We start from the raw sequence: 57,671 nt of genomic DNA, 5'->3' as shown, positions 1-57,671 counted from the left end.
GGCGGCTTTGAGCGCGTTTTCGAGATCGGCCGCATCTTCCGCAACGAGGGCATGGACCTTACCCACAACCCCGAGTTCACCACGATGGAGGCCTACCGTGCCTTCTCCGACCTCGAGGGCATGAAGGCGCTCGCCCAGGGTGTCATTAAGGCGGCTAACAAGGCCATCGGCAACCCCGAGGTCATCGAGTACCAGGGCCAGACCATCGACCTTTCTGGTGAGTGGGCCAGCCGTCCCATGACCGACATCGTCTCCGACGTGCTCGGCAAGCAGGTCACCATCGACACGCCGGTCGAGGAGCTCGCTGCCGCAGCACGCGAGAAGGGCCTGGAGATCAAGCCCGAGTGGACTGCTGGCAAGATCATCGCCGAGATTTACGATGAGCTGGGCGAGGACACCATCGTCAACCCCACGTTCGTGTGCGATTACCCCATCGAGGTCAGCCCGCTTGCCAAGCGCTTTGAGGACGATCCGCGCCTGACGCACCGCTTTGAGCTGGTTATCGCCGGTCACGAGTACGCCAACGCGTTCTCCGAGCTCAACGACCCGGTCGACCAGGCCGAGCGCTTTGCCGCCCAGATGGCCGAGAAGGCTGGCGGCGACGACGAGGCCATGGAGTACGACGAGGACTACGTGCGCGCCCTCGAGTACGGTATGCCTCCCGCGGGCGGCATCGGCATCGGTATCGACCGCGTGGTCATGCTGCTCACCAACCAGGCTTCCATCCGCGACGTGCTACTGTTCCCGCACATGAAGCCCGAGAAGGGTTTCCAGTCCGGTGCCGCTGCCGCCAAGGCTGCCGAGGCCGGCAACGCCGCGAGCCCGTTCGTCAAGCCGCTCAAGCCCACGGTTGATTACTCCAAGATCGCCGTCGAGCCGCTGTTTGAGGAGTTCGTCGACTTTGATACCTTCTCCAAGAGCGATTTCCGCGCTGTGAAGGTCAAGGCGTGCGAGGCCGTCAAGAAGTCCAAGAAGCTGCTGAACTTTACGCTCGACGACGGCACTGGCACCGACCGCACCATCCTCTCCGGCATTCACGGTTATTATGAGCCCGAGGACCTGGTCGGCAAGACTCTGCTCGCCATCACCAACCTGCCTCCGCGCAAGATGATGGGTATTCCCAGCTGCGGCATGCTCATCAGCGCTATCCACGAGGAGGAGGGCGAGGAGCGTCTCAATCTGATCCAGCTCGACGCTTCCATCCCCGCCGGCGCAAAGATGTACTAACTAGTTACGCGGTTCTACGAACCGCGTAACGGCTCGACGCTGCGCGGGCCGCATTTGGACAATCTGACGCTCAACTTCAAGGGCGCGACCAGAAGGTCAGCGCCCTTTCGTTTCACGTCACCTTGTCTCAAATGCGACCCGCTCGCTGACGTCGCCAATACATCGGCGTTGCCTTGGCCGTCAATAGTCATTGGGGACGTTCTTAAACGACTACCCAACGGCTATTGAGCACATGGCTCGCATGGCAGCCGTCTCTTTTATGTTTCCTTTAGCCGTTGCTGCCTAGGATGGGGGTTAGTCGGTAGGAAGGGAGCGTCTATATGGACGACGCGAGCGAGCGTGCAATCGAAGAGGACATGCTCGATCAGTTCAATTACTTTGACGATGAGGATGAGGAGCTAATCGATCGTCGCGAGCCGGCATCGCTTGACTCATTTGATCTGGTCGATGAAGAGACTGATGAGGTTGAGGACGAATCAACGGAGTCCCCACAGTCTTCGCGCCTTGACTCGCTGCTTTCGAGAGCCCCCATGCACCACGGTGTTCGTGCCGGCGCACTCCATATGAAAACTGACTGGCACCAGATCGTGACGGCAGGCGATGAGCTTGCCGTCGATGCGCCGCTCACCGATAAGTCATCCATCATCTGCCGCACCGGTATGCTTATGCTTGCGAGCGGAACGGGTGCCTGGCGTGTACGCGATACCATGAATCGTGTTGCTGCCGTACTCGGCGTCACGATTCACGTCGACCTGAGTCTTCTGTCGTTTGAGTGCACTTGCATCGAAGATGGCCACTGCTTTAACGAGGTTGTCAGCCTGCCCACAACGGGAGTCAATACCCATCGCATTTGGATGATGGAGAGCTTCCTAAAGGAAATCGAGACGTATGGGCGCCGGTTTACCGTGCACGAATACCACGAGATGCTCAAGACCGTTGAGAGTTCAAAACCCGATTACTCTCCCTGGCAACAGGGCCTTGCGGCAGCTTGTGCTTGCGGCGCCTTCGTCTTTTTGCTCGGCGGCGGCCCTATCGAGATGGCCTGCGCATTCGTAGGCGCTGGTGTTGGCAACTTCGCTCGCTCCCATATTCTCAAGCAGGGTCTTGGCCAGTTTAGCGCGCTGACGATTGGCGTTGCGCTCGCTTGCGTTTCGTATCTGCTGGCATTGCTCGGCCTTGGCCAGGTCGTACCGGGGGCAATGTCGCACCAAGAAGGCTATATCGGCGCCATGCTCTTTGTGATTCCCGGCTTTCCCCTCATTACGGCAGGCCTCGACATCGCTAAGCTCGATATGCGAAGCGGCATTGAGCGTCTTTCGTATGCCGTGTCGATTATTGTGATGGCGACCCTTGTTGGCTGGATGGTTGCCGAGTGTGTGGGGCTGGCACCGGATGATTTTGCCCCGCTCGGCCTTTCGCCGCTTGCCCTTACGCTCCTGCGCGTGGTGATGAGCTTCGTTGGCGTATTCGGCTTCTCGGTGATGTTCAACAGCCCGGTAAAGATGGCCGCGGCAGCTGGGCTGATCGGCACCGTGTCCAATACCTTGCGCCTTACGCTCGTCGATGCGCCGACGCTGTTTCCCTTTCTGGGCCTGAGCGTAGGTATGCCTCCCGAGGCGGCAGCGTTTATCGGCGCGCTGGTATCGGGGCTGCTCGCGAGCTTAGCCGAAATCAAGCTCACCTACCCACGTATCGCCCTCACGGTGCCATCGATTGTCATTATGGTGCCGGGCTTGTATCTGTATCGCTCGATGTATTACATGTGCACCTTCGACACGGTCAATATGCTCGGCTGGTTTGTGCGTGCAGTGCTCATTGTGGCGTTTCTGCCCGTTGGCCTGGGCGTGGCGAGAACCCTCACCGACTCTCGCTGGCGCCACACCAGCTAATTGGTGCAAATGAAACTGATCCGCAAAACATGAACGTGGATAATCTCCCGTTTTTGGCCTGTTTACGGGCTCAAAACGGGAGATTATCCACGCTCGTGGAATGGGTGTCCGAAAATCCACGCTCGTTGGGCCGATGCAGACGCACCTGGCAATTCCTTTTTTGTAGACGTTGTCGAGCGGCTACGGGCAGGAAAGGTCCCAACGGTTAACATATACTCCATATGGGTAAAGAGACCAAAGCGCTGCCGCGGGGTGGCGCTTTGCGTTTGAAAAACTAGCTCGTCTAAGAGGAACTAGCATGTTAGACCGTTTTACCGATCGCGCGCGCAAGGTCATGTCCATGGCCAAGCAAGAGGCGCTCGATCTACATTCAAATAAGGTGGGTACCGAGCACCTGCTGCTCGCACTCGCCAAGGAGGACGAGGGCATCGCTGCCGAGGCGCTGCGCTCGCTCGATATCTCCTACGACGATATCATGGACACCCTCAAGGAGGTCCAGACCACGGTGCCCGAGCCCAGCGAGGAGACCGAGGCGGCCAAGCTCGCCTTTACGCCGCTCGTCATTAGCGTGATGGAGCGTTCATTCCGCGTGGCGCGTGAAAACAACCAGACCTACGTGTCGACCGAGCACTTGCTGATCGGCATCGTCGAAGAGGGCAACGGCATGGCCATGGACATCCTCATGCGCCTGGGTGTGTCGTCCGCCTCCATCAAAAAGGCTATCGAGAAACTCACCGCCAAGGACCAGGATAAGAAGCGCCCGCTCGCTGGCGCCGGTGCTGGTCGTCCCGGTACGGGCCTGCCGTTCTTTAGCGGCTCGGATGCCTCCCAGCAAAAGGGGAGCGGCACCGACACGCTTAAGCAGTTCGCGACCAACCTTACGCAGAAGGCGCGCGACGGCGAACTCGATCCGGTGATCGGCCGCGAAAAGGAAGTCCAGCGCATGATGGAGATCCTTTCGCGCCGCACCAAGAACAATCCGCTTATCCTGGGCGATCCCGGCGTGGGCAAGACGGCTATCGTCGAGGGCCTGGCGCAGCAGATTGCTGCTGGCAACGTGCCCGAGAACCTCATGAACCAGAATATCTGGACGCTCGACCTGCCGGGTCTTGTCGCGGGCGCCAAGTATCGCGGTGAGTTTGAGGAGCGCCTCAAGAACGTGATCCAAGAGGCCACCGAGGCCGACGACGTCATCTTGTTTATCGATGAGATGCACACCATCATCGGTGCCGGTTCTGCCGAGGGCTCCATCGACGCGAGCTCCATGCTCAAGCCCGTGCTCGCGCGCGGTGCCTTCCAGATTATCGGCGCCACCACGGCCGAGGAGTTCCGCAAGTACCTCACCAAGGACCCGGCCTTCGAGCGTCGCTTCCAGACCATCGATGTCGAGGAGCCGAGCGTCGAGGACACGGTCAAGATCCTGACCGCGCTCAAGCCGCGCTACGAGGAGCACCACCATGTGCGCTATACGCAGGGTGCTATCGAGGCCGCCGCGAACCTTTCCAACCGCTACATTCAGGATCGCTTCCTGCCCGATAAAGCCATCGACCTCATTGACGAGGCCGGTGCCCGCGCCCGAATCGCCGCCAACCGCGCGCCCGAGCCGGTGCGCGAGGCCGAGCATCGCATAGAGGAGCTCAAGGCCGCCGCGCAGGAGGCCACCGAGAGCGACGACATGAACAAGGCCGCCGAGATCACCGAGCAGCAGAAGGCTGCCGAGATTGAACTCGCCGAGGCCAAGGCTGCCTGGACCGCCGAGCTCGACGCCAGCCCGCTCACCATCGATGTGAGTCAGATCGCCGATATCGTGTCCGTGACTTCGGGCGTGCCGGTATCCTCGCTTACCGAGAGCGAGAGCCGGCGCCTGCTGCAGACCGAAAGCGTGCTCAAGACGCGCATCATCGGCCAGGACGAGGCCGTCGAGGCCGTCGCCAAGGCCGTGCGCCGCAGCCGCTCGCCGCTCAAGGACCCGCGTCGTCCCGGCGGCAGCTTTATCTTCCTGGGTCCCACCGGCACGGGCAAGACCGAGCTCGCCAAGACGCTCGCCGAGTATCTCTTTGGCAGCAAAGACGCGCTCATCAGCTTCGACATGTCCGAGTTCGGTAGCGAGTTCGAGGTCTCCAAGCTCATCGGTAGCCCTCCGGGCTACGTCGGTCACGACGAGGGCGGCCAGCTCACCAAGGCCGTTCGTCGCCACCCGTACTCGGTCGTGCTGTTCGACGAGATCGAGAAGGCGCACCCCGATATCTTCAACATCTTGCTGCAGGTGCTGGAGGAGGGCCGCCTGACCGATAGCCAGGGCAAGACGGTCGACTTCCGCAACACCGTGATCATCATGACGTCCAATGTGGGCGCCCGCGAGATTGCGCAGGATGCGAGCGTGGGCTTTGGCACCACCGGCGAGCAGGGTCTCACGTCGAGTGAGATCCGTGGTCGCGCGATGGGCGAGCTCAAGCGCCTGTTCCGCCCCGAGCTGCTCAACCGTATCGACGACATTGTTGTGTTCCAGAAGCTCTCGGGCGAGAATCTCACCAAGATCGCGCACCTGCTGGTGGACGACCTGCGCCAGCGTCTGATTGCCAACGGCATGAACATCAAGCTCACCGATGCGGCCTATGACAAGATCGTGGCCGAGGGCACCGACCTCACCAACGGTGCGCGTCCGCTGCGCCGTGCTATTCAAAAGCTCATCGAGGACCCGCTGTCCGAGGAACTTCTGGCCGGCGAGTGGGGCGAGGGCGATACCGTCCTGTGCGACGTGGCCGATGGCAAGTTTGTCTTTAGCCACGGCACGGGCGAGATCCCGGCACCGCGTCCGGCGGGCACGCTCGGTGGTGATACCGCCCCGGCGGCACCGCGCACTGGCAACGCCGCGCCCGTGAGCGGCGGCGTGACCTCGGGCCCCGGCGGCATGATGCAAGCCGGTTCCGGCGCGCTGTAGGGCGTGGCGACAATTTGATCTGTGCAATCGAGGCGTTCCGGCAAGGGCGCCTCGATTTGTAGAGCTGCGGTAGTTGTGACCGTTACGCTATGCGGTCCACCGTTAGCCGATGATGCGAGAGCGCTCGGCGTTTTCGACTGGTTTATGCAAACGAAGTCTGGGAATATACAAGGCGCATGTCTTACTGTCTAACCAGTTGCGCCAAGGAGGCACCATGGACTACAAGATCACCGGCTACGAGCCCGCCCAGCTGTTCCATTTCTTTGAGGAGGTCAGCGCGATCCCCCGTGGGTCTGGCAACGAGAAGGGCATCAGCGATTTCCTGGTTGCGTTTGCCAAGGAGCGCGGCCTCGATGTGTACCAGGACGAGGTCTACAACGTCATCATTCGCAAGCCCGCTTCTGCCGGCGCCGAGAATGCCCCGACTGTGATGCTGCAGGGCCACATCGATATGGTGTGCGACAAGTTGGGCTCTGTTGAGCACGACTTTACGACCGACGGTATCGACCTGGTCGTGAAGGACGGCGTCCTCACCGCTAACGGCACCACCCTGGGCGCCGACAACGGTATTGCTGTCGCTCTGATGCTTACTGTGCTCAACGACGATTCGATTGCTCACCCCGCCCTCGAGTGCGTATTCACCACCGATGAGGAGACTGGCCTGGTCGGCGCCGAGACGCTCGACAAGTCCCAGATTAGCGCCCGCACCATGATTAACCTTGACTCCGAGGAAGAGGGCGTTGCCACCGTCAGCTGCGCCGGCGGCGTCGTTGTTACCTACACCTGCCCCATCGTGCGCGAGCACAAGACCGGCAGCACCCTCACGCTCGACATCTCCGGCCTACTGGGTGGTCATTCCGGCAACGATATCAACCTGGAGCGCGGCAACGGCAACCTCATCATGGCCCGCATCATCGACCGCCTGATGGTCGCCGGCGAGCCCGCCATCGTCAGCTTTAACGGCGGCACTAAGGACAACGCCATCAACCGTGAGTGCAAGGCCGAGCTGGTTTACGCCGACCACGCTGCCGCCGAGGCCGCGGCCCAGATCGCAAAGGACATCATCGCCGACGTCACTGCCGAGCTCGAGGTCTTCGACCCCGGCTTTACCTGCACCGTCGAGATTGCCGACGACGCCGAGGTCGAGGCCATGGATCAGAAGTCCGCGCTTGCCCTCATCCGCGCCCTGCGTCTTGCCCCTAATGGCGTGATTCGCCGCAACGTCGCCACCGACGGCTCCGTCGAGGTTTCCTCCAACATCGGCGTGGTCGCCACTTTCGACGACCAGGTCAAGATCATGCTGTCCCCGCGCTCCTCGATCACCTCGCTGCAGAACGAGTTCAAGGACCGCCTGCAGACGCTGGCCGATGTCTTGGGCTTCGACGCCAAGTTTGAGTTCGAGTATCCCGGCTGGAGCTATGCCGAGCATTCGCCGGTCCGCGACGTTTTTGTCGAGAGCTATCGCGAGCTCTTTGGCTCCGAGCTGCGCATCGAGTCCATTCACGCTGGCCTTGAGTGCGGCCTGTTTGCTGAGGCCCTGCACGGCCTGGACGCCATCGCCGTGGGCCCGACGCTCTCCGATGTCCACACCCCGGACGAGAGCATGGAGCTCGCTTCTGCCGAGCGCTTCTACGAGCTGCTCATCGACGTCCTCAAGCGCCTTGCCGCGTAAGGGTCGCGCTAGCAGCAGTTCGAGCCACGTGCTAGCGGATTGCAAATGACATTACGAGAGGGGGCATCCGAACTTTTGCGACGGGTGCCCCCCTCTTCTTTTAAGAAATGTGGATTGATTGGCGCCTAGCCCATATCCGCCTTGATGAGGTCGAGGGTGCGCTGGCAGTTTTCGCGGACGGGGCCGAGCATATGCTCGCGCAGGTCCGCCATGCCGGGCAGGTCGGCGTATTCGTCCATGATCTCTTCCATGCAAATGGGCACCTCGTAGGCGAGGTCCATCATGGTCGCAAAGCAAAACTTCTCGGATAGCCCGGCATCGGTGAGCGCCGCCTCCAGCGCGGGGTCGCCCATACCGTGGTATCGGCGGATAGCGCCTGGACCGATGCGCCCCACTCGATTTTCGCCGCCAACGCTCATGGCAAGGCGCGCCCGGCGGCGCATACGCTCGTACGCCAAGCCCGATGCGACATCGTACATGGGTGCGAGCGCTGCGTTTGTGCCTTTACCTAGGATGAGCGAGTAGTTTTTAGCGTGTGCGTCAGGCGCTCCGATAATGGCGTTATAGAACAACATATAGGTAAAAAGCACAAGATTCATGTGGTGGGGGACTGTGTTAATCAGTCGTTCTTGGATGTCTCGTGTGGTTGGTCCTCCGTCGTCGGTGTATTTCTGGCTTGGCAATACACCGAGCGCCTGGCAAAAGTCCTCCTGATGCAGCCTTTCGATATTTCCGCTGCTATTGACCATTCTGTCGTACCGTTCAACGACGAGTGCGGCTTCGTCTTCAAATGTGCAATAGGAGACGTTGGCAGTTGGAATGCCAACACGCCGAGCCGTTTTCATGCAGACGAATTCGTTTAAGGCCTGATGTTTGAACCCAACGACGCCATTTTTGAAGATATGGGTAGTGGGGGATGACCCTAGACATTCGCACCATTGGCCATCATGCCAAGCTAGTGCAAATTTGCCTTGGTTGCCGCCCAGGGACCAGCTTTCGTTGGAGCCCATCCATGTCTCTCTTTCGTTATCGCGAATTGCTTTGAGCTTGTGAGCGATTTGAGAATTGGTAAGCGGGCGGTATGCCGAGACCCTGCCGCGGGCGGCGCCTAATTGATCGGTTCGACAAAACTGAACGGCCCCTGCGCAGTCAAGACCGATATGGCACAAGAGGGCGACGGGGTTGTTGGATGCAACGTCATGCTCGGCGGCAATAGCGCGACGCTGCTCTTGGCTGTCGGGCAAAAGGCCAAATAGGAACGGGCGGACGATGTTATGGCCATACGTGCGATTGGAAAGCGGCATTGTAAGCGATAGTGGTGCTCCGCGATAGGTTGGGGCGTATACAAAACTGCAGAGTCCATGCTCGTCTTGCCGGAGAGTGCCTGCGATTTCGCCACAAATGAGGGTCGCAAGCTCCATCTCTGCCATTTATTTCACAACCTTACAGTCAAAGGAGAGGTCTGAAGTGTCGGAAAGGCCTTGCTCGGCTGCGATTTGGGCCAGCAAGGCACCATAGGAAGATGGCGTTCCCTGTCGAGCGGGTCGTCTGCCTACGCTTGGCTTTGGCAGGGCATTCGAGTTCGCGATAGGGAGGTCCGCTTTCGTCGTCGGATGTTCGGAGGGCGATGCGATGGAGTCGTTATCGCTTTGCGCAAAGAGACCTATGCCGAGTGCGTTAAAGACGGACAGCAACTTGTCGAGTCGAATGCCGGTGGCGTCTCCTAGCTCGAGCGATGCGAGCAGGCGCTCTGAAACACTGGCCGTTTTGGCGAGGGCGGCACGGGTGAGACCCTGAGCCTCGCGTGCCTGGCGCACGTAGATGCCAGCTTGGCGCGGTGTGGTGATGGGAAGGGTATCCATGGCGATCTCCAACATGCAGACTTTTGCATATCAGTATGACATGCAAAAGTCTGCACGAAAAGGCCTCATGCAAAACTTTGCATGAGGCCTTGTACTGGCGTTGAGTTTTGAGCGATTGCGTTTGGCGTTACAGCGCCAAAATCCCCAGATGCTCAAGCAAGATCTTAAGTCCGATGAGGATGAGCACGATGCCGCCCACGATGGTGGCGGGTTTTTCGTAGCGTGCGCCAAAGGTGTGGCCAATCGCCACGCCGGCGACAGAGAAGATAAACGTTGCGACGCCGATAAGCGATACGGCGGGAACGATGTCGACCGAGAGTGCCGCAAACGAGATGCCTACGGCTAGGGCATCAATCGAGGTGGCGATGGCAAGGATTAGGTACTCGCCCAGGTCAATCCTCTCGGCATTCTTGTTGTCGCCTTCGTCCTCGTCCTCGGTAAAGGCCTCCCACAGCATTTTGCCGCCGATGAAGGCGAGCAGAATAAAGGCGATCCAGTGGTCGATGGGTCCGATGATGCCCATGAATTGACTGCCAAGCGCCCATCCGATTACGGGCATGCCGGCCTGAAAGCCGCCAAAGAACAGGCCGAGCACCGCGGCGACTTTAAGGTTGATCTTCTTCATGCCAAGGCCCTTGCAGATGGATACGGCAAAGGCGTCCATCGAAAGGCCAACGGCGAGCAGCACGAGCTCTGCGAGTCCCATAGTCTGGCTCTCTCTCTGCGGGCGGGCCCGCGTGTACCTCTTGGGGGAGTAACAAAAAAGACCCGTGGCGTACGCGTTGCGCGCACAGCCACGAGTCTCGTTCATTAAGGCAAGCCAGGCCGCATCGGCCAGTGTGTTGACTTACCGCGCCACCGGAGGCGAACCCGGTCACGCGACTACTCCCTCATTCATGTGAACCCCGATGCTACCACATAAGCAGCTCATTTGGGTTGGGGCTCTTTTGACTACCCCAGCGGTGTTCGCTCATTCTGTAAGCATCGGATTTCGCAAGCGCTGCGGGGACAAACCGTGAGAAACTATTTAGCGTTTATGGAGCGTATACGATGGGAGCGATGCCTTGGATAAGAACGAGCTGCAAAAGCGTATGGAACAGGCTATTCGCCTGACTGCCCCCGGCCAGCCGATCCGCACCGCCCTCGACATGATCATTGCTGGTCACCTGGGTGCCCTTATCTGCGTCGGCGACACCGAAAACGTACTCGCTGCCGGTAACGACGGCTTCCCGCTCAACATTTCGTTTACCTCGAACCGCCTGTTCGAGCTTTCCAAGATGGACGGTGCCATCGTCATCGATGGCGACCTCACCCAGATCCTGCGCGCCAACTTCCACCTCAATCCCGATCCCTCGCTCGCCACGAGTGAAACGGGCATGCGTCACCGTACTGCCGCTCGCATGTCGGTGCTCACCGACGCCATCGTGATCTCGGTTTCGGCTCGTCGTGCCGTCGTCAACGTGTACGTCCACGGTAAGAGCTACGAGATCCAGCCTGTCACCACCATCATGAGCTCGGTCAACCAGCTCGTCGCCACGCTCCAGACCACCCGTCAGTCGCTCGACCGCTCCCTGCTGCGTCTGACAGCCCTCGAGCTCGACGACTACGTTACGCTCGCCGACATTACCGGGATTTTCTCGAGCTTCGAGATCATGCAGCAGGCAAAGACCGAACTTAAGGATTGCATTGTCAAGCTGGGCAACCAGGGCAAGCTCGTGCAGATGCAGCTCGAGCAGCTCGCCGGCTCCAGCATGGATACCGAGTACGACCTGATGATTCGCGACTATGCGAGCGATTCCTCCGAGGCCAATGCCGAAAAGATCCGCGCCAACCTGAGCCGTATGACGCCCAAGGACTTGTCCGACCCGCAGCATGTGGCGGCGGTTCTGGGTTACGACGACCTGGACGAGGACTCCGTCATGACACCGCTGGGCCTGCGCACGCTTTCGCGCGTGTCCGTCGTGCGCGACGGCGTGGCCGAGAAGATCGTCGACGAGTATGGATCGCTGCAGGAGCTCATGGACGACATCAGCGAAGATCCGGAGCGCCTGGGCGACTTTGGCGTCAACAACCCTGCCATTCTTGCGGACTCCCTGTACCGCATGAAGGGCACCAAACAGGGGAATGCATAATGGCGCCCGTATGCGCCGTGGTCGTTGCCGGCGGCAGCGGCCAGCGCTTTGGAAATCCCGGCGGCAAGCAGCTCGTTAACGTGGCGGGCCGTCCGCTCATGAGCTGGTCCATCCGCGCGTTCGATCGTAGCAACAAGGTCGGCCACATCGTGGTGGTGTGCCCTGCCGAGCGCCGTGCCGAGATGCGCCGCCTGGCCATCGACCCGTTTGACTATGACACGCCCATCAGTTTTGCCGATGCCGGCGACACCCGCCAGGACTCCACCCGTGCCGGCGTGCATGCGGTACCGGCGGGTTTCGAATATGTCGCCATCCACGACGGCGCCCGTCCGCTCATCACGACCGAGGCCATCGATCATGCGGTCGACGTGCTTGTGGGTGACCGCTCGCTCGACGGCGTCGTGTGCGGCCAGCCCGCGATCGACACGCTCAAGATCGTCGATGGCGATAATATCGTCGAGACGCCGCCGCGTGAGCTCTATTGGGCCGCGCAGACGCCGCAGATCTTTAGCGTCGATGCTATGAAGCGTGCCCATGCCACGGCGATTGCTGAGGGCTTTATCGGCACGGACGATTCGTCACTGGTCGAGCGCATGGGTGGGCGCGTCCGCTGCGTCCAGAGCCCGCGCGATAACCTTAAGGTGACGGTGCCCGAGGACCTGCGTCCCGTAACCGCGATTCTGCTCGGTCGCATGGCCGAGGGAGAGGACCTTCCCCATGTTCAGTAACCTGCGCATTGGCCATGGCTACGACGTTCACCGTCTGGTGGAGGGGCGTCGATGTATCATCGGCGGGGTCGACATTCCCTACGAGCGCGGCCTGCTGGGCCACTCGGATGCCGATGTGCTCGCGCACGCTTTGGCCGACGCCATTCTGGGCGCCTGCCGCGGGGGAGACATCGGCAAGCTGTTCCCCGACACCGATCCCGCCTACGAGGGTGCCGACTCGATGGTGCTACTTGCCCGCGTGATGGACTATGCACGCGAGCTGGGCTTTGAGTTTGTCGATGCCGATTGCACCATTGCCTGTCAGCAACCCAAGGTCACTCCGCACCGCGATGCCATGCGCGCCAACCTTGCCCATGCCCTGGGCGTCGACGTGGAAAACGTGGGCGTCGCCGCCACCACGACCGAAAAGCTCGGTTGGGAAGGCCAAGGCGAGGGAATTGGCGCCTGGGCCGTCTGCCTGCTACAGAAAACCGTTAAGGAGTAACGAATGCGTATCTACAACAGCGCTACCCATAAAAAGGAAGAGTTCCAGCCCATCGAGTCCGGCAAGGTCCGCATGTACGTGTGTGGCCCCACGGTCTACGACAACATCCACATCGGCAATGCCCGCACGTTCATCAGCTTTGACGTGATTCGTCGCTGGCTCATCGCGAGCGGCTACGAGGTCACGTTCGCCCAGAACCTCACCGATGTCGATGACAAGATCATCAAGCGCGCCAACGAGCAGGGCCGCACGGCCGCCGAGGTCGCGACGGAGTTCTCCGACAAGTTCATCGGCGTCATGCGTGCCGCCAACGTGCTCGATCCCGATGTGCGCCCCCGCGCCACCAAGGAGATCGGCCCCATGATCGCTATGATCAAGACGCTTATCGAGCAGGGCCATGCCTACGCCGCCGATAACGGCGACGTGTACTTTGCCGTGCGCAGCGATCCCAACTATGGTCAGGTTTCGGGCCGCAACATCGACGATCTGATGGTTGGCGCGCGCATCGAGGAGAACGAGGACAAGAACGACCCGCTCGACTTTGCCCTGTGGAAGGCCGCCAAGCCCGGCGAGCCCAGCTGGCCGAGCCCCTGGGGCGAAGGCCGTCCCGGTTGGCACACCGAGTGCGCCGCCATGGTGCATCGCTACCTGGGCACCCCGATCGACATCCACGGCGGCGGCTCCGACCTTGCCTTCCCGCATCACGAGAACGAGTGTGCCCAGGCCACCTGCGCCTGGCACCAGGGTTTCTCCAACACCTGGATGCACACGGGCATGCTGCTGGTAGACGGCGAGAAGATGTCCAAGTCGCTCGGAAACTTCTTTACGCTGGCCGAGGTGCTCGAACAGCACTCTGCTGCGGCCCTGCGCCTGCTGATGCTGCAGACGAGCTATCGCTCGCCGCTCGACTTTTCTTGGGAGCGCCTGGAGGGTGCCGAGAACTCGCTTACGCGTATCGCCGGTACGGTCGAGAACCTGCGCTGGGCCGCGAACCATGCGGCGGCCGATGCCGATGAGGCAGCATCTGAGGCGTTTGCCGCCAAGGCCGCCGAGACCCGTGCCGCCTTTAAGGAGTGCATGGACGACGACTTTAACACTGCCGGTGCCATGGGTGCTGTCTTTGGCTTTGTGACCGAGTGCAACCAGTACCTGGAGCAGGCGGGCGATGCTGCCGACAAGGCCGCTGCGCTTGCTGCTGCCGATACGCTGGTCGAGCTGCTCGATACGTTTGGCGTCGAGCTCCCCGAGCCCAAGGTCGAGTTGCCGCTGGGCCTGCTGGGCGTTGCCGCCGGCCTGGTCGCCTACACGGGTGACGACGTGGACGAGGCCGCTGCCAAGATTCTCGAGGCCCGTGCCGAGGCCCGTGCCGCCAAGAACTGGGATCTGGCCGACGCCATCCGCGACCAGCTCAAGGACCTCGGGCTGACGATTGAAGATACGGCCGCGGGTACTCGTATTAAGAGTCTCTAGTATTTGTCGACCGTTCGAGGTGCGGCAGATTGCCTTGAAAGAGGAGGGCATAGACCTGGTGGTCATGCCCAACGATTGAAAGGCAAGGTGCCGTGGCTCGGACGGTCGATTCTTGTTCGTTATCTATTTAAGGAGGCCGTTTTATGGCCGACAATCGCAAACGTGCACCGCGTGGAGGCAAGCAGGCTGCTTCTGGCTCGCGTCCGATTCGCCGCAACGACCGCGCTGCCACTCCCAAGGGCCAGCGCGAGCGCTCCCAAGCCCAGGCTGCGCGTTCGCAGCGAGATCGCAACCGTGACAACGTTCAGGTTCCCAAGGGCGAGTTTATCGAAGGTCGTCGTGCTGCCGCCGAGGCACTGCGTACCGGCTTTCCCGTCAAGTGCGCGCTCATCGCCGAGGGCGGGGAGCGCGATGCCGCCTTGTCGCGTCTGGTCGACGACCTCAACGCCGCGGACGTCCGCATTAAGTATGTGCCGCGCACGCAGCTCGATGCGCTGTCGAGCCATGGCGCTCACCAGGGCATTGCGCTCGAGGTGGGCAATTTCCCCTATGCTGATGTCGCCGATATCCTCGATCGCGCGGGTGAAGGACCGGCGCTCGTCGTCGTGCTCGACCATGTGACCGACGATGGCAATTTTGGTGCGATCGTGCGCTCTGCCGAGGTCGTGGGCGCAGCGGGCGTCATCATTGCCAACAAGCGCGCCGCCGGTGTGACCGTGGGCAGCTACAAAACCTCCGCTGGTGCCGTCATGCACCTGCCCATCGCGCAGGTTCCCAATATCGCCCGAGCGCTTGACGACCTCAAGGCCGCCAGCTTTTGGGTGGGCGGTGCTTCCGAGCACGCCGAGGGCAGTTGCTGGGATGCTCCCTTCGAGGGCCGCGTTGCGCTCGTCATGGGCTCCGAGGGCGACGGCATCTCGCGCCTGGTGCTCGAGAAATGCGACTTTTTGACCAAGCTTCCCCAGCGCGGCATGACCGAGAGTCTCAATGTGGCCCAGGCGACCACCGCGCTGTGCTTTGAGTGGCTGCGCCGCAATGCCGGCGAGCTCATGGGGGAGGAGTAGCGCATGTCCAAGAAGAACCGCGCCAAGTCCAAGGCCAAGCGCTTTGGCGAAGGCTCGGCCAAGCCGATTGTTTCGGCCGCGACCTATGGCGTGGGCGGCAATGCGTTTGCGCAGGCCATCGCCGACCCGGTCTCGACGGTGCACTCCAATAAGCCCGAGCTGCTGGTGGTCGACGGCTACAACGTGATCCACTGCACGCCGCGCTACGAAAAGCTCGTCTACGACCATTCCGACGATCCATATTCCAGCGACGTCCACGATATGGCTCGTACTGCGCTTATCAACGATGTCGCGGCGTTTGCCCAGGGCCGTTACGAGGCCGTGATCGTGTTCGACGGCGCGGGCAACATCTCCAACGAGCGCCCCAACCTACCGGCTCGCGGCGTGCGCATCGAGTTCTCGCCGACGGGCGTCTCTGCCGATACCGTGGTGCAGAAGCTCTGCATCGAGGCACGCGAGGAAGGCCGCGCGTGCTCCGTGGTATCGAGTGACGGCACGATCCAGGCCGTCGTCATGGGCAAGGGCGTCACGCGCATCTCGAGCCGCATGCTGGTGGACGAGATCAAACAGATCGATAACGACGTTCACGAGGCAGAGGAAGCTCCGCAGATCAAGATGACTCTGGGCAGTCGCCTGAGCCCCGATGCCCTGGCCAAGCTCAAGGCCCTCCGCGGGAGGTAGGGGAGTATCTGTAGAGACCCGTTTCCCAATTGGCCGGCCCGTTGATTTGTAATCAACGGACTGTGGGTTGCCGTCGCCAAAACGAATAGTTTTTGGTTTTGGCGAACGGATAAAACTATTCGTTCTGACGAATAGTTTTGAGATATGGTCGGTCGAAGGGTCTGTTGCGCCTCGTCCGCAATTCCTTTATTCTTAACTGGCTTCGCGCGAAAGCGCCAAGTGTGCCAGTGTGGCGCAACGGTAGCGCAACTGATTTGTAATCAGTGGGTTGCAGGTTCGATTCCTGTCACTGGCTCCATGAGAGTTTCGGGCCCTGTCCCCCCGAGGGACAGGGCCCGTTTCTATTTATGTCGATAAGTCAGCGTGTTTGGCGCCAACCAAGCTTCAGGTTTGTCTTGATCCGTAACACGAGTGGGCTGAAGACCCTCCTTATAGTTACAGATCGAGACATTGCCAAGGGACGGCCGATAACATCTCGATCTGTAACACGAAGAGGCTGAAAGCCGTTCTTGCTGTTATAGATTTAGATAAACAGACAAGCCGCCAGGGAAACATCTCGATCTGTAACAGATAGAGGAGGAATAACCCTCTTACTGTTACAGATCGAGACAGAAGCCAGGGTGAGGTTGGTCATCGTCATCGAGCGAGGATTTTCGGACACACGAGAGTGGAAAATCTCCCGCCTGGAGAATGAGCGTGGATAATCTGCCACTTTGGCCTCAGAAACACGCCAAAAGTGGGAGATTATCCACGCTCGATGTCAAACGGGAGAAAATCCACGCTCGATTGTGCCGGTGAAGCCCGATCACGACCTATGTAATAAGCGCAAGGGATCCGTTATCGAGGGTCGAGACTGCAGACATACTCCATTACGCCAAAGTGTTCCCTTGGGAAATGACGCCGGCATTGCCAAATTCATCACTCCACATAATCAAACTCAATAAAACCGCAGGTCACGGCTATATAGATACGCCCGGAACCGTGTATCTAGAGGTTTTCGTTGACAGCCCCCAAGGTTGCATCGTATTATCTTTTTCGTTCGCGGGGGCGGCGGTCCAAAAGACCAAAGGACCTGCGGATACTTGAACGATTGGGAGTTTGCCCGAGTGGTTAATGGGGACGGGCTGTAAACCCGTTGGCTCTGCCTACATAGGTTCGAATCCTATAGCTCCCACCCGTCAAGTGCCTGTATAGCTCAGTCGGTAGAGCACTTCGTTGGTAACGAAGAGGTCACCAGTTCAAGTCTGGTTGCAGGCTCCATCCGGCGGTGTAGCTCAGTTGGTTAGAGCACACGGTTCATACCCGTGGCGTCACTGGTTCGAATCCAGTCACCGCTACCATAGGTAACACGGTGGCTTCTCAATAATATGTTGAGAGGCCACTATGGTATAAAGGCAAAGTCCCGTCCGGGGACGACCTGTTAAGAGGAGGGCTTTATGGCCAAAGAGAAGTTTGAGCGCACTAAGCCGCATGTTAACATCGGCACCATTGGTCACGTCGATCACGGCAAGACCACGCTGACCGCTGCCATCACCAAGGTTCTCTCCGAGACCGAGGGCTGCAAGGCTGACTTCACTGCGTTCGAGAACATCGACAAGGCTCCCGAGGAGCGCGAGCGCGGCATTACGATCTCCGTCTCCCACGTCGAGTACGAGACCGCTTCCCGTCACTACGCTCACGTTGACTGCCCGGGCCACGCTGACTACGTCAAGAACATGATCTCCGGCGCTGCTCAGATGGACGGCGCTATCCTGGTCATCGCTGCTACCGACGGCCCCATGGCTCAGACTCGCGAGCACATCCTGCTCGCCCGTCAGGTCGGCGTTCCCTACATCGTCGTCTTCCTGAACAAGTGCGACATGGTCGACGATGACGAGCTTATCGACCTCGTCGAGATGGAGACCCGTGAGCTCCTCTCCGAGTACGATTTCCCCGGCGACGACATCCCCGTCATCCGTGGTTCCGCTCTGGGCGCTCTCGAGGGTGACGCCAAGTGGATGGACGCTATCCGCGAGCTCATGAACGCCGTCGACGAGTACATCCCGACGCCTGCTCGTAACAACGACCTTCCGTTCCTGATGGCCGTTGAGGACGTTATGACCATCTCCGGCCGTGGTACCGTTGCTACCGGCCGTGTCGAGCGCGGTGAGCTCAAGCTCAACGAGCCCGTCGAGATCGTCGGCATCAAGGATACCCAGAACACCGTCGTTACCGGTATCGAGATGTTCCGTAAGTCCATGGACTTCTGCGAGGCTGGCGACAACGTCGGTCTGCTGCTCCGCGGCATCAAGCGCGAGGACATCGAGCGCGGCCAGGTTCTCTGCAAGCCCGGTTCGGTTACCCCGCACACCAAGTTCACCGGTGAGATCTACGTTCTGACCAAGGAGGAGGGCGGCCGTCATACCCCGTTCTTCGATGGTTATCGTCCTCAGTTCTACTTCCGTACCACCGACGTTACCGGTACGGTCAAGCTCCCCGAGGGCACCGAGATGGCTATGCCTGGTGACCACATCACCATCGAGGGCGACCTCATCCACCCGATCGCCATGGAGGAGGGCCTGCGCTTCGCTATCCGCGAGGGTGGCCACACCGTCGGTTCGGGCATCGTCTCCACGATCATTGAGTAAATTAGCTCTTTGATATAGCTGACTTAGAGAACCCGGCACTTATTTGGGTGCCGGGTTCTTTTCTGCAATGGATATTGAGCCGTTGCTGGTGTCGAGAGGATCGATAATGGTCCTGGATGCACCGTCGATTAGATCTCGATGGCTTCATTGATGTGTTCCAAATATGAATGGATCCACCGAGAACCAATTGACTCGAGGTTTTCATTGACAGCACTTACGTGGAGCTGATAAAGTAACAACTCGTGCCCGTACGGGGCGGAAATGAAAGGTTCAGGATACATGCGTACTCTAGTTACTCTTGCGTGCACTGAGTGCAAGCGCCGCAACTATACGACCACCAAGAACAAGTCGACCATGCCTGATCGTATGGAGATCAAGAAGTATTGCCCCTGGTGCCGTCACCACACGCTGCACAAAGAGACTCGCTAGTCTTTAGTCATATACGCCAGTAGTTCAATTGGTAGAGCATCGGTCTCCAAAACCGAGTGTTGAGGGTTCGAGTCCTTCCTGGCGTGCCAGTCATTATTCCGTAAGCTCCCACTTGGGGGCTTACGGTTTACTCATGTATAAGCGCATTGCGCGGAGGTAACCCAAATGGCCAACAAGAAGAACAAGAAGAAGGCACAGCAGCAGGCGCCTGCCAACAACGCTGCCGCCAACTCCAAGGTTGAGGCCAAGAAGGCCGTTGCCAAGAAGAGCGAGAAGGCTGCGAAGTCTAAGAAGAACGAGAAGCCTGGTTTCTTCGCCCGCACCAAGAAGTATTTCGCTTCGGTGAAGTCCGAGATGAAGCGTGTGACGTGGCCCGATAAGAAGGAGCTCGTGAACTACTCGGTCGTCGTTTGCGCTTCTCTGATCGTCGTCGGCGTCGTCATCGCTCTGCTCGATGCTGGCTTTGGCGAGGCTCTTGCTCTGTTCTCTGGATTGAGGGGCTAAACCATGTCTAAGCGTTGGTACGTCGTTCACACTTACTCTGGATACGAGAACCGCGTTAAGTCCGATCTCGAGCATCGCATCGAGACTATGGGCATGCAGGACCGTATCTTTGATATCGAGATTCCTATGGAGCGCGTCACCGAGATTAAAGAGGGTGGCAAGCGTGAGACCAAGGATTCCAAGATCTTCCCGGGTTATGTCCTGGTCCGCATGGAGATGGATGACGATGCTTGGACGTGCGTTCGTAACACGCCTGGCGTCACCGGTTTCCTGGGCGGCAACGGCAAGCCCGCTCCGCTTTCCCGCGACGAGTACAACAAGATGACTCGTCGTCCCGGTAAGGGCGATTCGCCCAAGCGCACCTCGGTTGATATTCAGGTCGGCACGTCCGTCCGCGTCACCGATGGCCCGCTTACCGACTTTGATGGCAAGGTCTCCGAGGTTAACACCGAGGCTGGCAAGCTCAAGGTCACGCTGATGATCTTTGGCCGCGAGACGCCGGTCGAGCTCGACTTTAACCAGGTCGCTGTCATCGCTTAAGTTTTCGTCCGTTCGCGCGAGCGTGCTTCTTCTGTGACTGCTCATCTCAGGAGTGCTTCTAACACGTGCGTGCTTACGATATAGCAAGTACTTCACACTCGTGATTCGAAAGGAATGACCATGGCTGAGAAGAAGGTTGCCAACGTCATTAAGCTCCAGATTCCTGCTGGTGCAGCTAACCCCGCTCCTCCCGTCGGCCCCGCCCTGGGCGCTGCTGGCGTGAACATCATGCAGTTCTGCCAGGCCTTTAACGCCGAGACGCAGGACAAGAAGGGCGACATCATCCCCGTTGAGATCTCTGTCTACGAGGACAAGTCCTTCTCCTTCATCACCAAGACCCCGCCGGCGGCTCACCTCATCAAGAAGGAGCTGAACCTCAAGTCTGGTTCCGCTAAGCCTCAGGCCGACAAGGTTGGTCAGCTCTCTCAGGAGCAGCTCACCAAGATCGCCGAGATCAAGATGCCGGACCTCAATGCCAACGACATTGACGCCGCCAAGAAGATCATCGCCGGTACCGCCCGTTCCATGGGCGTCACCATCGCTGAGTAGCGATTTCTTTAGGTAATGACGGGTGCTCCGACCGGGGCGACCGTTATATGTGTGCAATAGGGCACACGATACGATGTGGGAGGGCTCACGCCCGTTTAACCACAGGAGGTAATGCACATGGCTAAGCATGGTAAGAGCTATAACGCCGCTGCCGAGAAGATCGACCGCGCCACGCTCTACACCCCCCTTCAGGCTGCCAAGCTCATTAAGGAGCTCGACACCGCCAAGTTCGACGAGACCGTCGAGGCCCACTTCCGTCTGGGCATCGATACTCGTAAGGCTGACCAGAACATCCGTGGTTCCATCTCCCTGCCCCACGGCACCGGCAAGACCGTTCGTGTTGCTGTCTTCGCCGAGGGCGAGAAGGCCCGCGAGGCCGAGGCTGCCGGCGCCGACATCATCGGTTCCGACGAGCTCGTCGCCCAGATCCAGAAGGGCGAGATCAACTTCGACGCTGCTATCGCTACGCCGAACATGATGGCCAAGGTTGGCCGCATTGGTAAGATCCTCGGTCCCCGTGGCCTCATGCCGAACCCCAAGCTCGGCACCGTGACCATGGACGTCGCCAAGATGGTCTCCGAGCTCAAGGCTGGCCGCGTTGAGTACCGCGCCGACCGCTACGGCATCTGCCACGTGCCCCTGGGCAAGAAGTCCTTCTCTGAGCAGCAGCTCGTCGAGAACTACGCTGCCCTGTACACCGAGATCCTGCGCGTCAAGCCCTCTTCTGCTAAGGGCAAGTACGTCAAGTCCATCTCCGTGTCTTCCACCATGGGCCCTGGCGTCAAGGTCGATCCCGCTATCCAGCGCGACTTCCTGGCTGAGTAACTAACAGTTACTGCCTGAGCAAAGCAAGCATTGCTAAAGAGACCCGGTTCTGCCTCGTGCAGGACCGGGTCTCTTGCTATCGCGTCAAAACCACCTCAAAGGGGACAGGCACCTTCGTGTTGGTCACCAGGGTGTTCTGGCTGTTGAGGACTCGATGGCCTCGTGGCGTTTGAGCTCGCGGCGCATGGTTTGCGAGTTGAGCCAGGCTGCCTGCCAGCCACGGATGGGGTAGCGCGCTTCGTCCAGCTCAAACTGCGTATAGCCGCAGGCGTTGATGATCGTCGTTCCACACACATGCTGCCGCTCGCGCTGAAAATTGTTACCGTAGCTTCGATGTACATGCCCATGCACCATGTAGTCGGCCCCCCAGGACTCAAGCGCCGTGTTAAAGCACTCAAACCCTCGATGCGGCAGATCGTCCAGATCACCCATGCCGGCGGCGGGTGCATGGGTAAGCAGAATGTCGCACCCGCCGACCATCCTAACCTTACGCGACAGCTTGCGCATGCGCTTGGACATCTCGCGTTCGGTGTACATGTTGGCGCCGTCGCGATAACGCATGGACCCGCCAAGGCCCGCAATGCGAATCCCTCGGTACGTGTACACGCTGTCTTCCACGCAGATACATCCGCCCGGTGCATGACGTGCGTAGCGGTCGTCGTGATTGCCGCGCACGTAGATGAGCGGTTTGTTGATGACGGTGACCAAAAACTCAAGATAGTCCGGGTCCAGATCGCCGGCAGACAGAATCAGGTCGACACCCTCAAAGCGCTCCTTGCGAAAGCACTCCCAAAGGCATCGTTCTTCGGTATCTGCTATGGCAAGGATCTTCATAGGGCGGTAACTCCCGGCTCATCGTCGAGCTGCGGAATGGTGCCTACCACGTTGTCCGCCAGCCAATTCATCTCGACAATCTGCGCGCTCGGCAGTGGGGGAAAGCCCTCGATCTGCACCACGCCGTCTTGGCTATGAAGCTCGCCGCCAAATGGATTGATGGAGCCCTCGACGATGCCATTGCGGAGCAGCTGCACCAGTTTGCGCGTCTGATAGGGCAGGCCCGGAGCGTAGCGAATGTCGATGACGCCTGAGCTCATGCCATACCAGTAGTTGACGGCGCGAACCTGGCTGTCGTCACTGGTCTCATCCCAGGTGCCATGCAGCAGGCTTCGCACGATAAGCTCGTAGTATCGGCCCCAGTTCCAGACCGGCATGGCGATGCCGACGACCTTGCCATCGACCAGGCGGTGGAGTCCGTAGGCCGTAGGGTCTACGAGCGACTTTGACATGTCAGCGCCGGTCATGACGCTCACGCCTTCGCGGCACATGGCCTCGGCAAGGCCTCCGGCGGGCACATCGCCCCAGGTCAGGATAATTTGCGCGCGGGGGTCGAGCAGCGAGGCGCCAATCGCAAAGGCGTTGATCTCGCTAAGCGCGCCCGACGCAAAGACCGACGCGTGGTAGCCAATGCGATGGTTGTCCGCCATGCTGGCCGCAAGGGCGCCCAGCAGAAACTTTGCCTCGTACATCTTTCCAAAATACGAGCGCACGCTTTGGTGGGGAAGGCCGATGGAGCAGTTGAGGAACCGAACCTGGGAATACTCAACGGCCGCCCTGAGCGTGTATTCCATCAGGCGATGCGAGGTCGAGAAGATGACGTTGTCTCCATGTTTGACAGCCGTTTCCACGGCGGCGTAGAACACGTCCGGATCGTGGCAGTCCTCAAACGCCTCGGTGCGCACGATGCCGCCAAAGTGCTCGTCAAGATATTGGCGCCCTTGATCATGCAGGCTGTCCCAGCTCGATGTCGCACAGGGGAACTCATGGATAAAGGCGATGCGCAGGGGGTTGGCCGCCGAGTAGACGGTCTTGCCCATAAAGAAGTTGAGCACGCCGGAGGTGGACTTGGCGGGCGCCTCTTCCTCATCGACGCTCGGCGCTTCGACAAGATCGACCTTGTCCTCGTCATTTTTGCCGGCAATGACCAGCTCGCGCCAAATCTTGCACAGGCGGTTTACGACGATGTCCGTCGGCGTATCCAGTAGACGGTCTTGGTTGTACACATTGAGGTAGTCGAGCATGGCGTCGGCGGGCGTAATGTCCAGATGGTCGCCGCCGGCGCGCAGGTAGGCGCGTTTAAAGAGTAGGAAGGTGTGGCGCAGGTAATCGACCTTTTTCTGTGGCCACTTTTCGACAAGGTCCTGGCCGAGCATCTTGGCGAGCGTCTCGTAGCTTCCCTCGCGCGAGAACTCGATCTCGTATAGGGGGCAGACGCGCCAAAACGCGCAGAACTCGCCGTACAGGCGACTTTCGACGGAATCCCATGTGCCGGGGTAGAGACGGGTGACCTTGGCCGAAACCGTCGGGGCGTCCAGGAATTTGAGGACGCTGACGCGCTTGTTGCCCTCCTGGACGTAGAACCGATGCATGAACTCGGTGACGATGATGGGGTCGCGATAGCCCTCGGTCACCTGGATGTCATAGAGGTTGGACCACTTGCGGGCGAACTCGGTGCTAAATGGCAACAGGGGCATAAAGTTGCACGAAAAGGCAGACTGACGGCCCTTGGTAACCGTGCCGACGACCATTTCGAGCGGAATGTCCCTTAGGCCGACGCTCTCTCGCTGACCTAAGGGGAGCTGGGCAACGAGGCTATCGAGGTCCGTAAGGTACGGGTGCTCGCTTTGGCTGATGGCGCGACGGCGTCCCTGCTCGCCGCGCTTGCGTGCTTGACGATAGGCCTCTTCCATGGTGTCTACTCCCTTAGTCGTTTAAACAACGATATGAATCATGGTACCACGATGCGAAACCACCACAAAGGTGCCTGTCCCCTTTGCGGTGGTTTTAGGCGATGATGGGGGCGATGGCGCGGATGCAAGCGTCGGCTGCCGTGAAAGTGGTGCTGTCGTCGCTGACGATAAAGATGATTTTGCCCTTGACGCCAAAGTCGCCGATCTCGCTAAAGAGCACGTACGGCTCCTTGTCAAAGCCAGAGATGGGAAGCACCGCGGCCTTGGTGGCGTCGGTAAGCTCATCTGCCAGCGCGTCCAACGAGGCCCACTTGGACGTGTCCTTTACGGCAACGGGCACGGCAACGCGCCCAAAGGGCATGAGGTGCACGAGCGTGTTCTTGGAGATATTTGAGTTGGGGACGATGATGGTCTGCCCGCAGGCGTCCTCGATGGTCGTATGGCGCCAGGTGATATCTTGGACCACGCCCGTCACGCCGCCGACCTCGATATTGTCGCCGGGTTTGATGATGCCCATAAAGGTCACCTGCATGCCACCGATAAGGTTTGACAGCGTGTCCTGAAAGCCGAGCGAGATGGCGATGCCGCCGACGCCAAGAGCGGCGACGAGGGCGTTTGCATTAATGCCAAAGCAGTTGTCGAGGATAAAGCTGCCGCCGATCATCCAAATGACGGCGCGCGCGATGTTGATGAAGATGCTTGATGAAGGGAGTGGGTTATCGTCGCGGTTGAGCAGGTGGTACAGGGTCTTGGACGCGACCTTGGCGGCAACGGCGGTGCCGATGGCCAAGATACCTGCCCAGATGATGTTGTGGACCCATCGTTGTGCAAAGAAATGAAGAATCGGCTCAAACAATTCCATGTAGAGAAACCTCCTAATGATCGTCCAACCATGATACCCATCAAGAAGCCCGTCCGATCAAATTCGGACGGGCTTCTGTGCTCGATATAAGGTTTACGCGGCGGGGCTGCAAGGCCCGGCGGTGTAGCTTAGCGTCGACGCTTCCAGATAATGCCGAGAATGATGACGATGATGCCGCCGATAAGGCACGTGCCAACTACTGCCAGCGTGCGGTCTCCCGTTGCGGCGAGCTTGCCGGTCGTCTTCTTGGTGATGACCTTCGTGGTCGTCGTGTCCGTCTTAGGCGAGGGCTTAGGCGTCGGGGCCGGTGTGGGCGTGGGGTCCACGGCTGCGGAGCCGAAGCTGATGGTGCCGGCGAGTCCGGCCATCTTGCTCTCCCAGCCGTTTTGCCCAATCAGCGCCCTCAGCGCCGCCTCACACGTGCCCCACTCGGTGCGCTTGGTGGCGTGTGCGAAGGTGGGGAAGTCGGTCGTGTTGGTAATGATGTAGTTGTTGGTGGCGACGGTATAGGTCTTGGTGGGATCGAGCGTGCTGCCGTCCTTGGCGAGTGTGGCACTCACAATGCGCTTGCCTTCGGGCTGCGTCCAATCAATCGTCACGTTGATGCCGCCAAAGGAGAGAACGCTGCCGGAGTCATCGCGCCACTTGTACTTGTCTTGCGCTTCCTGCTCGGTATGGCCGGCTGCCACGTAGGCTTGCTGAAGCTCATAACTGTGATTGCACTCGTCGCTGATCTGCAGCGAGTGCTCGAGCGCTGCGAGGAAGTCCGCACCGGTCATGGTCCAGGTCTCCACGGTGTTGCCGTAGGGCGAGATAGCGATGACGTTGCCGGCGGTCACATCGCCCGCAGCGATGCCGCCGCGGATGCCGCCCGCGTTCTCGATGGCAAGGTCCGCGCCCGTCAGGTCAAGATAGGAGCCGCAGATCACATGTCCGATGGTCTGGGCCTTGGTGGTGTCGCCCTCCTTGCTGGGGCGGAAATCGGTGGTGCGCACCATCTCCCAGCCGTGCGTGCCAGATGCGTTCTCGCCGTAGAAATAATTGGTAGAGCTCGTGCCGAGCACCTCGCTCGATGCGGCGCTAAAGGCATCGTCGAGCGGCTTGATCTTGTTGTTGTGGACCTCATCAAGGATGCTCTGATAAGTGGAGCCCTTGTTGGGGTCGGTCAAAAGAACGTTTACGTCCTTGGCGGTATAGAGCTTCTCGTCGCTTTTGCCTGCGTATACCGCCACCGTGTCATCGTCGGTCGTCTCGGTGCCATTCGTGTCGTACTTGTACGGAATGGAAAGCAGCCCCACCTCGGCAAAGGCGCTGCCTGCCTCGACGACGCGGACCGACTTGCCGTCAGCCCCCGTCACGTTTTCGTCTAAGTTGATGTGCTCGTGGCCCGCGACCAGTGCATCGACCCCAACGAGCTTTGCAGCAAAGGTCTTGGCGTTGAGCGTGTGCGCGATACAGACGACAACGTTGCAGCCCTCTGTCTCGCGCAGTCGCTTGGCCTCGGCATTGATGGCGTTCGCGGCACTCGAGAACGACGTACCCGCGACCAGGTCCGCGCGCAGCGAGGATTCCAGCGACTCATCCATGGCACCCACGACGCCGACCTTGATTTTGTAGTCGAATGTGGAGTGATCTTCGCTATCCTCCCAGGTGCGATCGAGCGTCTTGGTGATACTCGAGCTCCATACGCCGCTCGTAGACTTCGCGTTCGCGCAGAGCATGGCGAAGGGCGTGCCGGTGGGGCTGTAGCCGGTCATGGTGCGGAGCTTGTCCGCGCCGTAGCTCCAGTCGTGGTTGCCCGGCGTGGTCGCGTCGTAGCCGTCTGCATAGAAGGTGTCCATGAGCTCGGCGATGCTCTTGCCCTCGCTCATGGTGGCAAAGGACTGCCCGTGGAAGGTATCGCCCGCATCGAGCAAAAGATCGGGGGCGCTGCTTTGGGCGCTATAGAGAACCGCCAGTCCGTCAAAGCCCACAGCGCCGGTGCCCTTGCTTGCGTTGTAGCTGTACTTGTAGCTGCCGTGGATATCGTTGGTGTGCATGACGGCCACGGAGCCGTCAATAGCGGCGGGCAGGTTCCCCGCGAAAGCGAGGCTTGGGATGCCTGCGAGCGAGCCGGCAAACAACGCGGCGGCTAACGCAAGGCGGGGGAGTCTTTTCATGGCAGTTTCCTTAGTCCTTAGCCAGAAAGTCTGGTTGAATATCGGATTATCGACATAATATGCGAAAACCGCCGCAAGGGCGTCTGTCCCTTTGCGGCGGTTTTGACGTTTGTGCAGATAAAACCTGCCAAAATAAACCTGTCCCTTTTTGGCAGGTTTTAGCTCAGCAGCATGCGGTCGTTGGCGAGCTCGCCGCCCGAGACCTCCTCAAACTTCTGCAGCAGGTCGGCCACGGTGAGCGACTTCTTTTCGTCGCCTGCCACGTCGTAGATCACATGGCCCTCGTGCATCATGATCAGACGGTTGCCCAGACGGATGGCGTCGTTCATGTTGTGCGTGACCATGAGCGTGGTCAGGCGGTTCTCGTCGACGATCTCCTCGGTCAGGTTGAGCACCTTAGAGGCCGTCTTGGGGTCGAGGGCCGCGGTGTGCTCGTCGAGCAGCAGCAGGCGTGGCTTGGTGAGCGTGGCCATCAGCAGGGTGAGTGCCTGGCGCTGGCCGCCTGAGAGCAGGCCGACCTTGGCGTTGAGGCGCGTGTCCAGACCGAGGTCCAGGCGCTTGAGCAGCTCAACGTACTCGTCCTTCTCGGCCTTGGTGACGCCCCACGAAAGACCGCGACGCTGGCCGCGGCGCTTGGCGAGGGCCAGGTTTTCGGCAATTTGCATGTCGGCTGCGGTGCCGCGCATGGGGTCCTGGAACACACGGCCCAGGTACTTGGCGCGCTGCGACTCGCTCAGACGCGAGATGTCGGTGCCGTCGAGCTCAATAACACCCGAATCAAGCGGATACACGCCGGCGATCATATTGAGCAGCGTGGACTTGCCGGCGCCGTTGCCGCCAATCACGGTTACAAAGTCGCCATCGTTGAGGGTGAGGTCAACGCCGGTGAGCGCGCGCTTCTCGGTGACGGTGCCCTTGTTAAAGGTCTTCTTGACGTGCGAGAGCTTAAGCATCTGCCTCATCTCCCTTCGTGTAGGAGCTGCGGAGCTTATAGCGCTCCCAAACCACGGGCACGCACAGGGCCACGGCGACAATCACGGCGGAGAGCAGCTTCATGTCGTTGGCGTCCATGCCCAGCTGCAGCACGATGGCGCGGATAAGGAAGTACACCACGGAGCCAAAGACGGCGGAGGCAAGACGGACGCTAAACTGCGTGAGGCCGCCGGGCAGCAGGCGACCGAGCACCTCGCCGATGACGATGGCGGCAAGACCGATAACGATGGCGCCGGTGCCCATGCCAATGTCGGCATACTTCTGGCTCTGGCAGATGAGCGCACCCGAAAGGCCAATGAGGGCGTTGGAGAGCACGAGGGCGATCATTTTGGTGGAGTTGGTGTTGACGCCTAGGGCGCGGATCATGTACTCGTTGTTGCCGGTGGCACGCAGCGCCGAGCCGATCTCGGTGCCAAAGAACCAGTACAGGATGGCGACGATGACCACGGCCAGCACAATGCCTAGGATAATGACAACAGTGGACTGCGGCAGGCCCGTCATGTTGCTGACGGATGAGAAGATAGTGCCCTTGGCAAGGATGGGCGTGTTGGACTTGCCCATGATGCGCAGGTTGATGGACCACAGACTGATCTGCGTAAGGATTCCGGCGAGGATTGCGGGAATCTCAAAGACGGTGGTCAAGATGCCCGTGACGGCGCCCGCGATGGCGCCGGCGCACATGCCGGCCAGCACGGCGAGCAAGGGGTCGACGTTATTGTTGACGATGAGTACGGCGCAGACACAGCCGCCGAGGGCAAAGCTGCCGTCGCAGGTCATATCGGGGATGTCGAGCAGGCGGAACGTGATAAACACGCCAAGCACCATAATGCCCCAGAGGACGCCCTGCGAAACGGCGCCCTGCAATGCAATGAGCATGCTTCATACCTCCTAGGATAGGGTGGACACGTGATTTTTCATAATAGCGGTACCAATGCATAAAAGAGCTGCGGACGGATGTTTTGTCTCATCCGAAACAAGCAGGGCGAACGCCGGTCTTTAGCGTTCGCCCCAAGGACTCAGATATTGAATAACGCGGCTGTGGCGCGCGTGCGGGCCCTAGACGCGTTACCGCGCATGGCGCTACTCGTCCAGAGCGGAAAGGTCGATGCCCAGGGCCTCGGCCGTCTCGTCGTTCTTGACGACGACCAGGTCCTTGCTCGAGAGGTGCTTGATCGGCATGTCTTCGGGCTTGGCCTCGCCCTTCAGGATCTTAACGGCCATCTCGCCCGCGGCGTAGCCCAGGTCCTTATAGTTGATGGAGAGGGTGAACAGGCCGCCGGCCATGCACATACCCTCCTCGCCGGTCACGAAGGGGAGCTTATTCTCCTTGCAGATCTGGCCCACCTGCGAGGCACCCGCGGCAATCGTGTTGTCGGTGGGGGAGTACAGCGCGTCGACCTTGCCCACGGCGGACTCGACGACGGACTGAATCTCGTTGGAGCTCGAGACGGTGAAATCGGTGTACTCGAGGCCCAGCTTGTCGAGTTCCTTCTTGGCGGCCTTGATCTGGACGTCGGAGTTGGACTCAGCGGTGCAGTAGAGCAAGCCGACCTTCTTAACGTCGGGCAGGACCTTCTGCATCATCTCGAGCTGCTCGGCGACCGGGGTGAGGTCGGAGGCGCCCGTGACGTTGGTGCCGGGCTTGTCGTTGTCCTGGACCAGGCCGGAGGCGGCGTAGTCGGTGATGGCGCAGCCCACGATGGGGATATCGGCCGTGGCACCGGCGGCAGCCTGCGCGGCGGGCGTGGCGATGGCATAAATCAGGTTGACGTTGTCGCCCACAAACTTGTCGGCAATGGACTTACACGTGGACTGGTCGTTCTGGGCGTTCTTCTGGTCGATCTTGACCTTAAGGCCGCTCTCCTTGATGGCCTTGACAAAGCCGTCGTTGGCGGCATCGAGTGCGGAGTGCTCGGTGAGTTGCAGAACGCCGATGGTGTAGTCGGAACCGGCGGCAGCAGAGTCGGAACCAGAGTTGCCGCCGCATCCGGCGAGCGGGGCGAGCGCGAGCAGACCGGCGGAGACCAGAAGGCTCCTGCGGCTGATGGTGATGTCCTTCATATCATTACCCCCAGTATAAAAATGGCTGGAAACACTGCACTGGGACAAAGTGCAAGTGGAACTATAGTAGCGCTGATGTCCATTTTTACAACAGCCTGGCGGGTTTTTTAATACAGAATCGGATGGGCGGTACGGGTAGTCGAATGGGCGGCGGAGGGTCTTATGCGGCGGAGGAGGCATCGTCCTCGTCCAGGACGGCGAAGAGCTTCTTGCCGTCGAGGAGACGTGTGGTGACGTTTCTCATGCGGCCGATCTCAACGGTACGCAGCGTGTCGTCGGCGCCTCGCGCGTCATAGACCGTTCCCAGCAAATACGAGATGCCGTCTCGTTGCTTGATGGCAAAGGGCCGGAGTGTCATCCGCGCCACTTCGACCTCTCCGCGTGCCGTGACACTCGAAATATCAAAACTCACCGTGGTTCCGTGGTCGATGGCCTGCTCGATGAGCTCGCAGGCATCGATGCGCTTGACGGGCGTGCGTGTGGCCTTGGTGGATTTGTCGCCTGCGCTTGGAGCAGGCTCGGGTGCATCGAGGTAGCCGCGAACGTCGGCACTCGCCATGGCGACCAGGTGCTGCGCTATGCTCTTTCGAATGGCGATGGGCGTGGAGCGGTTGCGCATGACCATGCCGTGGAGCCGGATGATCTCTTCGTCGGTGAGCGGACGGGTCAAGAGTCGATAGCCCACGCCGCGCTTGTACTCAATTTCGTATCCGGCATGGCGAAGTGCGGAGATGGCGGTGTAGATGCTGCGCCGCGCCGCCGAGATGGGCATGCGGGCGGGGTCGTCGGGATGGGCGAGACGCCGGATCAACTCATCGGAAAGCATGGCCTTGTCCTCGCCGGTGTTTTCGCTTAATAGTTGCAGGATGCGAACGGCGCGATAGGCTGCCATCGAGGCGGCGCCCCTCGTCGTGGTCTCGTAAGTTTCAACAGCGGTTTCGGTCATGGCGTCCACGTCCTTTCCGTTTTGGGTGGCGACGGTATGGAGCCTAGGGCGCGGGGCTTTCCCAGGGGTGCAGGACGCTCCGGGCGGTCGGTAGTCGTCGGCAAGCGGCGGGTCGAGTTTTCAACAGCCCTGCCCAACTGACCAAAATCTTGCCAAAAGCTTGACGGATACTGTTGAAAAAAGCGCCCCTCGGCTTGCCGAGAGGCGCTGGCGTGATGCGCTGGAACGCGTTTGGTGGCGCTGTGGCGATTAGAAGTCGGCGTTGCCCACGGTGCGCGGGTGCGGCAGGACGTCGCGGATGTTGCCCACGCCGGTCAGATACATGACCAAGCGCTCGAAGCCCAAGCCGTAGCCGGCGTGCTTGCAGGAACCGTAGCGGCGCAGGTCAAGGTAGTACTTGTACTGCTCGGGATTCATGCCCAGGTCCTTGATGCGGGCCTCGAGCAGATCCAGGCGCTCCTCGCGCTGGGAGCCGCCGATAATCTCGCCGATACCCGGCACCAGGCAGTCGGCGGCGGCGACGGTCTTGCCGTCCTCGTTCATGCGCATGTAGAACGCCTTGATCTCGGCCGGGTAGTCGGTTACGAAGGTCGGGCGCTTAAAGTGCTCCTCGGTCAGGAAACGCTCGTGCTCGGTTTGCAGGTCGATGCCCCAGCTCACGGGATAGTCAAACTTGTGACCGGCGGCGACGGCCTGCTCCAGGATTTCGACGGCCTCGGTGTAGGTAACGCGGGCAAAGTCGGAGTTTGCCACGTGGTCTAGGCGCTCGAGCAGACCCTTGTCCACAAACTTGTTGAGCATATTGAGCTCGTCGGGGCAGGTGGCCATAACGTCCTTAAGGACGTACTTGAGCATGGCCTCGGCGTTATCCATGTAGTCGTTCAGGTCGGCAAAGGCCATCTCGGGCTCGATCATCCAAAACTCGGCGGCGTGGCGCGTGGTGTTGGAGTTTTCGGCGCGGAAGGTGGGGCCAAAGGTGTACACGTCGCCAAAGGCCATGGCAAAGTTCTCGGCATTGAGCTGGCCGGACACGGTAAGGCTCGCGTGCTTGCCAAAGAAGTCCTGGCTCCAGTCGACCTCGCCGGACTCGGTGAGGGGCGGATTTTTGGGGTCGAGCGTGGTCACGCGGAACATCTCGCCGGCGCCCTCGCAGTCACTCGTGGTGATGATGGGGGTGTTGACGTAGACAAAGCCCTGCTCCTGGAAGAAGCGGTGGATGGCGGCAGCCGCGACAGAACGGATGCGGAACACGGCGCGGAACAGGTTGGTGCGCGGGCGCAGGTGCTGCTGGGTGCGCAGGAACTCGACGGTTGCGCGCTTCTTCTGCAGCGGGTAATCCGGGGCGCTGACGCCCTCGACCTCGATGGAGGTGGCAGAAAGCTCGAAGGGCTGGGGCGCATCGGGGGTCAGCTTGACGGTGCCGGTGCAAATGAGTGCGGCCGAGACGTTTTGATGGGCGATCTCGTCGTAGTTGTCGAGTGCCTCGCGGTTCATGACGACCTGCAGGTCGCGGAAGCAGCTGCCGTCGTTGAGCGTAACAAAGCCAAAGTTCTTCATGTCGCGGATGGACTTGACCCAGCCGGCGACGGTGACGGTCTGGCCGCCAAGCGACTCGGCATCGGCGTAAAGCTGCGCGATTTTGGTGCGGTTCACGTATCCTCCCATAACGGTTGAATGATAGTTATCCATATAGTTCGATATTCTAGCAGCTCGGCTCATTTGGGCTATACAGATAAGGCATTGGCGGGATGGTTTTTCAAACGAAAAGCGCCCACGGCAAATGCTCGTGGGCGCTTTTCGTGTTGCCTTTTGGCTGTGTGGCGCGGGGCCTGGCTACTTGGTCTTGGCTACCAGCAGCGGGTCGCCCAGCTTGACGAGCGGGTTGCCGCCGATAAGCGTTCCGGACTCGCCGACATGGTCGATGCTCTTAAGACGATCGAGCTCGGAGATGATGACGGTCACGATGTCCTCGTGGCCGGCGGCCTTGATGGCCTCGCGATCGAAGCTGATGAGCGGCTGGCCGGCCTTGACCGTGTCACCCATCTCGACAAAGCGGGCAAAACCCTTGCCGTTCATTTCCACGGTGCCCAGGCCAACATGGATGAACACGCGAAGACCGTCCTCGGTGATCATGCCGATGGAGTGGTTGGTGACGGTGGTGGCGCCGATACGGCCGTTAGCGGGGGCGTAAATGGTGCCGGTAATGGGCTCGATGCCGTAGCCCTGGCCGAGCATGCCCGAGGCGATGGTCTCGTCGGGAACCTCACTCAGATTGACGAGCACGCCGTTGACAGGAGCGTAGATGACGCCTTCGCGGGTGGCGAAGCTTGCTGCGGGCGGAACGGACGCCTCGCCCGACGAAGTGAACGTGGACTTGAGCGAATCGAGCAGACCCATAGATGCCTCCAACGTATCAGGCGCGCATGTTGCACGCGTGTGGTTTGCCGGAAACGTTTCGTACGTGTTTCCCAGCACGGTCAGCGCTCCTATTTTACGCTGTCCAACGATACCTCTGAACAGCGATTTTGTGATATATCAGTTGAAGGCCAACTTATTGCGGGGGTGTTTCTGCGCCGCGGGCTCAAGTGGGGTACGCTAAGGTGCGAAAAACGAGTGCGCACGAATCGCACGGAGGGAGCACCTATGATTATTGAGAACCATGCGCTGTGGGGCGAGGAGCCTACCGAGGATTATCCGGCGACGTTTACGTATCTGGGTGCCGAGCCGCTGCCCGACAAGCCCAATGGCCGCCGCCCCGCGGTGATCATCTGCGGCGGAGGCGGGTTTACGCATATCGCTCCGCACGAGCAGGACCCGGTGGCGTTTGCGTTTTTGGACCGCGGCTACCAGGCCTTTGTGCTCAACTATGTGACGAGCGCCACGGGCGACGTGAGCTTTCCGCACCCGCAGGCGGACCTCGCCAAGATGGTCGCTACCGTGCGCGCCAACGCCGACGAGTGGCATGTCGATCCCAAGCGCGTGTGCATCGTGGGTTTCTCGGCGGGCGGCATGATCTGCGCCTCGTTGGCAACGCAGTGGAAGACCGGACCTTTCGCGGGCCTTGCCGGGGCTCGTCCGGAGGATATTCGTCCCGACGCCGTGGTGCTGGGCTATCCGTTGCTCGACCTTGACTATGTGCGCGATATGCAGACGCGCGACCCGCGCATCGACCTGCGCGTGCCCAAGACGGGTGGCAAGACGGGGCGCGATTTGCTCAACGACTATCTGTCGATGGTGACGGGCGGCGAGGCGACCGATGAGCACCCGGCCGACATTTGCCCTACCACGCACGTTTCGCGCCAGATGCCCCCGACCTTTGTGTGGGGCGTTTCGGACGACAAGACGGCGCCGATTGCGCAGGTCTATCCGTTTGCGCAGCGCATGGCCGAGGAAGGGGTCGCATGCGAGATGCACGTCTTTGACCAGGGTGGCCACGGCCTTTCGCTCGGCAACGCCAATACCGCGATCGACAACGAGGACAAGCAAGTGGCAGTCCGTCCTTGGATCCGCCTGGCCTTCCGCTTCCTGGAGCGCCATATGTAAAAGTAGACTACTTGCCCGTTTCAAAAAGTCTGCTTAGAGGAGGAGCCATGCTTGAGGGTACGTATGTGGTTTTGGCCCAGACGCCGGTGGGGAGCAAACGCGGCGAGGTGACGTTTTCACATGGGGTGAACGGCGCGCTTAGGGCAGTACTAAACGTCAGGGGTCTCAATATCGCTCTCTCGGGTGCCCGCGCTGAGGGCGATTTCTTTGAGTTCTCGGGCACTATCTCCCACGTCTTGATGGGCAAGGCGCCCTTTACATGCACGGGGTCGGTTGAGGGTGATCGACTCACTGCTACCGCGCGGTCGGGTTCCATTTCGATCTCGCTGAGCGGTATGCGTAAAGAGCTTTCGGGGCGCACCGCATAAAGTTTGCGCAGGTAAACATCGGTATTTGACTTTATATAATAGTTCAGAGCGCTATCATTTGTCGTTACGAGTTGGTTAGCCCCGGTAAACGGTTAACCGCGTCTAACGAAAGGATGAGCGCGTGAAGCTCGATACACTCGAGATTGGAAAGGACGCCGTTGTCGCATCGGTGGCATCGGACGATCAGGCACTCCGACAGCATATTTTGGACATGGGCCTAACGCCGGGCACCGAAGTCACCATGATGAAGTATGCCCCCATGGGTGATCCGCTCGAGATTCGCCTGCGCGGCTACGAGTTGACGCTGCGCAAGGACGATGCCGCACGCATTGAGCTCGTGGATGTGCACGACACCGATACCGGCCCGCGCGTTAACGCCGCAATCGGCACGACGGATCACCCGGCCCTGGGCGAAGGGACGTATTCGCCCCGTGCGGCAAAGACGGCCGTGCCCGAGGGCGCGCCGCTGCACTTTGCCCTCGCCGGCAACCAAAACTGCGGCAAGACCACGTTATTCAACCAGCTGACGGGCTCCAACCAGCATGTCGGTAACTTTCCCGGCGTGACGGTCGACCGCAAGGACGGCACTATCCGTAACCACCCCGAGGCGAGCGTTACCGACCTGCCTGGCATCTATTCGCTGTCGCCGTACACGGGCGAAGAGATCGTCAGCCGCCAATTCATCTTGGACGAAACCCCCGACGCTATCATCGACATCATCGACGCCACCAACATCGAGCGCAATCTGTACCTGACGCTGCAGCTTATGGAGCTCGATCGCCCCATGGTCATCGCGCTCAACATGATGGACGAGGTGACGGCCAACGGCGGCGCCGTGGACGTCAACCTGCTCGAGAGCCTGTTGGGCGTGCCTGTTGTCCCCATTAGCGCCGCCCGCAACGAGGGCATCGGTGAGCTGGTGGAACACGCTCTGCACGTGGCGCGGTTCCGCGAGCGTCCCGGTCGCCTGGACTTCTGCGCGCCCGATGGCCCGGACGGCGGCGCGCTGCATCGCTGCATCCACGGCATCGCCAACCTTATCGAGGACCATGCCGCGACGGCGCATATTCCGGTGCGTTTTGCGGCGACCAAGCTGGTTGAGGGCGACGAGCTGGTAACCGAGTCGCTTCACCTGGATCGCAACGAACTCGACGCCATCGAGCACATCATTACCCAGATGGAGGGCGAGGCCGGCACCGATCGCCTGTCCGCGCTGGCCGATATGCGCTTTAGCTTTATCGGCGACGTGTGCGGGCGTTGCGTCGTCAAGCCGCACGAGAGCCGCGAGCACGTGCGCTCCGTCAAGATCGACCGCATCCTGACGGGTCGCTATACGGCCATCCCGGCGTTCCTGGTGATCATGGGCCTCGTCTTTTGGCTGACGTTTGGCGTGATCGGCGCGGCGTTGCAGGGACTCATGGAGGACGGCATCGCTGCCATCATCGCCTCGGCCGATGCGGGCCTCAAGGCGTTCGGCACCAACGACGTAGTGCGCTCGCTGGCTGTCGACGGCGTGCTTACGGGTGTGGGCAGCGTGCTGACCTTCCTGCCGATTATCGTCGTGCTTTTCTTGTTCCTCTCCATTCTGGAAGACTCCGGCTACATGGCGCGCGTTGCCTTTGTCATGGATAAGGTGCTGCGTCGCTTTGGCCTGTCGGGCCGCAGCTTCGTGCCCATGCTCGTCGGTTTTGGCTGCACCGTGCCGGCTATCATGTCGACCCGCACGCTGCCGTCCGAGCACGACCGCAAGATGACGGTTATGCTCACGCCGTTCATGAGCTGCTCGGCCAAGTTGCCGGTCTACGGTCTGCTGTGCGGGGCGTTTTTCCCGCAGGCGACGGTACCCGCCATGGTCTCGCTCTATCTGATTGGCATTGCGGTCGGTTGCATCGCGGCTTTGGTGCTCAATCGAACGGCGTTTAAGGGCGACCCGGTACCGTTTATCATGGAGCTTCCCAACTATCGCCTGCCGAGCGTCAAGACGACGGTGATGCTGGCATGGGATAAGGCCAAGGACTTTATCACCAAGGCCTTTACCATTATCTTTGCCGCTACGGTGGTCATCTGGTTCCTTCAGACGTTCGACATTCGCTTTAATGTGGTCGCCGATCAGTCGCAAAGCTTGCTTGCCGGTCTGGGTAGCATCATCGCTCCGCTGCTGGCGCCGCTCGGCTTTGGCGACTGGCGCGCCTCGACGGCACTCGTCACGGGACTTATCGCCAAGGAGAGCGTCATCTCGACCCTCACGGTGCTTTTGGGCGCGACGTCGCCCGCGGCACTGTCGACTATGTTTTCGCCGTTTACTGCCTACGTGTTTCTGGTCTTTACGCTGCTGTACCCGCCCTGCGTGGCGTCCATCGGCGCCGTCAAGAGCGAGTTGGGCGCGCGCTATGCCGTTGCCGTGTTCGCGTTTCAGGTGACGGTCGCCTGGATCGTGGCGTTTGTCGTGCATTCGGCGGGCATATTGCTGGGGCTGGCTTAGTTATTTATTGATGGCGCAACCTCTGTGTATTGAGTTGATTACGGCCCCGCATCTGTTGCTGACGGATGCAGGGCCGTTGCTATATAATCGCCCACCGCTCAAGACAATCGGAGAGGTTTCTACATGGCTCAGGCAAGACAAGATGGCATCTCACTCAAGCAGTGGCTCCCGCTTATCGGGCTCGCCTGCTGCGCGTTCGTATTCAACACGTCGGAGTTCATGCCCATCGGCCTTCTGACTGATATCGCCGCGTCGTTCTCGCTCACCGAGGCCCAGGCAGGCATCATGATCTCGGTCTATGCCTGGGGCGTCATGCTGCTGTCGCTGCCGCTTATGGTGTTTGCCTCGCGCTTTGAGTTCAAGCGGATGCTGCTGGGCGTTTTGGCCGTGTTTTCGCTCGGCCAGTTCCTGTCCGCTGTGGCACCGACATATCCCATTTTGGTTTGCGCGCGTCTGGTGGTCGCCTGCGCGCATGCCGTGTTCTGGTCAGTCGCCTCGATCATGGCCTCGCGCCTGGTCGACGCCCGCCACGGGGCGCTCGCCATCAGCATGATCGCTACGGGCTCGTCCATCGCGCAGATCTTTGGCCTGCCGATCGGTCGCGCCATCGGACTGGCCGTGGGCTGGCGCATGACATTCGCCGTGGTCGGTGCCCTCTCGGCTGTCGCGGTCGTCTACCAGGCCGCGGTGTTCCCGGCCATGCCGGTGGGCGAGCGCTTTACCGTTAAGCAGCTGCCCGAGCTGCTCAAGAATCCGTTCCTGATCGCGCTCTATGCGGTCACGGTCTTTATGGCGACCGGCTATTACGCAGGCTACAGCTATATCGAGCCCTTCCTGGCACAGGTCGCGCACGTCGACGCAAGTGCTATTACCATGACGCTGACGGCGTTCGGCTGCTCCGGCCTGGTGGGCAGCTGGCTGTTCGGCCGACTGTTTGATGGGCACCGGTTCCCGTTCTTGGCTATTACGCTCTCCGGCGTGCCGGTGGCTCTGCTGCTCATGGGTCCGGTTGCACCGTCGCTCGTCGCCGTTCTCGCTGTTTGCGCGCTATGGGGCTGCTGCTCCACGGCCTTTAACGTGGCGTTTCAGGCCGAGCTCATCAAGTACACGCCGGCGGATTCGTCGGCTGTCGCCATGTCGATCTTCTCGGGCCTGTTTAACCTCGGTATCGGCACGGGCACCGCAATCGGCGGCGCCGTGGTTTCGGGTCCCGGTATCGCTTGGATTGGCTTTGCGGGCGGGGCGATTACCGTCGTGGGCGTCATCCTCGCCATCACCGTTCTGTTCCCAGCCATACGCCGCGCAAAGCCTGTCGCCTAACCACATCCCCTCATCAGTTGCGGTGGAATAGTTCCTGTTTAAGGTCTCTGAAGGCCCAAGCGGGAACTATTTCACCGCAACTTATTTTGGGGGAGAGGATACAAGCCGGGCATACAATGGATGTCGTTGTGTTGAGCTTACCGGGAGGTTGCTATGTGGGCATACGAGACGACGTTCTATCAGATCTATCCGCTGGGCTTTTGCGGAGCTCCGCGCGAAAACGCCGCCCCCGTTGCCGAGGATGAACTCGCCCAGGCTGCCAACGCTGCGCCCAACCCCGATGCGCCCATCATGAAGATCGCCCAATGGGCCGACTACCTGCAGGAACTCGGCGTTGGCGCCGTGCTCATCAATCCGCCGCTCGAGTCCGATAGCCATGGCTACGACACGCGCAGCCTGCGCCATATCGACCGTCGCTTGGGTGGGGATGCCGACTTTGCCGCCGTATGCGACACGCTGCATGCCCACGGCATCCGCGTGGTGCTCGACGCCGTCTTCAACCACGTCGGTCGTGGCTTTTGGGCCTTCCGCGATGTGCAAGAGCGCAAGTGGGACTCGCCCTACAAGGATTGGTTTCACATCAGCTTTGACGGCGACTCGTGCTACGGCGACGGCTTTTGGTACGAGGGCTGGGAGGGCCATTTTGAGCTTGTGAAGCTCAACCTGCAAAACCCCGCCGTGGTCGATTACCTGCTCGAGTCCGTGCGCCGTTGGGCCGATGACTTTGGTGTCGATGGCCTGCGCTTGGATGTTGCCTATATGCTCGACCGCGACTTCATGCGTCGTTTGCATAGCTTTGCCCGTGAGCTCAAGCCCGACTTTGTGCTGATCGGCGAGACGCTCCACGGCGACTACAACCAGATCGTCAACGACGAGATGCTCGACACCTGCACCAACTATGAGTGCTACAAGGGTCTGTACTCCAGCTTTAACTCGGTCAACATGTTCGAGATTGCCCACTCGCTGCATCGCCAGTTTGGTGGTGACCCGTGGTGCATTTATCGCGGCAAGCATCTGCTGTCGTTTGTCGACAACCATGACGTGCCGCGCCTGGCGAGTATCCTGACGGACAAGTCCTGCCTGCGCCCCGCCTACGGCATGCTCTTTGGCATGCCGGGCATCCCATGCGTCTACTATGGCAGCGAGTGGGGGATTGCCGGCGAAAAGGGCGGCCCCGATGGTGACTGGGCGCTGCGACCTGCGCTCGATGAGCCTGCGCCCAACGAGCTGACGGCGTTCGTCACGCAGCTCACGCACCTTCGCTCGGCCGACGACGCGGCGGCCCGTGCTCTCAACTACGGTGCCTATCGCAACGTGGTGATCCAGAACAAGCAGCTGCTGTTCGAGCGCGCCTGCGACGGCGCGACGGTACTCGTGGCGGTGAATGCCGTGGACGAGCCTTACGCCTTTGGCGCCGGCGAGCTCAATGGGTCTTTTGTCGACCTGCTTACCGACGGTGCACCTGCGGTTGAGCTTGCGGGCACGCTTGAGCTTGCGCCCTACGAGGTACGCTATCTGTTGAGGGCCTAGGCCATGGCTGCGTCCGACGAGGGCTATCAACATATTGAGCATGGGTTTGAACCCGTGTTCGACCAGCACTCGCGCGTTTTGGTGCTGGGGTCGTTTCCCTCGGTGCTTTCGCGCGCCAATGCCTTTTATTACGGCAACCCTCAGAATCGCTTTTGGCGTGTGATGGCCGCGTGCCTCGGTGTGCCCGTGCCACCCAACGAGGGCGACTCTTTGGCGAGCGGCGAGCCTGCGACGCTCGACGTCTCGATTGCCGCCAAGCGGGCTATGCTGCTCAACGGCGGTGTGGCCCTGTGGGACGTGATCGAGAGCTGTGACATCAAGGGCTCGAGTGACGCGAGCATTCGCAACGTTGTGCCGGCACATATCGAGCGCATTGCCGGTGCAGCTCCCATTGAGCAGGTGATATGCAACGGTGGTACAGCTGGTCGGCTCTACAAGCGCTATCTACAAGAACGCACCGGGCTGCCGGCCATCGTTCTGCCGTCGACAAGTCCCGCCAACGCGGCATGGCGTTTGGAGTGGCTTGTTGAGCGCTGGCGCGATGCCGTTGATTGGGGCGCTCGTTAGTTTAAATATTTGATTGAGCGTGAGCGCCAAGGCGTTTTATAACGGCTTGCCAGATTGGCGCCGGCACGGCTGGCTCGGCAAAAACCATGCCATTGGTGTCGATGTCCTCGGCACTGCCGCCGCCGAGTCGCTGTGCATGCTCAACCGAGCAACCCATACGCACCGCACCCACGAGCTTGTCCATGGCTTCGGAAAACGGTCGGCGCAAGAGGCCCATGCGTGGGGAGCGGCAAAGCGCTGCGATGCCAGCGCCGGTGCAGACGACAATGCCACCGCACCACGACAACCCCCGACGCTCGCACGCTTCGCGCAGATGGCCAACGACCGTGTGCGCCCGCTCGGGACTCCCACAGCCGGCTTGAACAACGACATAGACGCGCGCTTCCGTGCCCCCAAGGCAATCAAGCGCCTGCTCAACGACGCTCATCGCCTCGTTATTGAGCGCATTCTCAACAGCGAATACAATGCCGTCCGCAGTGCTGCCGCCATCATCCGTCCCCAGAGCGACCAGACGGGGGAACGAAGTACCGGAAAGCTGAGCATAGGCGGCGATGGCATCCTGCAGGTCCCAGAGCAAAAACTCAAGATCGGCGCTATTGGGAATGCTGATATACGCAATGGTCTGCAACGTTTTTGGTACATCGCCGCGCGCGGTCGTCTCCATGCCGCCTCCTTTCCGGTTGGTTTCCGTTTAGGTTACACCGTCTGGCAGCGCCTCGCCGCGCTATCCTAGTGCAACCCTTACGAAAGGAACGCCATGCGCCTGCCCATGAATACCTCGCTTGCCACGCTCAAGCCCTCCGGTATCCGCCGAATCAACGCGCTCGCCGCTCAGCATCCGGGATGCATCGCGCTTGCGCTCGGCGAGCCTGATTTTCCCACGCCCGATGTGATTAGCGCCGAGGTGACCGCCGCACTGGGCCGCGGCGACACACACTATCCGCCCAACAACGGTCGCCCTGTCCTGCGCGAGGCACTGTCTGCCTACATGGGGGACGCGGGCCTTACGTTTTCGGCCGACGAGGTCATCCTGACCGACGGCGCGACCGAGGCCCTGTCGGCAACATTCATGGCCATGCTCAACCCCGGCGACGAGGTCATTATCCCCACGCCGGCCTTTGGCCTGTACGAGAGCATCGTCGTAGCCAATCACGCCAAAGCGGTCTTTTTGGATACGGAGCTTGCGCAATTTCAGATTGACGAGGATGCGCTTCGCGCCTGTGTGACCCCGGCGACCAAGGCCATCGTCATCTGCACGCCCAACAATCCCACGGGTTGCATTCTCAACGCGGCTTCGCTCGACGCCGTGGCGCACGTGGCGGAGCAGGCGGGCATCTACGTGGTCTGCGACGACGTATACAACCGCCTGGTTTATGTGGATGGCTACGAGCGCTTTGCCCAGCGCCACCCGGAGCTGCGCGATCAGACGGTGGTCATCGAGAGCTTCTCCAAGCCCTGGGCCATGACCGGCTGGCGCTTGGGCTGGCTCGCAGCCGCAGCCCCCGTCATCGCCGAGATTGCCAAGGCTCACCAATACTTAGTATCGAGCGCCGTCTCCTTCGAAATGGACGCCGCGGCCCGAGCCCTCACCGTCGACCCTGCCCCCATGCTCAAAGTCTACCGAGCCCGCCGCGAACGCGTGCTCGCAGCCTTAGACGCCATGGACCTCGACGTAGTAGAACCAGCAGGCGCCTTCTACGCCTTCCCCAGCATTAAGCAATTCGGCCTAACAAGCGAAGCCTTCTGCATCAAAGCCATCAAAGAGGCAAACGTAGCCCTAGTCCCGGGCGACTGCTTCGGCACCGAAGGCCACATCCGCCTAAGCTACTGCGTTTCCGATAAAGACCTGGACGAAGGCCTAACCCGCCTGTCCACCTTCATTTCAACCTTATAGCCCAACGGGACGCAACGCATCAGCCCACCGACCCAAGCATTATGAGTGGGGGCGTCAGCCAACGAAAACCCGGGCTGCCCAAAGTCAACGCAGGCACGCGCCGCCGAAGGCCAGGCGCAAGGTTTTCGTAGATTCCGCACGAGCCGAAGGCCACTTAATGTGGCCTTCGTGCGAGCCCAGGACTTGACCGAGCGAAAACCTTGCACCTGGCCTTCGGCGGAGCGTGCCGGATGGTGGAATTGTGTGCAGCCCGGATTTCCGTTGACCGACGCCGGGGTCCCCGCCATAATACTTTCGGTTCACGCACGAATCCGCTGCCAGAGACAGCCGGTGCAAACGGGCATCGCCCGCGAGCTTAATGGGATATCCCGCCAGCCGAGGTGGTCGAGTAGATATGTCTTCTCGCCCCCGTCGCTCATGCAGCGCGGGGGCTTTCTTTTTGGACATGCCCCCGTCACGTCCTTGTGGCGGACCGTGCCCGGAAAGAATTCGAGGAGGTGTAATTCATGCCCCAGCAGTACAAAATCGACAAGGTTGCAGAGATCGAGTCCCGTATCGCCGAGAACGCCGGTCTGTTCGTTGTCAACTACAACGGTCTGACGGTTAAGCAGGCTCAGGAGCTGCGTCATCAGCTTCGCGAGTGCGGCGCCGAGATGAAGGTCTACAAGAACAACCTGGTCAAGATCGCTCTCAAGAACCAGGAGCAGCCCGAGCTCGACGAAATTCTCGCCGGCCCCGTCGCTTATGTGTTCTACGAGACCGAGCCGGTCGAGGCCGCTAAGGCCCTTAAGGACTTCTCTGCTAAGTCCAAGGGCGTCCTTGAGATCAAGGGCGGTATCTCCGACGGCAAGGCCGTTTCCGCTGATGATGTTAAGGCTATCGCCGAGCTGCCCACCAAGGATCAGCTTCTCGGCCAGATCGCCGGTCTCATCTCCGGTTTCGCTCGCGACATCGCTGTCTGCGTCAACGGCGTTTCCTCTGGTCTCGCTCGTTCGATCCAGCAGGTCTCCGAGCAGAAGGCAGCCTAGTCGCTGCTTTCACCCGCGGCGGCAACGCCGCACCCCAGGCGCATTCGCGCCATGTTTTAACTGATCTCCGTGCATCCGCACGGAAACCGAAAGGACTTAGAAATGGCTAAGCTTACCACCGATGAGATCATCGATGCTCTTAAGGAAATGACCCTTCTCGAGGCTTCCGAGCTCGTCAAGGCTATCGAGGACACCTTCGGCGTTTCCGCTGCTGCTCCTGCCGCTGTTGTCGCCGCTCCCGCTGCTGGCGCTGCTGAGGCCGAGGAGAAGACCGAGTTTGACGTCGTGCTCGAGGGCTTCGGCGACAACAAGATCCAGGTCATCAAGGCCGTCCGTGAGCTCACCAACCTTGGCCTGAAGGAGGCCAAGGAGGTCGTCGAGGGCGCTCCCAAGGCTGTTCTCGAGGGTGCCAAGAAGGAGGACGCCGAGGCTGCCAAGGAGAAGCTCGAGGCTGCTGGCGCTGCTGTCACCCTCAAGTAATCAGGCTTTCTCGCCAGATTTCTTTGCAGACGGGGTTCGCATTGCGAGCCCCGTCTTTTTTGTTATGACCCCTCATTCCCATTGCTCGGCACGCAGAACACCGTTGTCTTCGCCGTGCCAATCTCGTTACCGCTGGGGCGTAAAATTGCACCATTCGAGCAATAATTTGCGTTGACCTGCTGAAGAATGGTGCTTGCCTTACGGCGACGTATGTCTTCGGCGGTAAGATACTTCGGTATCGCAATTTGGTCTGCGGCCGCCGTGCCGCACGCATAGGGCGCATTCTGCGCCTGCGAAAGGATCCTTGAATAACATGAAGGCAATCATCCCCGCCGCCGGTCTTGGCACGCGTTTTCTGCCTGGCACTAAGTGCACGCCCAAAGAGATGTTGCCGGTGCTCGACAAGCCGGTCATTCAGTATGTCGTTGAGGAGGCACTCGACCCCGAGGAGGTCGACGACGCCATCATCGTTACCTCTCCCGGTAAGCCCGAGCTGCTGAGCTACTTCCAGCCCGATCGCTCGCTCGAGAACCTGCTGCGCGAGCGCGGCAAGAATGCCTATGCCGATGCCGTCGCCCATGCTGGCGGTATGCCGGTCGACTTCCGTTATCAGTACGAGCCCAAGGGCCTCGGCCATGCTATCCGCTCTGCTGCCGACGCCGTGGCAGGGGAGAACTTCCTGGTTCTTCTGGGCGACTACGTTGTGCCTAACCGCGACATCTGCGACAAGATGCTCGCCGTTTCCAAGGAGCACGGTGGCGCTTCGGTTATCGCCGTCGCTGCTTGCTCGCCCGAGGAAGTCAGCCGCTATGGCGTTATCGCCGGCGAGCGCGTCGGTTCGCTCGAGGGCGCCGAGGGCGTTGCCGATGCCGAGCCGGGTGCCGTGTGGCGCATCGGCGGCCTGGTGGAGAAGCCCGCTCCCGAGGCGGCTCCGTCCAACCTGTACATCGTCGGTCGCTACCTGCTGAGCCCGCTGGTCATGGACCTGCTGGCCGATCAGCAGGCCGGTAAGGGCGGCGAGATTCAGCTGACCGACGCCATGGCACGTTCGCTCGACCGCGAGGCCATGTACGCTGTCGTCATCGATCCGCTCTCGGGCTACGACACTGGTACCCCGTCTGGCTGGATGGCCACCAACGCCCTCATGGCCGCAAGCGATCCTCGCTTTGCCAGCGCCTTCTGGGACGCCATCGACGAGCGCGGCGGATTGATGCGCAAGTAAGCCTTCGGGCACCGACATTTACGGGCGTGGACCTCGGTTCGCGCCCGTTTTTTATAAGAGCTGCGATTGCCGGCTCTCTGTTCACAGAAAATATATGAACAGATGTTCGATACACATACATCTACCTGCGTGTTTTCTGTCGAAAAACTTTGCTACTCCAAAAACTCAATCGCGTCAAGGCTTTTCTTGCCCAACGGTCGGTACCTGATAAACTATTAGGTTGCGATAACTGGCGAAGCTATGCCTCGCCAACCCACCGAGCATTTCCGTGAAGGAGGAAAAACCTGGTGACCTACGCATACACTGCCACTGAGCGCAAGCGCGTCAGCTTCGGGAAAATCCCGGAGGCCATGGAGCTCCCCAACCTTATCTCTGTTCAAAGGGAATCCTTTGAGCGTTTTAAGGACGAGGGCCTTCGTGAGGCGTTCAAGGAATCCAGCCCCATCCAGAGCCAGAACCATGTTCTCGAGGTTACCTTCGGCGAGCATCAGTTTGGCGACCCCGCGCACACCGTCGAGGAGTGCCGCGAGAAGGATATGACCTATCAGGCTCCGCTTCTGACCGACGTCCGTCTCACCAACAAGGAGACCGGCGAGATCAAGGAGCAGCTCGTCTTCATGGGCGACTTCCCCATGATGACCGATCAGGGTACCTTCATCATCAACGGTACCGAGCGTATCGTCGTCTCGCAGCTCGTCCGCTCCCCGGGCGTGTACTACAGCTCCGAGATGGATTCGGGCAAGCAGATCTACAAGGCCCAGATTATCCCGTCCCGCGGTGCCTGGCTTGAGTTTGAGGTCGACAAGCGCGACCAGCTCATGGTCTCCATCGACCGTAAGCGCAAGCAGAGCGCCACGATGTTCCTGCGCGCCCTTGGCATCGCCGTCACCAACGACGACATCATCGAGCTGCTCGGCAACTCCGATGTGATCAAGCGCACCCTGGAGCGCGACACCGCCCTTACCCGCGAGGATGCCCTCATCGAGATCTACCGTCGTCTGCGCCCGGGCGAGCCTCCCACCGTGGACGCTTCCCGCAGCCTGCTCGAGGGTCTGCTCTTCAACCCGCAGCGCTACGACCTGGCCCGCGTCGGTCGTTACAAGGTCAACAAGAAGCTCAACCTCACCACCGAGGAAGAGGTCACGGTGCTCACCGACGAGGATATCGTCGCGACGCTGCGCTACCTGTTGTCCCTCGCTGCCGGCGAGCAGGGCTTCAAGGTCGACGACATCGACCACTTTGGCAACCGCCGCATTCGCACCGTCGGCGAGCTCGTCGCCAACCAGTTCCGTATCGGCATGAGCCGTATGGAGCGCGTCGTCCGTGAGCGCATGAGCTCCCAGGACATCGACGAGATCACCCCGCAGTCGCTCATCAACATCCGTCCGATCGTGGCCTCCATCAAGGAGTTCTTCGGTTCCTCGCAGCTCTCGCAGTTCATGGACCAGGCGAACCCCCTGACCGGTCTGACCCACAAGCGCCGTCTGTCCGCACTCGGCCCTGGCGGTCTTGCCGGCCACAAGTCGGGTTCCAGCCGCCGCACCAACGTGCCGACGGCCGTCCGCGACGTTCATAACTCGCACTACAGCCGCATGTGCCCGATCGAGACCCCCGAAGGCCCCAACATCGGCCTGATCGGCTCGCTCGCCCTCTACGCCCGCGTCAACGAGTACGGCTTCATCGAGGCTCCGTTCCGCCGCGTCGAGAACGGCGTTGCCACCGACCAGATCGACTGGATGACCGCTGACGAGGAAGAGAAGCACGTCATCGCGCCGGCCAACACGCCGCTCGATCCCAAGACCAACGAGTTCATCACGACCGATGCCGAGGGCAAGATCGTCCGTCCGCACACCGTGATCGCCCGTACCCGCGACTTCGACGGCTCCTTCGGCGCTCCCGCCGACGTGCCTGTCGAGGATGTCGACTACATGGACGTCTCGCCGCGCCAGATGCTCTCCGTCGCAGCCACGCTGATCCCGTTCCTTGAGCACGACGACGCCAAGCGTACGCTCATGGGCGCCAACATGCAGCGTCAGGCCGTGCCGCTGGTTCACCCTGCCGCTCCCTATGTCGGTACCGGCATGGAGCGTCGCGCCGCCCTGGACTCCGGCGAGGTCACCCTGGCCAAGAACGCCGGCGAGGTCATCTTTGCCGACGCCGCCAAGATCATCGTCAAGCATGCCGGCGGCATGGACGAGTATCACCTGGCCAAGTACCAGCGTTCCAACCAGTCCACCTGCATCAACCACCGTCCGCTCGTGCGCGTCGGTGACACCGTTGAGCAGGGCGAGCCTCTGGCCGACGGTCCTTCGACCGATCACGGCGAGCTCGCACTGGGCCAGAACCTCACTGTGGCATACATGCCGTGGGAAGGCTTTAACTACGAGGACGGTATCGTCGTGTCCGAGCGCCTGGTGGCCGAGGACCTGCTGACGACCATCAACATCACCCGTCACGAGATCGACGCCCGCGACACCAAGCTCGGCCCCGAGGAGATCACTCGCGAGATTCCGAACCTCTCCGAGGACATGCTTGCCAACCTCGACGAGGACGGCATCATCCGCATTGGCGCCGAGGTCGGCCCTGGCGACATCCTGGTCGGCAAGGTCACGCCTAAGGGCGAGAGCGCTCTGACCGCCGAGGAGCGCCTGCTGCGCGCCATCTTCGGTGCCAAGGCCCACGACGTTCGCGACACCTCCCTTAAGATGCCTCACGGCGCTTACGGCCGCGTCATCGACGTCGTCCGCTTTAGCCGCGAGAACGGCGACGACCTGGCCCCCGGCGTCAACGAGCAGGTGCGCGTCTACGTCGCCCAGCGTCGTAAGATCCAGCAGGGCGATAAGATCGCCGGCCGCCACGGCAACAAGGGTGTTATTTGTAACGTTCTGCCGGTCGAGGACATGCCCTACATGGCTGACGGTACCCCGATCGACGTTATCCTCAACCCGCTGGGCGTTCCTTCGCGTATGAACGTCGGCCAGCTGCTCGAGTGCCACCTTGGCTGGGCTGCTGCCTGCGGTTGGGATACCGAGGATGCCGACTCCGACAAGTATGTCCCCGGTCCGTTCTTCACCGCGACGCCCGTCTTCGACGGCGCCAAGGAGGACGAGATCGCCGAGGTCATCCGTCGCGCCAACAAGAACATGCTCAACAAGGCCACCGCTGCCTTTGGCGATCACATGCGCCCCGAGTTCGTCACCCAGCTTGACGAGCGCGGCAAGACCCGCCTGTTCGACGGCCGCACCGGCGAGGAGTTCCGCGAGCCCATTACCGTGGGTACGTCCTACATCCTCAAGCTCGGCCACATGGTCGACGACAAGATCCACGCCCGTTCGACCGGCCCTTACAGCCTGGTTACCCAGCAGCCGCTGGGCGGCAAGGCTCAGTTCGGCGGCCAGCGCTTCGGTGAGATGGAAGTTTGGGCACTGTACGCTTACGGTGCTTCCAACGTCCTGCAGGAGATCCTGACCGTCAAGTCCGACGATACCGTGGGCCGTGTCAAGACCTACGAGTCCATCGTCAAGGGCGAGAACGTTCCTGTCCCGGGTATCCCCGAGTCCTTCAAGGTTCTCGTCAAGGAGATCCGCTCCCTCGCACTGGACATCGAGCCCATGCACGATGCCGACGAGGACGCCTCCGCCCCTGTGACCGCCGAGGAGACCTCCGCTCTCGACGACCTGGCTGCGCTCGCCGGCGTTGACGCCGACGTCGAGGCCGAGGATGCCGAGACCGCCGAGGCACCCGAGGCTGTCGCCGCCACGACCACTGATAAGGAGTAGTTGACTGTGGCAGATTTCGAAGCTACTGATTTTGACTCGGTAAAGATCTCCCTTGCCTCCGCCGACCAGATCCGTTCCTGGTCGCACGGCGAGGTCAAGAAGCCGGAGACCATCAATTACCGTACCCTCAAGCCCGAGAAGGACGGCCTGTTCTGCGAGAAGATCTTCGGTCCCGCCAAGGACTGGGAGTGCTCCTGCGGCAAGTACAAGGGCATCCGCTTTAAGGGCATCGTCTGCGAGCGCTGCGGCGTCGAGGTAACCTCGGCCAAGGTGCGTCGCGACCGCATGGGCCACATCGAGCTCGCTGCTCCCGTGTCCCACATCTGGTACTTCAAGAGCCCCACGAGCTTCCCGATGAGCCGTATGCTCGACATCAAGTCCAAGGACCTCGAGAAGGTTCTGTACTTTGCCAGCTACATCATCACCGAGGTTGACTACGAGGCCCGCGAGGCCGACGCCGACGACCTGCGCGAGGAGCTCGCCGCCGATCTGGAAGAGATCGATGCCGAATGCGCCCGCCAGATCGAGTCCCTCAAGGAGCAGGGCGACCCCGAGAACTTTGACGAGTTCTCCGACGAGGAGCCGCTGACCCCCGAGGAGATCGCCTCTGGCATCGTCGACATCGAGGAAGAGTGCAAGGACGAGAAGCAGCTCCGCACGGACGCCTTCAACGCCTTCATGAAGCTCACCGAGCGCGACCTCATCTCCGATGAGCCGCTGTTCCGCGAGATGACCCGCTACTACTCCATGTACTTCAAGGGTGGCATGGGTGCCGAGGCCGTCCGCGACCTGCTCGCTGCCATCGACCTCCCCTCCGAGGCCGAGAAGCTCAAGGCCATCATCGCCGACGAGGACTCCCAGAAGCAGAAGCGCGAGAAGGCCGTCAAGCGCCTCGAGGTCGTTGACGCCTTCCTGAAGGGCGGCAACAGCCCCGCGAACATGATCCTGGACGTCATCCCGGTCATTCCGCCCGATCTGCGCCCGATGGTCCAGCTCGACGGCGGCCGCTTCGCCGCGTCCGACCTCAACGACCTGTACCGTCGCGTGATCAACCGTAACAACCGACTCAAGCGCCTGCTCGACCTGGACGCCCCTGCGATCATCGTGAACAACGAGAAGCGCATGCTCCAGGAGTCCGTGGACGCCCTGTTCGACAACGGCCGTCGTGGTCGCCCGGTCTCTGGCCGTGGCGGTCGCCCGCTCAAGTCGCTCGCCGAGGCCCTCAAGGGCAAGCAGGGTCGTTTCCGTCAGAACCTGCTGGGCAAGCGTGTCGACTACTCCGGCCGTTCGGTAATCGTTACCGACCCCAAGCTGCTGCTGCACCAGTGTGGTCTGCCCAAGACCATGGCGCTGGAGCTCTTCAAGCCCTTCGTCATGAAGCGCTTGGTCGAGCTTGGCAAGGTCGAGAACATCAAGGGCGCCAAGCGCGCTATCGACCGTGGTGCCACCTTTGTGTGGGACATCCTCGAAGAGGTCATCGACGGCCGCGTCGTGCTGCTCAACCGTGCACCGACCCTGCACCGTCTGTCCATCCAGGCCTTTGAGCCGGTGCTGGTCGAGGGCAAGGCTATCCACCTGCACCCGCTGGTCTGCTCGCCCTTCAACGCCGACTTCGACGGCGACCAGATGTCTGTCCACGTGCCGCTGTCCAGCCAGGCTCAGGCCGAGGCCCGCGTGCTCATGCTCTCTGCGAACAACCTGCGCTCGCCGGCATCCGGCAAGCCGGTCAACATCCCCTCGCAGGACATGATCATCGGTGTGTACTACCTGACCCAGGTCCGCGCCGGTCTGCCGGGCGAGAACCACGTGTTCGCCAGCTTCGACGACGCGCTGCACGCCTATGACTGCCGCTCCGAGGTCGACATGCAGGCCAAGATTCAGGTCCGCGTGTCCGCTGCCGACGCCAATGTCATCAACGAGGACGGCACCCGTATCTTCCGCGTCAAGAACGGCAAGAACGAGTTCGTCGACTACGACGTCACCGGCAACAAGACCGCGCGCTTCGAGACCTCTATCGGCCGCATCATCTTCAACCGCCAGTGCCTGCCCGAAGACTATGAGTTCATGAACTACAAGATGGTCAAGGGCGACGTGGCCAAGCTGGTTGCGGACTGCTGCGATCGTTACCCCGAGGCCAAGGTCGGTCCGATCCTCGACGCCATCAAGTACTCCGGCTTCCACTACGCTACCCGCGCCGGCCTCACCATCTCGGTGTGGGACGCTCTCATCCCTGCCGAGAAGCAGGAGCTGCTCGATCGCGCCCAGGCCAACGTCGACCAGATCAACGAGTACTTCGAGGAGGGCTTCATCAACGAGACGGAGCGCCACATCGAAGTCGTTAACGAGTGGACCGCTTGTACCGATAAGGTCGCAGCGCTCATGCTCGACTTGTTCGACGAGGAGAACCCGCTCTACATGATGGCCGACTCCGGCGCCCGTGGTTCTAAGACCCAGCTGCGTCAGCTCGGCGGCATGCGTGGCCTGATGGCAGACATGTCCGGCGAGACGATCGACCTTCCCATTAAGGCGAACTTCCGCGAGGGCCTGCTGCCGCTCGAGTACTTCATTTCGACCTACGGCGCCCGTAAGGGCCTGGTCGATACCGCATCCCACACCTCGGACTCTGGTTACCTGACCCGTCGTCTGGTCGACGTGGCCCAGGACGTCATCGTCCGCGAGGAGGACTGCGGTACGCACGAGGGCGTCACCTACAACCTCATCATCCCCGGCACCACCGACCTCAACACCGACCTCGTCGGCCGTTGCTTCATCGAGGACGTCGTGGCCCCCGATGGCACCGTGCTCTTTGAGCAGGACGGCTACATCGAGAAGGTCGCCGACATCCAGAAGATGGTCGATGCCGGCCTCAAGAAGGTCAAGCTTCGCGCACTGCTCACCTGCCGCTCCAAGTACGGCGTGTGCCAGAAGTGCTACGGCTGGGATCTTTCCACCCGTCGTCCGGTCGCCATCGGTACTGCCGTCGGCATTATTGCCGCCCAGTCCATCGGCGAGCCCGGTACGCAGCTTACGATGCGTACCATTCACTCCGGCGGCGTCGCTGGCGTCGACGATATTACGCAGGGTCTGCCTACGGTCAGCCGTATGTTCGATATCGTCGGCAACGTCAACGAGAAGATTCTGGGTCGCGAGGCCGAGCTGGCTCCGTACTCCGGCCACCTCTCGATTAAGCCCGAGAAGTCCGAGTACGTGCTGACGCTCACCGACTCCGAGGATCACACCCGCGTCCTCGACGAGCGTCGCGTCCCCGCATCGGTGCGCTTTATGCCCGAGATCGAGGACGGCTGCGAGGTTCGCGCCGGCGACCAGATCACCAAGGGCTTCGTCAACTTCCGCAACCTGCGCAAGCTGACCGACATCGAGTCGACGATGCACACCTTCGTCGAGAGCGTCAAGGACGTCTACACAAGCCAAGGCGTCGACCTGAACGACAAGCACATCGAGGTGCTCGCACGTCAGATGCTGCGTCGCGTTCAGATCACCAACCCCGGCGACTCCAAGTACCTGCTTGGTCAGTACGTCGACCGCTACGAGTTCGCTGACGAGGTCGAGCGCGTTGCCCGTCTGGGCGGTCAGGCTCCCGTGGCCGAGCCCGTCATCCTGGGTACGCTCAAGGTCGCGTCCAACATCGACTCTTGGCTGTCGAGCGCTTCGTTCATCCGTACCGCCGGCGTCCTTACCGAGGCTGCCATCGAGGGCAAGGTCGACCACCTGCTCGACCTTAAGTCCAACGTCATCGTCGGTAAGAAGATCCCTGCTGGTACCGGCCTTAAGCCGTATGCCAACGCCAAGTTGACGTATCGCACGGCCGACGGCTATGTCGACATCGACGGTCCGGCTTCGCCCAACGCCAAGTCGCTGCCCGAGTGGGCTCCGGTTGAACTCAAGGATCTGGACGAGCAGCTCCCGCAGCAGCTCGACTGGGCCGGCTACGACGAGTTCGGTGGTGCTGACGGTTCGTTCACCCGCAACGGCCATACCATCTCCGCCGAGAAGGCTCGCCTGTACCTGTTCGACGACCTGGGCGTGTCGCAGCGTTGGACCAACAAGTTCAGCGAGGTCGGCATCGAGACGGTCGGCGACCTGGTCGGCAAGTCCGAGGAGGATCTGCTGCGCATCGATGGTATCGGTGCCAAGGCGATCGAGGAGCTCCGTGACGGCCTGGAGGCCCACGACCTGCTCTACATCCTCGAGAACAACGACGACGTTGCCGACGAGGAAGACCTCTCGCAGCTGCTGCAGATGGTCTTTAGCCCCGACGGTCCGGACGATATCCTGCTGGGTACCTCCGCTCCGACGCATCACGCCGACGCCGACGAGGAGCTCCTGGGCGCCCCGATCGACGACAAGAAGGCTCCCGCCAACGGCGCGATCAACGAGGACATGGCGTCCCTCGACGAGCTGCTCAACCAGCTCGTGGACACCGACGACGCCGAAGAGGCCAAGGACAACGACGAGGAGTAATTAGTTCCGCCGTTCTAACGAACGGCGGCGACCTCCGTCGCTGCGCGGCCCCCAGAGCTACAATCTGTCATTCAAAAGGCAGGGCATGACCAAAAGGTCAATGCCCTGCCTTTTTCATGCCACCTTGTACGCTCTGGGGGCCGCTCGCTTGCGTATGCTCAACCTGTTGCGTTCCGTTGATCCCTTGCCAAAAAGGGACAGGTTTATTTTGGTCGGTTTTTCATGCTTGAATTTGAAACATTTCGCCCGACAAGAGCGTATCTATGGTGAGGGCCTCATCGAGAACCATTAATGTCACCGGGAGGTGATTATGGAAGAACAAGCTTTTAGACAGGCGGTCGAAGACCACCGGGATGTCGTGTTTCGGATCGCATTGACGTATCTGCGTGATCGCGCTGACGCCGACGATGTCGCTCAAGACGTCTTTCTTAAGTTGCTCAAAAACGACGCGCAATTTGAAAACTGGGAGCATCTTCGTCGATGGCTTATCCGGGTCACGATCAATGAATGTAAATCTCTCTTTCGAAAGCCGTGGAGGCGCGTGGAGGATATTGAGAATCTGGCCGATTCGCTTTCGACGGCGCAGGAGGAGACCAAGGCGGTCCTGTCAGACGTTATGCGACTTCCGGAGCGATTCCGTATTCCTATCGTGCTCTATTACTATCTGGGCTTCTCGACTTCAGAAATTGCCGAGTTACTGCATGTGCCAGCCGCGACCGTTCGAACGCGTTTAGCTCGCGGCAGATCGAAGCTCAAGTTCATCCTAGAGGAGGGCGACCGTGAAATCCAACCAGATCAAGCAGGCCTTCGAGTCCGTCCAAGCCGATAGCGATCTTGCTGACCGTGTTCTTTATGCCGCTGCTGGCGAGCCGCTTCGCCGAAAGGGTCACGCGAAGCCTCTGTATGTTGCCGTAATCGGATGTCTTGCCGGAGTGCTGGCGACCGGAGGGGTCGCCTACGCTGTTGTCAATTCCAGTTATTTTGCCTCTGCCTGGGGAAACCATGGCAACGGAGAGTCCGTTACCTGGACAAATGGCGGCTCGTCGGGGACGAAATATACCTACACCAGAGAGTTTGGTGATGGTATCGCGCCCCAAAGCCTGGAGGGCGCAGTCCAGAAGGTCAATCTGTCCGTCGAGGGCAACGGCTATACGCTCGACATTCATGAGATGGCAATCGACGAGAACGGTTGCGGTGCTGTGACGTTTACATTGTCCAATCCGAATGGCGTTAACTACTACAAGCCGGCGGCAGAGCTTGGCGAACTTGTTCTCTATGGTGAAGAAGAAGGGGGCGTCAGTACACCCAGCATGAACTTCGGCGAGGAATGGGCTGATACACGCTGCACCATTGATAAAGACACATCAAGCGACACGGTCATTAACGGCACGATGTACTTTGCATCTTGGAATCGCGATCGAGATTTACGACATGCGGTCACCTGGAATATCAGTTGGACGGAGGGCAAAGGTGAGGATGCGAAGGTGATCGAGGTATCGACGCCAGAGTTTAACGTCGGAGCGCACGTCGATACAAAAGAACTCCGCTCCGATGACTCGCCTCTCGAGATCAGTCCGTTTTCCATCCAGACGCACATCGATGATCTGGGCTATGAAGCAGTTGATCATAAACTGACCGTCACCTACAAGGATGGGTCAGAGCAGATTATCGAAGATGACGACGCAGGGGCGTACAATTTCTATGTTTCGATGGGACGCAATAGCGGAGAGAACATTTGGGTGCCAACGAAGTTGATTGATGTCGACCAAGTGGTCTCGGTAACCCTCGAGGGCGCGAGGTACACATCAACGGGGGAGACCGAAACGAAAGTACCCTTTACCATCGTCTATTCGTAAGGTCTAGGCCGCTTCCCAAGAGGGGAAGCGGCCTATTTTGCGTTACATGGACGGCTGGAATGGGCACTTGCGCACAGGCGGGGATTCCTTTTATGGAGGCTTTGCGGAAATATAGCTATTTTGGGATACGCCCGGCGGCGTGGTCTGTTGACGGCACAGCTAACGCCACGTATCCTATCGAACTGCGTGTTTCGTAGGGGGATGCTGACCCCTCGATTCAAGCCGTTGCACTTTACAGAGAGCTGGAATCATTCGAGAAGGAGTACGCTTTGCCTACTATTAACCAGCTGGTTCGCCAGGGCCGTCGTTCCGTGCCCAAGAAGTCCAAGAACGCTGCTCTGCAGCACAACTCCCAGAAGCGCGGCGTGTGCACCCGCGTCTTCACCACGAGCCCCAAGAAGCCGAACTCGGCTCTTCGTAAGGTTGCCCGTGTTCGCCTTGTCAACGGCATCGAAGTTACTGCTTACATCCCGGGTGAGGGCCACAACCTGCAGGAGCACTCCATCGTGCTCGTCCGCGGCGGTCGTGTCCGTGACCTCCCTGGTGTCCGTTATCACGTCATCCGTGGCGCCTACGACGCTGCTCCGGTCCAGAACCGTATGCAGGCCCGTTCCAAGTACGGTGCTAAGCGCCCCAAGGCTAAATAAGCTAGATAACGTTTTGATACTTTCGCCGTGTGCCGCCTTGAGCGCCGCACGGTAGACACTTAAGGAGATTTCACATGCCGCGTCGTGCAGCAGCTAATCGTCGTGAGGTTCAGCCTGACGCCGTTTACAACAACCGCCTGGTGACTCAGCTCATCAACAAGGTCCTTCTTGACGGCAAGAAGGCCACCGCTGAGCGCATCGTTTACACCGCTTTCGAGATCGTTGCCGAGAAGTCCGAGGGTGGCGACGCTCTCGCTACCTTCAAGAAGGCTATGGACAACGTCAAGCCCACGCTCGAGGTTAAGCCCAAGCGTGTCGGTGGCGCTACCTATCAGGTCCCGATGGAGGTCAACTCCCGTCGTTCCACCGCTCTGGGTATCCGCTGGATCGTCAACTTCTCCCGCGCTCGCAAGGAGAAGACCATGGCCGAGCGTCTCGCCAACGAGATCCTCGACGCCTCCAACGGCCTGGGCGCTTCCGTCAAGAAGCGTGAGGACGTCTTCAAGATGGCCGAGGCCAACCGCGCGTTCTCTCACTATCGTTGGTAAGTTAAGGTAAGGAACTAACATGGCTAAGCCTAAGTACAAGCTTTCCGATACCCGTAACATCGGCATCATGGCTCACATCGATGCCGGTAAGACCACCACGACCGAGCGTATTCTTTACTACACCGGTAAGACCCACAAGATCGGTGAGGTCCATGAGGGCGCTGCCACCATGGACTGGATGGTTCAGGAGCAGGAGCGCGGCGTAACCATTACCTCCGCTGCTACCACGTGCTTCTGGAACAAGGACGGTAAGGACTACCGCATCCAGATCATCGACACCCCGGGCCACGTTGACTTCACCGCCGAGGTCGAGCGCTGCCTGCGCGTCCTCGATGGCGCTGTCGCCGTCTTCGACGCCGTTGCCGGCGTTCAGCCCCAGTCTGAGACCGTTTGGCGTCAGGCTTCTACCTTCAACGTCCCCCGCATCGCCTTCATCAACAAGTATGACCGCGTGGGCGCTGACTTCTTCAACGCTATCGAGACCATGAAGGATCGTCTCGACGCCAACGCCGTGGCCGCTCAGGTCCCGATGG

At 60.4% G+C, this 57,671-nt stretch carries 47 protein-coding genes and 5 tRNA genes (2 of these 52 only partly in view); 38 read left to right on the top strand and 14 right to left on the bottom strand.

Translation table 11 applies throughout. The annotated features are described in order from the left end of the window. The 4 genes from lysS to CHY22_RS03975 form a co-directional block, all read left to right on the top strand. Positions 1-1,227 carry the 3' portion of a lysine--tRNA ligase gene (gene lysS / locus CHY22_RS03990; protein ID WP_089572531.1) on the top strand. 738 nt of this gene lie to the left of the window's left edge, so only the last 1,227 of its 1,965 coding nucleotides appear in the window; its start codon lies off the left edge, out of view; the stop codon is at positions 1,225-1,227. A gap of 320 nt (positions 1,228-1,547) precedes the next feature. Next, positions 1,548-3,116, top strand: coding sequence for a threonine/serine exporter family protein (locus tag CHY22_RS03985; protein WP_199408717.1), 1,569 nt, complete (start codon positions 1,548-1,550; stop codon positions 3,114-3,116). Between the two features lie 298 nt (positions 3,117-3,414). Then, a complete protein-coding gene (locus tag CHY22_RS03980) occupies positions 3,415-6,057 on the top strand; it encodes an ATP-dependent Clp protease ATP-binding subunit (RefSeq protein WP_089572530.1) in 2,643 nt (880 codons plus the stop codon). Positions 6,058-6,271: 214 nt separating this feature from the next. Beyond that, complete coding sequence (locus CHY22_RS03975; RefSeq protein WP_089572529.1) at positions 6,272-7,729, top strand: aminoacyl-histidine dipeptidase; 1,458 nt, start codon at positions 6,272-6,274, stop codon at positions 7,727-7,729. 125 nt (positions 7,730-7,854) lie between these two features. Here CHY22_RS03975 and CHY22_RS03970 read toward each other — a convergent pair whose 3' ends face one another. The 3 genes from CHY22_RS03970 to CHY22_RS03960 form a co-directional block, all read right to left on the bottom strand. Beyond that, positions 7,855-9,159, bottom strand: a complete 1,305-nt coding sequence (locus CHY22_RS03970) for a type II toxin-antitoxin system HipA family toxin (RefSeq protein ID WP_089572528.1) — start codon at positions 9,157-9,159, stop codon at positions 7,855-7,857. Beyond that, positions 9,160-9,591 carry a helix-turn-helix domain-containing protein gene (locus tag CHY22_RS03965; RefSeq protein ID WP_117646053.1) on the bottom strand — a complete coding sequence of 144 codons (432 nt, stop codon included), beginning with the start codon at positions 9,589-9,591 and terminating at the stop codon, positions 9,160-9,162. Positions 9,592-9,718: 127 nt separating this feature from the next. Then, entirely contained in the window at positions 9,719-10,297 is a 579-nt protein-coding gene (locus tag CHY22_RS03960; RefSeq protein ID WP_089572526.1) for a manganese efflux pump MntP family protein, read from the bottom strand. 358 nt (positions 10,298-10,655) lie between these two features. On the opposite strand from CHY22_RS03960, the gene disA reads away from it, so the two are divergent. The 17 genes from disA to rplA all read left to right on the top strand — a co-directional run bounded on the left by disA (position 10,656) and on the right by rplA (position 21,624). Further along, complete coding sequence (gene disA / locus CHY22_RS03955) at positions 10,656-11,723, top strand: DNA integrity scanning diadenylate cyclase DisA (protein WP_089572525.1); 1,068 nt, start codon at positions 10,656-10,658, stop codon at positions 11,721-11,723. Further along, on the top strand, positions 11,723-12,451 hold the full coding sequence (gene ispD, locus CHY22_RS03950) for a 2-C-methyl-D-erythritol 4-phosphate cytidylyltransferase (RefSeq protein WP_089572524.1): 729 nt from the start codon (positions 11,723-11,725) through the stop codon (positions 12,449-12,451). Before disA ends, ispD begins: the two co-directional genes overlap by 1 nt. Beyond that, positions 12,441-12,935: a 2-C-methyl-D-erythritol 2,4-cyclodiphosphate synthase gene (gene ispF, locus CHY22_RS03945; protein WP_089572523.1), complete on the top strand. Its 495-nt coding sequence runs from the start codon at positions 12,441-12,443 to the stop codon at positions 12,933-12,935. Before ispD ends, ispF begins: the two co-directional genes overlap by 11 nt. 3 nt (positions 12,936-12,938) lie before the next feature. Then, positions 12,939-14,405 (top strand): cysteine--tRNA ligase, encoded by a 1,467-nt coding sequence (cysS, locus tag CHY22_RS03940; protein ID WP_089572522.1) that lies wholly within the window; start codon positions 12,939-12,941, stop codon positions 14,403-14,405. 143 nt (positions 14,406-14,548) lie between these two features. Continuing rightward, positions 14,549-15,469: a 23S rRNA (guanosine(2251)-2'-O)-methyltransferase RlmB gene (rlmB, locus tag CHY22_RS03935; protein ID WP_089572521.1), complete on the top strand. Its 921-nt coding sequence runs from the start codon at positions 14,549-14,551 to the stop codon at positions 15,467-15,469. A 3-nt stretch (positions 15,470-15,472) separates the two neighbouring features. After that, the gene (locus CHY22_RS03930; RefSeq protein WP_055309418.1) at positions 15,473-16,150 is read left to right on the top strand and encodes an NYN domain-containing protein; all 678 of its coding nucleotides are present in this window, start codon (positions 15,473-15,475) and stop codon (positions 16,148-16,150) included. Positions 16,151-16,373: 223 nt separating this feature from the next. Then, a tRNA-Thr gene (locus CHY22_RS03925) sits at positions 16,374-16,448 on the top strand. Positions 16,449-17,242: 794 nt separating this feature from the next. Next, a tRNA-Tyr gene (locus CHY22_RS03920) sits at positions 17,243-17,324 on the top strand. Positions 17,325-17,334: 10 nt separating this feature from the next. Continuing rightward, a tRNA-Thr gene (locus CHY22_RS03915) sits at positions 17,335-17,410 on the top strand. 3 nt (positions 17,411-17,413) lie between these two features. Continuing rightward, positions 17,414-17,490, top strand: a tRNA-Met gene (locus CHY22_RS03910). Between the two features lie 96 nt (positions 17,491-17,586). Then, positions 17,587-18,777, top strand: a complete 1,191-nt coding sequence (gene tuf, locus CHY22_RS03905) for an elongation factor Tu (RefSeq protein ID WP_089572520.1) — start codon at positions 17,587-17,589, stop codon at positions 18,775-18,777. 279 nt (positions 18,778-19,056) lie between these two features. Next, positions 19,057-19,206: a 50S ribosomal protein L33 gene (gene rpmG, locus CHY22_RS03900; protein WP_022093895.1), complete on the top strand. Its 150-nt coding sequence runs from the start codon at positions 19,057-19,059 to the stop codon at positions 19,204-19,206. Between the two features lie 13 nt (positions 19,207-19,219). Beyond that, positions 19,220-19,295 (top strand) — tRNA-Trp (locus tag CHY22_RS03895). A gap of 76 nt (positions 19,296-19,371) precedes the next feature. Beyond that, the gene (gene secE, locus CHY22_RS03890) at positions 19,372-19,710 is read left to right on the top strand and encodes a preprotein translocase subunit SecE (protein ID WP_089572519.1); all 339 of its coding nucleotides are present in this window, start codon (positions 19,372-19,374) and stop codon (positions 19,708-19,710) included. Between the two features lie 3 nt (positions 19,711-19,713). Next, entirely contained in the window at positions 19,714-20,250 is a 537-nt protein-coding gene (nusG, locus tag CHY22_RS03885) for a transcription termination/antitermination protein NusG (protein ID WP_006234984.1), read from the top strand. 120 nt (positions 20,251-20,370) lie between these two features. Then, on the top strand, positions 20,371-20,799 hold the full coding sequence (gene rplK, locus CHY22_RS03880; RefSeq protein ID WP_022093893.1) for a 50S ribosomal protein L11: 429 nt from the start codon (positions 20,371-20,373) through the stop codon (positions 20,797-20,799). 117 nt (positions 20,800-20,916) lie between these two features. After that, positions 20,917-21,624 (top strand): 50S ribosomal protein L1, encoded by a 708-nt coding sequence (gene rplA / locus CHY22_RS03875; RefSeq protein WP_089572518.1) that lies wholly within the window; start codon positions 20,917-20,919, stop codon positions 21,622-21,624. A 123-nt stretch (positions 21,625-21,747) separates the two neighbouring features. Here the strand turns inward: rplA and CHY22_RS03870 are convergent, their stop codons facing one another. The 10 genes from CHY22_RS03870 to CHY22_RS03825 form a co-directional block, all read right to left on the bottom strand. Continuing rightward, the gene (locus tag CHY22_RS03870; protein WP_089572517.1) at positions 21,748-22,458 is read right to left on the bottom strand and encodes a metallophosphoesterase; all 711 of its coding nucleotides are present in this window, start codon (positions 22,456-22,458) and stop codon (positions 21,748-21,750) included. Then, the gene (locus CHY22_RS03865; protein WP_089572516.1) at positions 22,455-24,371 is read right to left on the bottom strand and encodes a BMP family ABC transporter substrate-binding protein; all 1,917 of its coding nucleotides are present in this window, start codon (positions 24,369-24,371) and stop codon (positions 22,455-22,457) included. Before CHY22_RS03865 ends, CHY22_RS03870 begins: the two co-directional genes overlap by 4 nt. A 94-nt stretch (positions 24,372-24,465) precedes the next feature. After that, positions 24,466-25,233, bottom strand: a complete 768-nt coding sequence (locus CHY22_RS03860) for a mechanosensitive ion channel domain-containing protein (RefSeq protein ID WP_089572515.1) — start codon at positions 25,231-25,233, stop codon at positions 24,466-24,468. Positions 25,234-25,361: 128 nt separating this feature from the next. Then, on the bottom strand, positions 25,362-27,392 hold the full coding sequence (locus CHY22_RS03855) for a 5'-nucleotidase C-terminal domain-containing protein (protein WP_089572514.1): 2,031 nt from the start codon (positions 27,390-27,392) through the stop codon (positions 25,362-25,364). Between the two features lie 158 nt (positions 27,393-27,550). Further along, positions 27,551-28,345: an ABC transporter ATP-binding protein gene (locus CHY22_RS03850; protein ID WP_089572513.1), complete on the bottom strand. Its 795-nt coding sequence runs from the start codon at positions 28,343-28,345 to the stop codon at positions 27,551-27,553. Further along, positions 28,338-29,261 (bottom strand): ABC transporter permease, encoded by a 924-nt coding sequence (locus CHY22_RS03845; protein ID WP_089572512.1) that lies wholly within the window; start codon positions 29,259-29,261, stop codon positions 28,338-28,340. Before CHY22_RS03845 ends, CHY22_RS03850 begins: the two co-directional genes overlap by 8 nt. Positions 29,262-29,465: 204 nt before the next feature. Further along, a complete protein-coding gene (locus CHY22_RS03840) occupies positions 29,466-30,446 on the bottom strand; it encodes an ABC transporter substrate-binding protein (protein WP_089572511.1) in 981 nt (326 codons plus the stop codon). Between the two features lie 160 nt (positions 30,447-30,606). Continuing rightward, positions 30,607-31,392 carry a hypothetical protein gene (locus tag CHY22_RS03835; RefSeq protein ID WP_089572510.1) on the bottom strand — a complete coding sequence of 262 codons (786 nt, stop codon included), beginning with the start codon at positions 31,390-31,392 and terminating at the stop codon, positions 30,607-30,609. 249 nt (positions 31,393-31,641) lie between these two features. Then, positions 31,642-33,045 (bottom strand): asparagine--tRNA ligase, encoded by a 1,404-nt coding sequence (gene asnS / locus CHY22_RS03830; RefSeq protein WP_089572552.1) that lies wholly within the window; start codon positions 33,043-33,045, stop codon positions 31,642-31,644. Positions 33,046-33,225: 180 nt separating this feature from the next. Next, positions 33,226-33,789: a PTS glucose transporter subunit IIA gene (locus CHY22_RS03825; RefSeq protein WP_089572509.1), complete on the bottom strand. Its 564-nt coding sequence runs from the start codon at positions 33,787-33,789 to the stop codon at positions 33,226-33,228. A gap of 246 nt (positions 33,790-34,035) precedes the next feature. Between CHY22_RS03825 and CHY22_RS03820 the strand changes: the two genes are divergently transcribed. The 6 genes from CHY22_RS03820 (at position 34,036) to CHY22_RS03795 (ending at position 41,202) form a co-directional block, all read left to right on the top strand. Then, the gene (locus tag CHY22_RS03820) at positions 34,036-34,935 is read left to right on the top strand and encodes an alpha/beta hydrolase (protein ID WP_089572508.1); all 900 of its coding nucleotides are present in this window, start codon (positions 34,036-34,038) and stop codon (positions 34,933-34,935) included. Between the two features lie 47 nt (positions 34,936-34,982). After that, entirely contained in the window at positions 34,983-35,303 is a 321-nt protein-coding gene (locus CHY22_RS03815) for a hypothetical protein (protein WP_089572507.1), read from the top strand. Between the two features lie 121 nt (positions 35,304-35,424). Next, positions 35,425-37,785 carry a ferrous iron transport protein B gene (feoB, locus tag CHY22_RS03810; RefSeq protein ID WP_089572506.1) on the top strand — a complete coding sequence of 787 codons (2,361 nt, stop codon included), beginning with the start codon at positions 35,425-35,427 and terminating at the stop codon, positions 37,783-37,785. Between the two features lie 123 nt (positions 37,786-37,908). Beyond that, positions 37,909-39,105, top strand: coding sequence for an MFS transporter (locus CHY22_RS03805; RefSeq protein ID WP_089572505.1), 1,197 nt, complete (start codon positions 37,909-37,911; stop codon positions 39,103-39,105). 153 nt (positions 39,106-39,258) lie between these two features. Continuing rightward, complete coding sequence (locus CHY22_RS03800; RefSeq protein ID WP_089572504.1) at positions 39,259-40,635, top strand: alpha-amylase family glycosyl hydrolase; 1,377 nt, start codon at positions 39,259-39,261, stop codon at positions 40,633-40,635. Between the two features lie 3 nt (positions 40,636-40,638). Continuing rightward, the gene (locus tag CHY22_RS03795) at positions 40,639-41,202 is read left to right on the top strand and encodes a DNA-deoxyinosine glycosylase (protein WP_089572503.1); all 564 of its coding nucleotides are present in this window, start codon (positions 40,639-40,641) and stop codon (positions 41,200-41,202) included. A gap of 1 nt (position 41,203) precedes the next feature. Here CHY22_RS03795 and CHY22_RS03790 read toward each other — a convergent pair whose 3' ends face one another. Further along, the gene (locus CHY22_RS03790; RefSeq protein WP_089572502.1) at positions 41,204-41,866 is read right to left on the bottom strand and encodes a hypothetical protein; all 663 of its coding nucleotides are present in this window, start codon (positions 41,864-41,866) and stop codon (positions 41,204-41,206) included. 93 nt (positions 41,867-41,959) lie between these two features. Here CHY22_RS03790 and CHY22_RS03785 point away from each other — a divergent pair, with 93 nt between their 5' ends. The 11 genes from CHY22_RS03785 to fusA all read left to right on the top strand — a co-directional run. Continuing rightward, the gene (locus CHY22_RS03785) at positions 41,960-43,096 is read left to right on the top strand and encodes an aminotransferase class I/II-fold pyridoxal phosphate-dependent enzyme (RefSeq protein WP_089572501.1); all 1,137 of its coding nucleotides are present in this window, start codon (positions 41,960-41,962) and stop codon (positions 43,094-43,096) included. A gap of 506 nt (positions 43,097-43,602) precedes the next feature. Then, positions 43,603-44,124 (top strand): 50S ribosomal protein L10, encoded by a 522-nt coding sequence (gene rplJ, locus CHY22_RS03780; RefSeq protein ID WP_089572500.1) that lies wholly within the window; start codon positions 43,603-43,605, stop codon positions 44,122-44,124. A gap of 102 nt (positions 44,125-44,226) precedes the next feature. After that, the gene (rplL, locus tag CHY22_RS03775; protein WP_006235005.1) at positions 44,227-44,604 is read left to right on the top strand and encodes a 50S ribosomal protein L7/L12; all 378 of its coding nucleotides are present in this window, start codon (positions 44,227-44,229) and stop codon (positions 44,602-44,604) included. A gap of 313 nt (positions 44,605-44,917) precedes the next feature. Further along, positions 44,918-45,826: a UTP--glucose-1-phosphate uridylyltransferase gene (locus CHY22_RS03770; protein ID WP_089572499.1), complete on the top strand. Its 909-nt coding sequence runs from the start codon at positions 44,918-44,920 to the stop codon at positions 45,824-45,826. A gap of 287 nt (positions 45,827-46,113) precedes the next feature. Continuing rightward, positions 46,114-49,605: a DNA-directed RNA polymerase subunit beta gene (locus tag CHY22_RS03765; RefSeq protein ID WP_199408718.1), complete on the top strand. Its 3,492-nt coding sequence runs from the start codon at positions 46,114-46,116 to the stop codon at positions 49,603-49,605. A 6-nt stretch (positions 49,606-49,611) separates the two neighbouring features. Further along, complete coding sequence (locus tag CHY22_RS03760) at positions 49,612-54,087, top strand: DNA-directed RNA polymerase subunit beta' (RefSeq protein ID WP_199408719.1); 4,476 nt, start codon at positions 49,612-49,614, stop codon at positions 54,085-54,087. 310 nt (positions 54,088-54,397) lie between these two features. Beyond that, complete coding sequence (locus tag CHY22_RS03750; RefSeq protein WP_168170420.1) at positions 54,398-54,916, top strand: RNA polymerase sigma factor; 519 nt, start codon at positions 54,398-54,400, stop codon at positions 54,914-54,916. Then, positions 54,867-55,943 carry a DUF4179 domain-containing protein gene (locus CHY22_RS03745; protein ID WP_089572495.1) on the top strand — a complete coding sequence of 359 codons (1,077 nt, stop codon included), beginning with the start codon at positions 54,867-54,869 and terminating at the stop codon, positions 55,941-55,943. Before CHY22_RS03750 ends, CHY22_RS03745 begins: the two co-directional genes overlap by 50 nt. A gap of 269 nt (positions 55,944-56,212) precedes the next feature. Continuing rightward, positions 56,213-56,590 carry a 30S ribosomal protein S12 gene (gene rpsL, locus CHY22_RS03740; RefSeq protein WP_006235012.1) on the top strand — a complete coding sequence of 126 codons (378 nt, stop codon included), beginning with the start codon at positions 56,213-56,215 and terminating at the stop codon, positions 56,588-56,590. Positions 56,591-56,664: 74 nt separating this feature from the next. Further along, entirely contained in the window at positions 56,665-57,138 is a 474-nt protein-coding gene (gene rpsG, locus CHY22_RS03735) for a 30S ribosomal protein S7 (protein WP_006235013.1), read from the top strand. Positions 57,139-57,157: 19 nt separating this feature from the next. Continuing rightward, on the top strand, positions 57,158-57,671 hold the beginning of the coding sequence (fusA, locus tag CHY22_RS03730) for an elongation factor G (RefSeq protein WP_022094183.1). It continues 1,586 nt past the right edge of the window; 514 of the gene's 2,100 nt are visible here — the first part of the coding sequence; the start codon lies at positions 57,158-57,160; its stop codon lies beyond the right edge, outside the window.

It is taken from the genome of Collinsella sp. TF06-26, from assembly GCF_002232035.1.
In the GTDB taxonomy this organism is placed as follows: domain Bacteria; phylum Actinomycetota; class Coriobacteriia; order Coriobacteriales; family Coriobacteriaceae; genus Collinsella.
The sequence above is the reverse complement of the archived record's forward strand: the minus strand, read 5'-3'. Positions and strand labels throughout refer to the sequence as shown.

What these genes read in the sequence shown, in the direction of transcription:
- rlmB (WP_089572521.1), top strand. Translation starts at nt 14,549, where the DNA reads ATGGCCGACAATCGCAAACGTGCACCGCGTGGAGGCAAGCAGGCTGCT.
- rpsG (WP_006235013.1), top strand. Translation starts at nt 56,665, where the DNA reads ATGCCGCGTCGTGCAGCAGCTAATCGTCGTGAGGTTCAGCCTGACGCC.
- CHY22_RS03790 (WP_089572502.1), bottom strand. Translation starts at nt 41,866, where the DNA reads ATGGAGACGACCGCGCGCGGCGATGTACCAAAAACGTTGCAGACCATT.
- CHY22_RS03855 (WP_089572514.1), bottom strand. Translation starts at nt 27,392, where the DNA reads ATGAAAAGACTCCCCCGCCTTGCGTTAGCCGCCGCGTTGTTTGCCGGC.
- CHY22_RS03835 (WP_089572510.1), bottom strand. Translation starts at nt 31,392, where the DNA reads ATGACCGAAACCGCTGTTGAAACTTACGAGACCACGACGAGGGGCGCC.
- rpmG (WP_022093895.1), top strand. Translation starts at nt 19,057, where the DNA reads ATGCGTACTCTAGTTACTCTTGCGTGCACTGAGTGCAAGCGCCGCAAC.
- CHY22_RS03970 (WP_089572528.1), bottom strand. Translation starts at nt 9,159, where the DNA reads ATGGCAGAGATGGAGCTTGCGACCCTCATTTGTGGCGAAATCGCAGGC.
- CHY22_RS03930 (WP_055309418.1), top strand. Translation starts at nt 15,473, where the DNA reads ATGTCCAAGAAGAACCGCGCCAAGTCCAAGGCCAAGCGCTTTGGCGAA.
- CHY22_RS03815 (WP_089572507.1), top strand. Translation starts at nt 34,983, where the DNA reads ATGCTTGAGGGTACGTATGTGGTTTTGGCCCAGACGCCGGTGGGGAGC.
- CHY22_RS03750 (WP_168170420.1), top strand. Translation starts at nt 54,398, where the DNA reads ATGGAAGAACAAGCTTTTAGACAGGCGGTCGAAGACCACCGGGATGTC.
- CHY22_RS03965 (WP_117646053.1), bottom strand. Translation starts at nt 9,591, where the DNA reads ATGGATACCCTTCCCATCACCACACCGCGCCAAGCTGGCATCTACGTG.
- ispD (WP_089572524.1), top strand. Translation starts at nt 11,723, where the DNA reads ATGGCGCCCGTATGCGCCGTGGTCGTTGCCGGCGGCAGCGGCCAGCGC.
- CHY22_RS03845 (WP_089572512.1), bottom strand. Translation starts at nt 29,261, where the DNA reads ATGCTCATTGCATTGCAGGGCGCCGTTTCGCAGGGCGTCCTCTGGGGC.
- CHY22_RS03985 (WP_199408717.1), top strand. Translation starts at nt 1,548, where the DNA reads ATGGACGACGCGAGCGAGCGTGCAATCGAAGAGGACATGCTCGATCAG.
- CHY22_RS03870 (WP_089572517.1), bottom strand. Translation starts at nt 22,458, where the DNA reads ATGAAGATCCTTGCCATAGCAGATACCGAAGAACGATGCCTTTGGGAG.
- cysS (WP_089572522.1), top strand. Translation starts at nt 12,939, where the DNA reads ATGCGTATCTACAACAGCGCTACCCATAAAAAGGAAGAGTTCCAGCCC.
- CHY22_RS03980 (WP_089572530.1), top strand. Translation starts at nt 3,415, where the DNA reads ATGTTAGACCGTTTTACCGATCGCGCGCGCAAGGTCATGTCCATGGCC.
- ispF (WP_089572523.1), top strand. Translation starts at nt 12,441, where the DNA reads ATGTTCAGTAACCTGCGCATTGGCCATGGCTACGACGTTCACCGTCTG.
- CHY22_RS03975 (WP_089572529.1), top strand. Translation starts at nt 6,272, where the DNA reads ATGGACTACAAGATCACCGGCTACGAGCCCGCCCAGCTGTTCCATTTC.
- CHY22_RS03840 (WP_089572511.1), bottom strand. Translation starts at nt 30,446, where the DNA reads ATGAAGGACATCACCATCAGCCGCAGGAGCCTTCTGGTCTCCGCCGGT.
- CHY22_RS03820 (WP_089572508.1), top strand. Translation starts at nt 34,036, where the DNA reads ATGATTATTGAGAACCATGCGCTGTGGGGCGAGGAGCCTACCGAGGAT.
- nusG (WP_006234984.1), top strand. Translation starts at nt 19,714, where the DNA reads ATGTCTAAGCGTTGGTACGTCGTTCACACTTACTCTGGATACGAGAAC.
- CHY22_RS03850 (WP_089572513.1), bottom strand. Translation starts at nt 28,345, where the DNA reads ATGCTTAAGCTCTCGCACGTCAAGAAGACCTTTAACAAGGGCACCGTC.
- secE (WP_089572519.1), top strand. Translation starts at nt 19,372, where the DNA reads ATGGCCAACAAGAAGAACAAGAAGAAGGCACAGCAGCAGGCGCCTGCC.
- rplL (WP_006235005.1), top strand. Translation starts at nt 44,227, where the DNA reads ATGGCTAAGCTTACCACCGATGAGATCATCGATGCTCTTAAGGAAATG.
- CHY22_RS03865 (WP_089572516.1), bottom strand. Translation starts at nt 24,371, where the DNA reads ATGGAAGAGGCCTATCGTCAAGCACGCAAGCGCGGCGAGCAGGGACGC.
- tuf (WP_089572520.1), top strand. Translation starts at nt 17,587, where the DNA reads ATGGCCAAAGAGAAGTTTGAGCGCACTAAGCCGCATGTTAACATCGGC.
- CHY22_RS03860 (WP_089572515.1), bottom strand. Translation starts at nt 25,233, where the DNA reads ATGGAATTGTTTGAGCCGATTCTTCATTTCTTTGCACAACGATGGGTC.
- CHY22_RS03785 (WP_089572501.1), top strand. Translation starts at nt 41,960, where the DNA reads ATGCGCCTGCCCATGAATACCTCGCTTGCCACGCTCAAGCCCTCCGGT.
- rplA (WP_089572518.1), top strand. Translation starts at nt 20,917, where the DNA reads ATGGCTAAGCATGGTAAGAGCTATAACGCCGCTGCCGAGAAGATCGAC.
- rplJ (WP_089572500.1), top strand. Translation starts at nt 43,603, where the DNA reads ATGCCCCAGCAGTACAAAATCGACAAGGTTGCAGAGATCGAGTCCCGT.
- CHY22_RS03800 (WP_089572504.1), top strand. Translation starts at nt 39,259, where the DNA reads ATGTGGGCATACGAGACGACGTTCTATCAGATCTATCCGCTGGGCTTT.
- CHY22_RS03805 (WP_089572505.1), top strand. Translation starts at nt 37,909, where the DNA reads ATGGCTCAGGCAAGACAAGATGGCATCTCACTCAAGCAGTGGCTCCCG.
- rplK (WP_022093893.1), top strand. Translation starts at nt 20,371, where the DNA reads ATGGCTGAGAAGAAGGTTGCCAACGTCATTAAGCTCCAGATTCCTGCT.
- CHY22_RS03795 (WP_089572503.1), top strand. Translation starts at nt 40,639, where the DNA reads ATGGCTGCGTCCGACGAGGGCTATCAACATATTGAGCATGGGTTTGAA.
- CHY22_RS03770 (WP_089572499.1), top strand. Translation starts at nt 44,918, where the DNA reads ATGAAGGCAATCATCCCCGCCGCCGGTCTTGGCACGCGTTTTCTGCCT.
- CHY22_RS03960 (WP_089572526.1), bottom strand. Translation starts at nt 10,297, where the DNA reads ATGGGACTCGCAGAGCTCGTGCTGCTCGCCGTTGGCCTTTCGATGGAC.
- CHY22_RS03825 (WP_089572509.1), bottom strand. Translation starts at nt 33,789, where the DNA reads ATGGGTCTGCTCGATTCGCTCAAGTCCACGTTCACTTCGTCGGGCGAG.